Source organism: Natrinema sp. H-ect4 (assembly GCF_041894845.1).
In the GTDB taxonomy this organism is placed as follows: Archaea; Halobacteriota; Halobacteria; order Halobacteriales; family Natrialbaceae; genus Natrinema.
This window is the reverse complement of the sequence record NZ_JBHDYC010000002.1, coordinates 111,329-166,644: the sequence shown is the minus strand read 5'-3', so window position 1 is coordinate 166,644 and position 55,316 is coordinate 111,329. Positions and strand designations below refer to the sequence as shown.

Genomic DNA, 55,316 nt, shown 5'->3' with positions numbered 1-55,316 from the left:
GCGCGCGCTGTTCATTCTGTACGAAAACGATCTCGCCACGTATCGGCGACTGCGCGACGAGGATTCGGGGTGGCTGACCTACCTCTGGACGTTCGAGTACGACAACATTCCGGAGAATCTCGAGGAAGAGATGTACCGGCTCCACGAGGCGCTCGACGACCGCCGAGAGTACGAGCGAAACCACGAGTTCTACCTCTGCGAGATCTGTTCGATCCGGTTCGAGTTCGGCGAAGCGATGGACTTCGGCTTCGAGTGTCCGGAGTGTGGCTCGCCGCTTGAATCGATGGATAACGACCGCCTGGTCAACGCGATGGACGACCGCCTCGCGTCGCTCGAGGACGAACTTAACCTGGACGCCTAATGGTCGTACTCGCAACCAAGCTGTACGTCGAGGGCGACGCCCGCGAGCGCTCGCTGGATTCGCTGCGGTCGCTGGTCGATAACGAAATCGGAGAACTCGACGTCGAGTTCGAAATCGGGATCCGTCACGACGACTTCCCGTCGGTGACAATCGAGGGTGACGACGCCACTGTCGCAAGAAACGTTCTCCGCGAAGCGTTCGGCGAGATCGTCCCCGATCTCGAGGCCGGCGAAACGTACGTCGGCACGCTCGAGTCCTGGGACGACGACGGATTCGTCCTCGACGCGGGACAGGGCGACGGCGTCCGAATCCCGACCGACGAACTCGGGCTCGGTCCGGGGTCGGCGACGCAGATCCGCGATCGGTACGGGCTCGTTCAGCATCTGCCGTTGCAGTTCGTGTACGGCGGCGATGCGGATAGCGACGATGACGCCGATGTCACTCCGTCCCGGCTCGCCGACGCCGAACAGGATCGGCTCTACGAGTGGACCCGCGGTAACGGCCGGCTCAACGTCAACAGCGCGACGCGAGCCGAGGTTCGGGCCACGCTCAACCGCGCTGGCCACGCGCAGGACTACGTCACCGTCGAACGACTCGGGCTGCTCGAGCAGAGCGTCATCTGTACCGAAAACACCGACCCGCCGGGACTCCTCGCGAGCGTCGGCGAGTACCTCCCGGCCGAACTCCGCTGTGTCGTTCCCTAGCATGAACCGACGGCTCGTTTTCGCGACGCTCGCGGTCGTGTTGCTGACGACGGGAGCCGGCTGCTCGGGGTTCTTCGGCGGAATCTCGGACGAGGAACTCGACCGCGAGCAGGAGTACGGCGACCTGCGCGAGACCGAAACCGACGCTGAGGTCACCATCGCGCTCGAGGACGGAAACCTGCTCGGCGGCGGCGAGTTCCGGGCCGTCTACGACCTCAACGGGACTGACGAACTGGAGCTGTACCAGTCGACTCTCTTTAGCGACGAACCGATGAACGTCCACAGCGTTCGCTACTGGTATCCCAACGGCACCGAACTCACGGGCTCGGAACTCGAGATCGAACAGGGCGGATCGATGACTACCGTCCAGGTTCCCGACGGGGACGGCACGCTTGCGTTCTCCGGCGAGGCCGGGCGCAAGACGTTCCAGCAGCCGGCCTACATCGGGGGCTCCTACGAGGTGCTGGTCCCCGAGGGTCATCGGACATCGAATTTCCTGTTCGGCGACGTTTCGCCGAACGAGTACGAGCGCACGGTCGCCGACGATCGGGAGCGACTCTACTGGGAGGAGATCGACGAGGACAGTACGATCTCGCTTCGATACTACCTCGCGCGTGACATCCCGCTGTTCCTCGGTCTCATCGGGGCTGTCGTCCTCATCGGCGGCATCGGGATCGGCTACTACTACCGACAGGTCAAGCGACTCCGGGAGGAACGAGAGGAGTTCGGTGTCGACGTCGACGACGATTCCGACGGCGGACCGCCGGGGCTTCTGTAGTCAGTTCGACGTCGCTTTTCCGGCCGTTCAGTGTTCGCTTCTATCCGGTCGGCGGCCGCTCAGCCGTGTATCGTTCGTTCGTCGAGCCAGATGACGTCCGAGCCGTCCATCTCGAGTCGGCCTTTGACGTGGGTCGTGTTCGTGTGTGGCGACTCGAGCGCGGCCGTTCGGACGGTTCTGGTCGCATCGACGTGGTCGACGAGCCAGCTATAGTAGCGGTCCGTCTCGTCGGTGACGGCGAAGACGAGCAGTTTCGGCTCGTCGACCCGGGTCGCCGTTTGAAACGTCGATCCGAACACGCGAGGGAGGTCGACCACTCTGACCCGTTCACCGGCGACGGTGATCGTCCCCGCGTTCCACGGATCGGCGGCGTCGGCGAGGGACGCATCGTCAGCGACGCCCAGCACGGAGGCTACGGACTCGGCCCTGACGCAGTATCGCCGCTCCTCGAGGTCGAACGTGAGGACGGTCACGCGTTCGTCGTCGGTGCTGGTTTCGTCATTCGAAGCCGATGCCATTTCGTCTGAAGACTTCTCGTTCGGAAAATAAGCCTTCCGGTGCGCGACGTGAGTGCATGCGTTCGGATACCTATAAATATATTGAACATACGTGATGGAGTCAACGTTTTAGTGATGGACTCTGATACACGAACGAGACCATGGCCCCGGACCTCTCCGAGAAGCTCCTCGGAATCGATATCGACGATGCCGATCGCACCCGCGATTCGGACGGCGGGGACGACGAGCAAGAAGAACTCCGCCAGTTCGTCTTCGTCGGCGTCGGTGAGCACCGACTCGCGCTGCCGGTCGACGCGGTCAGAACGATCACCGAACCACCGGCGGAGTTGACCCGCGTCCCACGCGCGCCACCCGCGATCGAGGGGCTGATGGACCTCAGAGGCGAGATCACGGCCGTCATCGATCCGCGGGTTCACTTCCCGGTTTCCGAATCCCGCTCGGGCCGTGAACGACTGCTCGTGCTCGATCGCTCGAGCGACCGACAGTCGGCCGCGATCCGCGTCGACGAGGTGATCGGCGTTGAGACCGTCCCCGAAAGCGACGTGATCGACGCGGACACCGTCGATGCCAGTGAGCTGTCGGGCGAGGCCCTCGACCATCCCCTGGTCCTCGCACTCGTGACGCAGGAACGAAAACCGGAACCGGAGCCGCGCGTCGGACACGTGACAACGGACGGATCGGCCGACAGCGGTGTCGAGACACCTGAGGCCGGAGCAACAGTCGGTGGCGGCGATTCCGCGGCGCTGTCGTCGGCTCGTCGCACGAGCGGCGTCGGTGAACCGATCGGGGAGGCATTCGAGATCGAATCGGACGAGGACACCGGCGACGACATCGATGAGGGCAAGAGGGACGATTCGACACAGGAGATCATCGTCGAAGCGACCGCGCTCGTCGATATCGACCGACTGCTGTTGGCGTCGGGAAACCGGTAAGACTGCTGCGAACCGGCGGTTTTCTATCCTCTGCTCTGAGTGGGGTCTCCGGGGCAGATTCGACATTTATCATGACTGATAATCGAGAGACAGCATTTATGGTAGTTGTATCTCTACGGACGTTTGGTGTACTACTGAATGTCGACAGGGGTGCTCATCGTGGACGACTCTCATTTTATGCGGAACCTACTGCGGCAGATCTTGGAACAAGATTACCGCATTCTCGGAGAAGCGTCCAACGGAGCAGAAGCCGTCAAACTGTACAAAGAACACGACCCCGACATCGTCATGATGGATATCGTGATGCCGAAATGCAACGGCATCAAGGCGACCGCGGCGATCAAGAAAATCGATCCGGACGCCCGCGTCATCATGTGTACGAGCGTTGGACAGCGTGAGAAAATGAAACTCGCCGTGAAAGCTGGTGCGGACGGCTACGTGACGAAACCGTTCGAAGAGCCCAGCGTTAGAAAGGCCCTCTCAGACGTCGTCGCGGCATGACGCGAGTACTCGTTGTCGACGACTCGAAGTTCATGCGGACAGTCATCGGCAACGCGCTCGACGAGGCCGGCTACGAGGTCGAAACGGCGGCGAACGGTGCGGACGGTGTGGAACTCGCCTCGACCTTCGATCCGGACGTCGTCACGATGGACGTCGAAATGCCCGAGATGGGCGGCATCGACGCCGTCGAGCGGATCATGGCGACGAATCCGACCATGATCCTCATGCTCAGCGTTCACACTGAACGCGGTACGGAGGCCACGCTCGACGCTCTCGAGCGCGGTGCCGTCGATTTCCTTCACAAGCCCGACGGCTCCGACTCGCGCAACATCGCCCACCTCACGGACGAGGTCGTCGCGAAAGTCCACGACTTCGCCGAGGCGAACGTCTCGTCGGTCGCGCTCGCTCGTGCCACCGCGGCGGCCCACTCGACCCGATCGGGACGCGCTGGCGGCCCGGGACACAACACTGTGACTGGAAACGCGGTCGCGGGCGGCGGATCCGACGCACAGCTTCGTCACGACAGCGGGACGACCGGTCCCGACGCCACTCCGGATATCGGGACTACGTCCGCCACCGACGAAGCGGCCGAACCGATCGCCGTCGACGGTGACCGGGCGGACGCGCCGACGATCGTCCTCGGCGCGTCGACCGGCGGCCCGAAGATCGTCGAACGGCTGTTCGAACGGCTGCCGGCGGATCTCGAGGCGAAGGTGCTGGTCGTCCAGCACATGCCCCCCGACTTTACGACCCGCTTCGCCGAGCGACTCGACGCTCGGAGCGCGTACGACGTCACCGAAGCCGCGGATCGCGATCGGCTCGCGGCCGGCGAGGCCGCGGTCGCACCGGGAAACGCCCACCTCGAGGTTGCGAGCGACATCGGCGGCCGCCTCCGTCTGCGACTCGACGACAGCGAGCGGGTCCACGGCGTGCGGCCGGCGATCGACGTGACGATGGAAAGCGCCGCCGACCGGGTCTCCGACGCGCTCTGTGGCGTTGTTCTGACCGGAATGGGCCGCGACGGCGCGGCCGGCATCGAGGCGGTCAAGGCCGCGGGCGGTCGAACGATCGCTCAGGACGAGGAAACGAGCCCCGTCTTTGGCATCCCGTGTCGGGCGATCGAAACGGGCTGCGTCGACGCGGTCGCACCCGCCCACGGCATCGCCGACGCGATCGTCGACGCGTTCACGACGGACGGTGAGACCGATGACTGATTATCTGACAGACTTCGTTCAGGAGAGCGAAGAACGAATTACGGAACTGAACAACGCCTTGCTCACCCTCGAGCGGGATCCCAACGACGAGGAGGCGATGGAGAACATCTTTCGAATCGCCCACACCCTCAAAGGGAACTGCGGGGCGATGGGGCTGGATTCGGCCAGCGACCTTGCCCACGCGATCGAGGATCTGCTCGACGCCGTCCGCGGGGACGAAATCGACGTGACGCCGGAGCTGATGGATGTCGTCTTCGACGGCGTCGACGAACTCGAGACGATGGTCGACGAAGTCGCCGCGACCGGCGAGATCGAGACGGATCCGTCGGCGACGATCGAGGCGCTTCGAACGCACCTCGAGGACGCCGAGAACGAGGCGGCAGCCGGACTCGTCGCGCCCACAGCGGACGAGATCGATGACGTGTGCTCGCGGTTCGATCCGCCGGCCGACGACGGTCACGACGTCTATCTCGCACGGCTTTCGATCGCCGAGCGGGAGGACGTCAACAACGGCGAACTGGTCGTCGACGCATTGATCGACGCGTTCGATCTGATTGGGACCGATCCGCCACGCGAGACGATCGAGGCCGCGGCGTACGTAGACCACTTCGACGCCGTCTTCGCCACCGCGGTCGGCGAAAGCGCGATCTCCTCCGGTCTCGAGCCGGTCGAAGAGGTCGCGGACTTCGAACTCGTCGATGTCTCCGATCGGTTCGAGACAGCCGACGAGGCGGCGCCGACGGCGGATCAGCTCGCGGATGCGGCCGAACAGGCCGACGATATTTCGCCCGAGGAAGCCCAAGATCTCGAGGTCGACGACCTGCTCGACGAGTTCACCGAGTTCGACGACTTAGACGAGATGGTCGAGGACGTCGGTGACGACGAACTCGAGGTCTTCGAGAACATGGGCGAGGCCGGCTCGTTCGACGACCTGTTGGACGAGGATGATCTCGACGACGAGCCGGGAGAACCGCCCGCAACGCCCCTCGACGAGGCCGACGACGCGGCGACTCCCGACTCGGAGACGGCGACCGACGACGGCCCCGATACGGCTGAGGCGGACTCGACGGCCGAAGCCGACGATGTCGACGACGCCGGCGCGGTCTTCGACGAACTCAAAGACGAGGTCGAAATGGTCGGCTTCGACGAGTTGCAGGACGAACTCGCGGAACTCGAGTTCGACGAGTTCGACGACGAGGACGAGGTCGGTATGGACGAACTCCTCGGTGAGGATGTCGACGACGACGCGTTTCTCGACGGCGAGGAGCCGTCCGAGAGCGCGGTCGACGACATCCTGGTCGATGCGGAGTCGGACGAGGCCCTCACTGCGGACGCGGCCGATGACCAAGACGAGACCGAAACATCCGGTGTCGACACGACGGCGGCCGTCGGCGTGGACGAAGACTCTGTGGCGGACGACAGCGGCCTCGAGCCGGCGACCGAGCCGGACGAGGACGTGATCGCCGATGACGATGACGTAGCCGGTGCCGAAACGGATGATTACGTGGCTGCTGCCGAAACGGATGTTGATGTGGCTAGCGGACCGGACGACGAAATCGAGGCCGCATCCGCACCTGAGCGGATCGACGAGTCCGAACCGACGGACTCAAGATCCGACGTTTCCAGCGACGATCCGATCGATACAGCCTCGGCCGAGGACGACGCAACGGCCGACGAAGCCCCCGTGGGGGACGTCGCCGCGGCTGACTCGACTCCCGATGATGTCGTTGCGGACGAGCAAATCGCCGACGAATCAGTTGCGGACGACACGGGAAGCGACGATACCGATGAGACTGACGCCAACGGAGTCGACGACGATGCAGCCGACGACGGTATCGCCGCGGCCGATACCGCTGACGCCGAACCGGTCGGCGACGCTGACGAGTCCCCGACAGCCACCGATGCAACCGAACCCGAGTCGACCGACGACGCTCCCGTCGAAGGCGACGATCTCACCCTCGAGACCGACGAAATCGGCGACGATATCGAAATCGACGACGGTGTCGAAAGCGACGATGGCCTCGAGTCCGCGCCAGACGATGTCGAGCAAGCCACCGCTACGGACGATGACACCGTAGCCGGCGGTTCCTTCGGTGCTGATGCTGACGTCGAAGCGGAGTTCGAGCCGACGGCGGCCTTCAGCGACGACCTCGAGGAGGCGACGGACGACTCGGACCCGTTCGATGACGAGGATGAGGGAACGTTCGACGACGATGTGTTCGACGACGATGTGTTCGATGACTCCGCGACCGAGTCGGATGATTCCGACGCGGACGATGACTTCGAAAGCGAGTTCGGGGACGATCTGTCCGACGACCTCGACGACGAGGCGTTCGCCGGAACCGACGAGTTCGACATCGGCGGGGTCGACTTGGACTCGCCCGCCGCGTCTGGGGAGAACGACGACTCGAGCGATCTGTCGGCGGCGTCATTCGGCGACGATGCGGCCGATTCGGACGACGACGCGGACGATGAATCGGTCGTCCGGATCATCGACGAACCCGAATTCGAGCGTCCGGAGATCGACATCCCCGAGTCGAGCGATCGGCCCGACGCCGACGCTGAAACCGACGAAATCCAATCGGTCAGGGTCGATGTCGAACAGATCGACTCGCTGCTCACGCTCGTCGAGGGACTGGTGACGAGTCGCGTCAGACTCCGGCACGCGGCCGAGGCCGACGACAATGGCGACGCCGCCCTCGAGACGGAACTCGACGCGCTGTCGGACCTGACGACCGATCTGCAGGAGACAGTGATGGACATCCGTCTGGTGCCCCTCGAGACGGTGACGAACCGCTTACCGCGGGTCGTCCGCGACATCGCCCGCGATCAGGACAAGGCGGTCGAATTCGAGATGACCGGCGAGGACGTCGAACTCGACCGGAGTATCCTCGATCGGATCGGCGATCCGCTGATCCACCTGGTCCGCAACGCCGTCGACCACGGGATCGAACCGCCGGAAGACCGAGAGGAAGCCGGGAAATCCAGCGAGGGGACCGTCGAGGTGCACGCCGATCGCGCGCGCGATCGCGTGACGATCACGGTCGAAGATGACGGTGCCGGACTCGATCCTGACCGGCTTCGTTCGGAGGCCGTCGCGGCCGACGTCCTCGACGAGAAGGAGGCGGCGGCGATGTCCGACGACGAGACCTACGATCTCATCTTCCATCCCGGCCTCTCAACGGTCGACGAGGTAACCGACGTCAGCGGTCGCGGCGTCGGGATGGACGTCGTCAAGCGGACGGTCGAAGATCTGGACGGCACGGTTTCGATCGACAGCGAGAAAGACGAGGGAACGACCGTCACGATGCGGCTCCCGGTAACGGTCGCCATCGACGAGATCCTGTTCGTCGAAAGCGGCGGCGAAGAGTTCGGTGTCCCGACCAAAGCCGTCCAGGACATCGAGCCCGCCGGGGCGATCGAGATGGCGGACGGCGAATCCGTCCTCCCCGGGGACGGCAGCGACTATCCCGTTATTTCGCTGGCCGACGTCCTCGAGACGCCGACCCCCGGTGCGAACGGCGACGGGATGGTCGTCCGGATCCGTGGCGAGGTCCGCGATGTCGCGTTGCACTGCGACCACGTCCACGGCCAACAGGAGGTCGTCGTCAAGCCCTTCGAGGGCTTCATGAGCGGCATGCCGGGAATAAGCGGTGCAACGGTTCGGGGACGGGGAGAGGTAGTCAACATTCTTGACGTGACGACACTATGAACGAACGCAACCACCCAACCCTACGGAGGAATCTATGACGATGATGGTCGACATTCGAAAGCTGAGCTTCATAAACGAGATGGCGAAGGTCGGGACGAACGGCGTCGCCGACAACATGAGTAAACTGACCGGCGAAGACGCCCAGATGGAGGTGACCAAGACGAACTTCATCGACGTCGACGACATCGGGTCTCAGCTCGACGGCGGGAAGCGAGTCGGCGTCCGCGTCCGACTACTGGACCCGCCACACGGACACATCCTCATTCTCTTCCCAGAGGCGAGTGCGAAGAAGATCACGGCGATCATGCTTCGCGACGTCGTCGACGACATGGGAGACGTCTCCGGCAAGATGGCCCGCAGCGCCGTCGAGGAGATGGGGAACATGATGGCGAGCGGCTTCATCGACGGCTGGGCCGACGTGCTCGGGCGCGCGATCGATATCGCCGCCCCCCAGCTCGTCTACGCGCCGACCGGTGACATCGTCACCCGGACGGCCGGGCTCGGTGGCGACGACCTCGCGCTGTTCTTCGACTCTGACCTGTCGGTCCCGAGCTACCAGATCGAAGCCGAGATCTACGCATTCCCTGACCTCGAAGAGTTCGTAGAAATGGTCAACGGCATCGAAGTCCACCCCGCATGAAACTCGACGTCAACGCGCTTGGTACGTTCTACCGAATGGCTCGAGAGGGGGCCGGCCTCGCGGCGGGCCGACTCACGCACATGCTCGGCGTCGAGACGCAACTTGGCGTGACGAAACTCAACTTCATGCGGGGCCAAGAGATCCGGCGCGATTTCGAGGACTCGACCGAGAAGGTCGGCGTCCGGGTCAAGCTGACCGGCGCGATCGAGGGCTACTCTGTCGTCGTCTTCGAGCGCGAGAACGCGTTCCGTATCGTCGAAACGCTGCTCGCGGAAGCGGATCCCGACGCGGACGTCAACACCGATGTCGGCGAGATTACCGAGTTCGACGAGATGACCGAAAGCGCCGCGACCGAGGTCGGCCACATCATCAACAGCGGCTTCATCGACGGCTGGGCCGACGTGCTCGAGGCGGTCATCGACGTCTCGACGCCGGAGTTCGTCGAGGGCCAATCCGCCGAGCCGTTCTTCGGTGACATCGACGAGGCCCCGGGCGACGACGATCTCGCCTTGCTCTTCCAGAGCCGGATCGAGACCGTCGGCACCGAGGTCGGATTCAGTCACTACCTCTTCCCGAAACGCGAGTCGATGGCGACGCTCCTCGAGCGACTGCGAACCAGCGAGGGCATCGAGTACGACAAACTCGATGGCTTCGACCGGATGGCTGAGCGGGGTGCCGAGGAGGTCGCCAAGACGGCGACCACGCTGACGGGGATCGACACCAGCGTCGAGATCCGTCGGCTCAACTTCGTCTCGCTCGAGTCGATTCCGGAACAGGTAGCGAACGAGAAACTCGTCGGCGTCGCCTTCGAGTTCGACGGAATGCCCAGCGGCTATCTGCTCTTCCTGTTCGACGAGGAGTCGGCCCACGAAATCGTCGACGCGATGGTGCCGATGGAAGTCGATGAGGACGGCTTCGGCGAGATGGGGACCAGCGCGATCAAGGAACTGGGAAACATCATGGCCAGTGGCTTTCTCGACGGCTGGGCGAACGTCCTCGATACGACGATCGATCACTCGCCGCCGGAGTTCATCCACGACATCGGCGCGGCGGCCGTCGATCCGGTGATCATCCAACTCGGCGAGAATCAGGACTTCGCGTTCGTCTTCGACACCGTCGTCATGGCCGACGGCCGCGAGTTCGACTGTGAAGTGTACGCGATCCCCGACGAGTCAGACCTTGAGCGGGCGCTGAACAACCTCGATGTCGATCGGATCGAGGAGGCCCCGACGACGGCGGAGTTTCAGGAAGTCGATACCACATGAAGACCTACGGTACCGAACCGGGCGCACCGACGCCGGTCCAGGTCGGCATCTCGGAACTGGTCGTCAGTGACGGCGACGACACGCTCAAATCCTACGGGCTGGGTTCGTGCCTGGCCATCGCGCTGTACGATCCCGGATCGGGAATCGGTGGGCTGGCACACGTCATGTTGCCCGACGGCGACGCCGCGGATAACAGCGACCGCAAACCCGGGAAGTACGCCGATACGGCGATCCGCGCATTGCTGCGCCGGATGGTCGAGCAGGGTGCTAACTACACTACCGTTGAGGCGAAGATCGCCGGCGGCAGCGATATGTTCGAATTCGAGAGTTTCGGAGAGGGCGTCGGCCAGCGAAACATCGCCGCCGCGAAGAGCGAACTCGAGAAGCTCGGCGTCCCGCTCGAGGCGGAAGACGTCGGTGGGGAATACGGTCGGACCGTCGAATTCACGCCGGGAACGGGAGTGCTCACCATCAAGACCTCGGACGGCGACAACGGAGTGACGGAGCTGTGATCGGCGACGGCGGTGGCAATACGGACACGACCGCCAACGGCGCTGCCGGAACCGGTTCCGACGCTGACGATGAGGAAGCTGTCGCCAGTGACGACGCGTTTACCACCCTTCTCGAATTCGTCGAGGACGAACTGGCGTTCGCGACGAGCCACTACAACGACAGCTATCTCGATCGCCGCGTTTCCTCTCGAATGCGGCGCACCCAGAACGACAGCTACGCGACGTACTTCGAAACGCTTCGCTCTGATCCGGACGAACAGGACGCGCTCCTCGAGGCGCTGAGCATCAACGTCACGGGGTTCTTTCGCAACCCGGACGTCTGGGCCGGAATTCGGACGATCCTCCGGCGACTCTCCGAGACCGGGGACAGGGTCCGGGTCTGGAGCGCCGCCTGTGCCGACGGCCGGGAGCCGTACTCGGTGTCGATGCTCGCCCACGACGACCCCGAAATCGACGAGTCGGCCGTCTCCGTTCTCGGGACGGACATCAGTTCCCCGGCGCTCGAGACGGCACGGAACGGGGTCTACGAGGAATCGCGGACCATCGATCTGGACGACCAACTTTCCTTTCTCGACGACTATCACCGCTATGTCGATGTCGACGGCCGGACCTACCGGATCGGCGACGCCGTGAAACGATCCGTCCGCTTCCAGCGCCACGATCTGATCAACGACGAGCCGAAGTCGGGATTCGACCTCGTCATCTGTCGCAACCTGTTCATCTACATCGACAACGCGTACAAGGAGTCGATGCTCGAGACGATCGCGCGGTCGCTTCGACGGGACGGCTACCTCGTCATCGGCAAGGCCGAGACGATTCCGCCGACACTCAAGTCGGCGTTCGACGTCCGCGAGGCGCGCCTGCGGATTTACCAGCGAGAGGGCAACGGTTCGGATGCTGACCGACTCACCCGGCGTTCGAACTCGAGTTCCGAATCCTAATTCGTCGGCTACCGACATCCGTAACGGGAGGTTTTGATTTCAGGTTTCGACTGCGATCGAGACGACGCGGGTTCGCGAGGTGGAAGACAACCAATCGTTACATGTTGGTCCGCCGAATACATCCGACGAATGCCTTCGCTCGACCTCGATGCGTTCGTCGCCCGTACCGCGGCGCTGGTCGATTCCTCGCCGCCCACCACCCTGCGGGAGACTCGAACGTGGCTCGTCGAGCCCTTCCTCGAGACGCTTGGCTGGACCGTCCGCGCCGAGTCGTGCGTGACCGATCGGATCGTCGACGACGTTCGTCTCGAGTACGTGCCGACCGTCGACTCGGTGCCGGGTCTGTTCGTCGCCACCGAGTCCGCGACTGACTCGCTCGAGGAGCCGCGAGCGAACACCCTTCGGCGGGCGATGGTGTGGACGGGCGTCGACCGCGCGATCTACACGAACGGCCGCCAGTACCTCCTGTTGGCGGGGACGACGGACGTCGAATACCACGCGCTCGAGCGCGCCGAACTCCCCGCGAACGAGTCGATAATCGCTGACTATTCGCGGGCAGCGGTCGGACAGCGACTCGGACGACACACCCGGGGCCACGTCGCCAGACGGCTCGCGGTCGAACGGCCGAGGCTCGTCGGGTCGATCGCCGAGGGCCTCGCGGACGACACCGCGCAGGGTGAGCTCTACGCTGACGAGTTCGAAGCCGCGGCTGACAGATTCCTCGATCAGCTCGTCGTCGCGTTCACCGAAGACGGAAGAACGTCACCGGACGACGCCACGGACGTCTCGATCCAGTTCAGCGAGTCGACGATCAGCGAGGACGAGTCGCCGAGTGAGCGGGCCGTCGACACGGACTCGAGTGCGGATACAGCTCCCGAAAGCGAGACAGACGGTTTGAATGCGACCGGCAACGCCGACCGATCGGGAACTCCCGCTCGAGACGGGGACTCGACCCGGACGACGACCGATACGGAGACGGATGACGACAAAAGCCGGGAGCGAGAGAGCGACGAGGATGGCGAATACGTCGTTCGATTCTTCAACGATCGGAGCTCGATCGGTGCGATCGGCCACTCGACGTCTGCAGGGGCACTCGTGGAGGCCGCCGACTACCTCCTCGAGCACGGGCTCGCCGGCGTCGAGGTCCCCTGGTCCTCGGATGAGGGCGAACGAACGGTTCTCAACGCCGACCCAACCCGCGCCGACGGCTCGCCGATGGACGACCCGGAACGACTCGCGAACGGCCTCGTTCTCGAAACCGCGGGCAACGTCGACGAGCGTGCCGCCCGTGTCGAGGCGCTGGCCGCTCGAGCGGGACTGCGAGCGATGCTCACCGGGGACTGGGAGACGGAGTAAAGAGGAGTTAGCGATCAGTACTCGAGGTTCGCGTCGATAATCGTGACGACGACTCGTCCAGAGCCGCCGTCGAATTCACACGTTCGTGGAGCGGTATCTCCCCAGCCACCGCTCTCGAGCGTCGAATTCCAGGCGTCTTCGTACGCGGAGTCGACTACTGTTATCGAAACGTTGTCCTCACCGGTGTAGACTTTGCTACTTCGATCTTCGACGGACATCGTGAGTCCGAGACCACCGCTGCTCTGTATCGATCGATCGTCCGCCGAAATCGTTACAAGCGAGATGATAGCGATGTCGTCGCCACACCGAAACTGCGGGCGTTTGAGGACGGTGCTCCACGATTCCGACTCGTCCCCTCGAACGAGACCGCTGCCTTCGTACGCGATACGATTTCCGTTCGTCGTATACGAAAACTCGCCGAGATCGGCAGTCGTTCCGTCTCCGTAGCCGACGAACTCACCACTGTCGGTCCCAATTGGATCCCTGCCACTGATCGAGATGTTTAGCTTCGTCCCGGAATCACCGGTCGAGACCGTCCCTTCCCGAAGTGAGAGTTCACCGTAGCGCTGTTCGATCCCGTCGTACCGGACGACATCGTTAAAGTTCACCGCGAGCGCGTCCATCGCCCGTTCGGCATTTTTCAGTTGCTCGCCCTCCTGATAGTCCTCCATTGCCTGAAAACCGGTCATCGACAGCAGCGCGACGGAACTTAGGATGATCGCGAAGACGAGGATGAACGCGAGTACATCGGATACCGCGCGGTCGTGATCCCGTCGCTTTATCAATGTCTTCGGATGCGTCCGTCTCATTGGCTCCCGTCCTCGATGTGTATCTCGCCGCTCTCGGAGACTATCTCGATCGTTCCGCCGGCCGTCGAACTCTCGTTGATAGTCGCAGTGGTTTTGATCGGTACGTGGACGGTCGCATCGACGTCCTGTGCCGTCAGCCTCACGCAATCGGTGTTCCCCTCAAGCAAGGGTGCGCTACAGCCCTCGAGCAACTCGACAGTGTACCGCGAGTTCGCGACCGTTCGCGGATGATCGGTCCTGACGGTCACGTTATCCGCCGTTTGGTTTCCAATCTGGTCGACGTTACCGATTTCGTCGGCCAGTCGCTCACCAATCGTCTCGAGCGAGGAGTCAGCACTGCGATCCTTCTCGGTTTCCAGCATGGTCCCGGCGCTGGTCAGCAACATGGCGATGAGGATCGTCGTGATGCCTATCGTCAGGACGTGGGTGATCGTGATCGAGACCGCACGATCCCGTCCCGGTTGTGTCTCGATCGGATCCATTTCACGGGCACCCCGTTACGATGGTTCGATTTTGTTTGTAACTAAGGCTGTTTGAGTAGTATTCAATCGTTAGACTTGCATTCTCGATATGAGATTTGTTGGTGTCGCTGGTGTGTACCTCAATGGCGCTGAGATTCACAGACGTTGTCGTCGACCGAACAGTCGTATTTTGATAGGACGAACTGAACGCCGAGATATTCTCTCTTGTTTGATTCTGCAAATCGGTTCCGTTCTGGGCAGATTCGTTCTCGACCCGTTCAAGGAGGCAGCCGACACCTTGCTCGATCTCGAGTTCGATGACGTCAGCGTCGCTCGCGCTCTGGCTCGTCCCGCCCGAGGACAAGGTTTCCGTGTAGAGAACGCCGTTGAAGACGACGACGATACCAAGAATGATGAACGCGAGGGCGATGGCACCGATGAGGATTACCTGTGCGCGCTCGCGACGTTCACTTACCATAGTATCACCCGAACTTCGACGACATTGTACAGCGGTGTGTCATCCTTGTGTTCGCGCGGAATAACCGCATATCTATCGCTCTCGGCCTCTTCGAGAGTGTCGTCGTTGCCGCTCTCGGACGTTACCGATTGATTTTCGTACAGCGTAACCGTATAACTCGCCGTCTGGGCGCTTGATGGTGGACTCCCCTGATACACGAGCGTTCGCTCGCCGCCGCTCTCCGGATGGAGTTCCACATTGTAGCTCCAGCCCTTTTCGGCGAAGCGTTCCTTCAGAATATGTCCGAGGTCGGATTCGTTCGCGAACCGGTCAACGGAGTACGTTCGATTCTCCACGGTGTCTTCCTGATCGGGTGCCGGTGGCTGATTCGCGCCTTCGAACCCACCGTCGCTTTCGTTCCACCGCCGAATCGTTTCCGAGAGGTTCCCGCCCTGGTTTGAGACGATCAGGGCGTCCTGTACCTCCTGTTGAATCTGCGCCTGAACCGTCCGGTCGGCTAAGCCGCCCGTCGTCGGCATGATCACGACCGACTGTAGCGCGAACAGGACGGCCATCAGAACGACCATCGCACCGATGAATCCCTCGAGGGTGTAGGCCTGTCCGCGGTCGGTTTCTGAATCGGTGGTATCTATGCTGGGCATCGTTTTACCAGACCCTCACGACGAGTCTACATGCGGGATCGCACTTTCCGTCGTCCTCTATCGTGACGATCCGCGCCGAACTGGCCGCTGATTGATTGTCGTACGCATCCCCGGCGGTCCACGTATTTGAGCTTCCAAGAGGTGCGCTCTCATTGAGGGGTTCAAAACGTATATTTACCCGATCGATTTGGTTCCCGTTGCTAGACCGAAGACCAAGCGTTTCGGTCAGGTTTCCGCTCGCGTTCACATATGTGTCATTGAACTTATCTCGGCTGACATTGTTTGCTGTCTCCGTTGAAACGTTGTGAACGACCAGATCCGCGATCCGATCGGCTTGTGCCGTCTCGGCCCCACCGACCGACGAGTCGAAGGGCGTGATGACCGACGGCAGAAACGAGAAGACGAAGGCGATCGCTAGCAGGAAGACGCCGATTCCGACGGCGAAGTCTTGCGTGGTCTGCCCTCGCTCATCGAAGGAGACCGAAATCGTTCCCGGTCGCTCCGTTTGCAGCCGATGACCCCGTTTGTTCGTTCGTTTCCCGATCATCTTAGGCCACCAACATCCAGCCGATGAGTGCGATCGAGGACAGACCGATCGCGTACTTCAATCCGCTCAACAGGTCTGCATCCCGGATGTATCCACAGATGAATCCGGAGATGATCGCCTGCAGCGTCACCGCGTGGAAGAACAACACCGACAGCATGTCGACGTCGATGTTCTCGCTGAGGTTGGCTCCTTCCATTCCGCTTCCCCCGCCAGCACTGGAGCTGGCTTCGGCACCGCCACCGCCGGCGTTGAGTCCCGCCATCGTGTCGATGAACTGCGTCTTGAGGATAGCGATCACCGCGAGCACCGTCATGAACGTCATGATGATGATCACGATCTGCATGCGGGTCCGGGACTTCCGTTCGCGCTCGATATCGTCGTGGTTCTCGCTCGCAGTCGCAGCCGTCCGGAGCACGTCCGAGATCTGGTTCGACGCTTCCTGGGCCTCGGTGATCAGTCGAGTTGTCCGGGCGAGTCGCGGAATGTGGTACTTGTTGTTGAACTCGATGAGCGCCTCCTTCAGGCTCGTCCCGTAGTTGACCTTCGTATGCATCATCTCGAACTCGCGAGCGAGTTTCCCGTTCGTGGTATCGGAGACGGATTTGAGCGACTCGAGCAGGGTCAACCCGGTATCGTTCGAACTCGAGAGCTTCCGCAGGTCCTCCGAGAGCTTGTTGACGACGGAGTTGCGGTGTCGAACGTTCCACTCGCGGAAGATCGAGAGCGGGATCGCCGTGATGTAGAGGGGGAGATAGACGTAGATGAACGTCCCCCAGATCGGCCTGTCGAGCATCCCCTGCCAGGAGGTGGGGGCCGCTCCGCTCACCATGGCTGTCACGACGATGACCAACACCAGTGGCACGGTCAACGCGAGTGTAACCAGCGGATTATCTCGGAAGAAGAGGTGTGGCTTCCGCAGCACCTCGAGCGTCTCATAGGTCCCCTCGCGGTTCTTGACCCGGTCGAAGACGCTGTGTTCGCCCGTGAACTGCTCGACGAGTCCGAGGCTCAGCAATCCGCCTTTCTGTCCGGTTTCGGTCCGTTGACTGGTATTTCCCATCGAGAGGTAGCCGTCGCCGGGCTCGTCGTGCTTGACCGTCGACACGAGAACGAGAAACCCGACGCCGATCATCGGAATCAGTCCGTAGACGACCATGTAGAGCATCTGGTCCGTCACGTTCGCGTTCGGTATCATCTTCATGACGACCATGATGATGATCAACAGGAGCGGGAACAGCGACAGCGTCATGTACATCTCGCCGAAGAGTTCGAGCGTCTCGAGGGTGAGCTCCTGTTCTTGCTTCGCGGTGCGCATGTGCTTTTCTTTCTTGTCCTCGAGGAAGCTCTCGATGTCGCCGCCGCTGTTGACGATCGAAAGCATGTCGGTCAGGAACTGCGAGAGGTCGTCGCTTGGCGTCTGGAGTGCCTGTTTCCGGATCGCCGTCCGGTAGTCGATATCGAAGTATTCGGTCTCCTTGACGATGCTCTGGAACTCCTTTGCGACTTCGCCGTAGGTGTCGTCGGCCTGGGCCATCGCCTCGATTATCTCGAGTTGGTTTAGGCCGCCGACCGACAGGGCGTACATAAACGAGACCGAGTCGGTCATCAGCATATTGATCTCGCGCTTGCGGGCCGAGGCGCGCGAGTAGGGAATCGCGACCATCGAGCCAAAGCCGATCGCGAAGCCGATCGAGCCGAACACCAGCCCGGTGAAGAAGACGACGGCCGGGACCCGAAGCAGTTCGATGATACTGAGGAGGAGTCCGTGACCGACCGGAATACCGATAAGCGCCTCGTTCGAGAGGAGACCGATCGCGAAGATGCCGTAGCCGAGCATCAGACCGACCAGCCAGAGACTTAGGCCGCTGATGAACCCGATTCCGATCGCCCGTGAGAGGTAGAGTTCGACCGTATCGCTCATCCGAGCCTGTGCGAGTTTCGTCTCGATGTCGGCGACGAACTCGTTGTCCTCGCCGAACAGGCGATCGTACACCGGATAGAACCGGTCACCCAGCGCGTCGGAGCTGGCCGACATCCCTGAGCCGCCACTGTCGTCAGTTTGCAGACTCATGCGTCGTCCTCTTCAGTGCCGTCCGCGTCGGTTTCGTCGTCGAAAATCCCGGTATTGCCGTCCGTCGGTTCGTCGCCGGAATCCGTATCGTCGTCTCTGAAGATCGACCCGTCGTCATCCGTCTCGCTCCCTTCGAACAGCGACCCGTCGTCATCGTCGGCTCCGTCCTCGTCGTCGCCGAAGATGGAGTCGGATCCGCCGCCGAATATCGAGTCGCCCTCGTCGCCACCGATTGCGGCATCGGTATCCGTGTCGGAGGGGGTATCAGATTCGGCATCGGTGCCATCGTCGGCATCGGTGGCGACAGTGCCATCGTCGGCATCGGTGGCGACAGTGCCATCGGAATCGGTGTCGGCGTCGGCACCGGTATCGGTGGCGTCGTCGATCGCTGCCGGCTCGCCGGTTGCCGCCTCCGTGCCGTCGTTCGCGTCTTCAGCCCCGTCGTCCGGCGGATCCGAAGTATCGTCATCGATATCAATCGTCGGCGGTTCGGTGTTCGACTCGTCCCGATCGGAGGCTGACTCGCTGTCGACGTCGATCGTGGGGGTCTCCGGTCCGTCCGCGTCGCTTGAGGCTGGCGATCGGCCGGTATCGGCGTCGGTCGCGGCCGCCGAGGTGGTACCGGGCTCGTCGGGCTCCGCATCGAATTCGTTCGCCGGCTCGTCGTCGGACGAATCCGGATCGAAGATCGAAGCGAGGTCGTCCTCCGGGAACATCGAGTCGAAGCCGGAGGTGTCCGGTTGGGCGGTCGTCGTCTCCTCGCTGCGCTCCGGTCGGCCGGCGTCGGGATCATCCAGTTCGTCGATCGTCTCGCCCATATCGTCGAACAGTCCGCCCAGATCGCCGTCCTCGGCGTCGTCGGTCGGGAGTACCGTCGATTCGTGGTGAGTCGAATCCGCTCTCTCACCGTCTGCTCCGGCGGGCGGACTCGAGGCAGCTGACAGATCCGCTGTTGGCTCCGCCTCCTCACCGGCGACAGCGTCGGAATCGGCTGTCCCCGTTTCCACCGTCGATTCGGTACCCGGCGCAGTCGAGGGCTGTGAACCGCCGCTCGAGGCAGCAGTGTCCGAAGTTTCATCGACAGTGGGTGCCGGCTCGATCGCGGTCGAACGACCGCCGGCGTCGGACCCACTGTCCGACGGACTCGCATCGGTTGGGGAAGCAGCGTCGGTCGCGCTCGCAGTAGCCTCATCGCTGTCACTGTCACCGCCGATGGCGAACCCTGTCTCTTCGCTGAGCCACGCCGGTTCGTCACCGTCGTCATCGTCTTCGGCGGCGAACGACGACGAGCCGGCGCCGAGTTCCCACTCGTCCTCGTCGACGGTCTCGTCGACCTCACCGGCGAAGTCGAACTCCTCGCTGTCGGCGCGGTCGACGTCAATCGTGCTCTCCTCTTCGACGTCGCCGAGGGCGCTCGCGAGGCCGCTCGGGATCTGCCCCCGATACTCCTCGAATAAGGACTCTTCGGCCCGCTCGAGGAGGTCCATCGAGAGGTTGTACGTCTCGCTGCTCGCGTCCGGACGCGGGACGAGCTCCTCTTTTTCCGGGTCGACGTCGATCAGGACGCTCTCCATCTCGCGGAGATCCTCGAGACTGTCCTCGAGCTGGCCGTTCGCGATGAGGGTGAGGATCGTCTCTGGGTCGTTGATGAACGCCTGCACCGTCGCGGCGACCTCCGCGTACGTGTTTAACCCTTTCTTGATGAGATATGCGAGGATGACTTCGCGCTTGAACAGCTCTTCTTGGAGTTTCTCGTTGCTCCAGCCACGGTCGAACTGGATCTCCTCTAACGTGTTCGAGTCCCCCATCTTGAGGTACTCGTCGGTCTCGGCCTGCCACTGGTAGACGTCTTGGACGTTGATTTCGTCGTGTTCGGCCTCGTAGTGGTTGATCTCGGTCAGGGACTTGTTCCGGCGGACCTTCCGGCCCTGAACTCTGGTTTGCGTCTGGATTGAGACCAGATCCAGCGCCGTGAACATCGTCTTCGAGACGTTGATGGGGTCCGTCGTGAACCGCTTGAGGACCTCGTCGACGGAGTCGGCGTGGAAGGTGGTGTAGGTGGTGTGACCGGTCGACATCACCTGGAACAGCGTCCGCCCCTCTTCGCCACGGATCTCACCCATGACGATGTAGTCGGGTCGCTGGCGCAGTGCCGCCTCGAGCAAGTCGAACTCGTCGACGTCGCCCTGCTCGTCGTCGGCGAACGAGGGACGGGTGACGCTGGCAATCCAGTTGCGTTGGGGAAGTTCGACTTCACGGGTATCTTCGATGGAGACGATCTTCGCGCTCGAGGGGATAAACAGGGAAACGGCGTTCAACGAGGTCGTCTTCCCGGACGCGGTACCCCCGGCGAAGATCAGGCTCTTGTGGTTCTCGATGGCGAGCCAGAGGAACGCCATTTCGTCGAGCGAGAAGGTATTCCAGTTGATGAGGTCGATCGGGGTGAAGGGGACGTCCTTGAACTGGCGGATGGTGTAATTCGTCCCGTGAGCGGACACCTCCTTGCCGAGCGTGAGCTGTGCACGCGAGCCGTCTGGCAGCGTCGCGTCGACCTGTGGAAGCCGTTTACTGATCCCCTTCCCCGAGCGCTGAGCGAGTTTGACGACGAAGTCGTCGAGTTCGTCCTCGCCGTGGTAAATATTCGAGATGATCTGTTCGTACTCGGAGTGGTAGACGAAGACCGGCGAGTTGTAGCCGTCGACGGAGATATCCTCGACATTGATGTCGTGTTTGATGCCGTCGATGCGCTCGTACCCGATGAAGTCGCGCTTGAGCAGGTAGAGCAGTTTTTCGACCTGGTACTCGCTTAACGTGTCCGGATCGTCCGCAAGAATCGCCGGCTCGGGCCTGACCTCGATCCCCCCGAGTTGACTCGGTCCGTTGTCGACTTCTTCCTCGTCTTCGTCGTCGTCGAGGAGCCCCCGGAGCGTCTCGAGGATCCCCTCTGAGGTGTCACCGGAAGTCGCCTCGAAGAGATCGTATCGCTGGAGAAGCCGCCGCGTTTCGTCCTCGATAACCGTCCGTCGACCGTCTTCGGTCGCTTTCTCCTTGATGCCGTCTTCGGAGTACTTGATCGCCGTCCTGAGTTTGCCCGAGAGGAACTCCTGAAGTTCGTTCTCGATCTCGTTCTGGTACGGCTCGATCATGTAGTACTTCTTTTCGTTTTCCTTCTCCGAGTGGAAGATGATAACGTAGGCGTAGGGTTTGTTTACCCAGTACCGCTCGATCTCGCGGAAGTGGGTCTTCTTCTCGAAGGGCACCGCTTTCTCGAGATCGTAGCGATTGGAGACGGTGGTATTGCCCGCAACCGTCGAGAAGAACTCGTCTTCCTCGATATCCTCTTGAATGTTAACGGTCCGTTCCTCGACGATATCGTCGAGTTCCAGCGCTGCATCGTTGCCGGCCGCAAGGTGTCCTTTTACCGTGTCAGGATCGAAACCAAGAGCCTCCTCCTCGTCGTGGCGGATGATCTCGCCGTCACCGTCTCGTGGGCGACTCCCGTCGTCCTCGTAGTAATACTCCCACTTGTAGTGCTCCCAGGTCCAGGTATCCTTGACGACCGGCGTCGTTTCGGGGTCGGCGTACTCACAAAAGCGGTCCCAGAGCGTGTCAGCGTTGTCGCCGGCGATCGGCAACACGTGGCCCGCGAGGTCGTCCGGATGATGGCCGAGATACGCTTCGGGATCGAATTCGACCTGATTCCAGTCGTCCCCGCTGGGGACCGTCGTTCCGACATCCTCGTCGGTGTCGAGCCCGAGCTGATCGTCCGCGTCGGCCGGCTCGGGATCGTCCGGATACAGGACGGATGACTCGTCGCTGTATCCGTATTCGCCCATAAAGTCTTCCCACGTATACGTCCCAACGCGGATGGCCGAGTTCGATATCGGCTCCGACTCGTGGGCCCGTTCGTCCTCCGACGCAGGGTCGGACGCCTCCCCCTCAGAAAAGTCCCCGGCATCCGATTGGTCGGCCTCGTCAATAGCCATTGCAGCTATCCAAACAGTCACCCCTCAAAAAATTCATCCGCCCATTACCATTTCTGATAATTCTGCGCGTACGGGTTTCGACCGTTTCTGCGTTGCTTCGTGGTCTCACGTCACTCGAGGTTCCGTTTACTATCGAATTCAGCGTGACGCCACGAAACTCAGAACGGTTCGTCTCTGAAGAGATACATCACGCTTATATTCGCTCTTTTCCCTGTTTTCAACGTGATTGTCAATGCCAACCAGTATGCGTAAGGGAGCCATCAGTAACCGTTGGAACCACACCGATCTGTTCGAGACACGTTCGACTCCCTCGATGGTAGCGGGCGGACTATTCGACCGTCGCTGGCAGTGGTGATCGTCGATGACGGGACTGACGCTCCGACCGTTCTTCTGGCGGCCGACCCACCTCTTCCCGGAGACGCGACTCGTCTCGCGGACGCATGACGGCATCGTCGAGAGTTCCTACGGCGAGTTCGGCGAGCGCGTCCGATCGCTGCTCGCGGCGCTCGCCGACCGCGGCGTCGGCCACGGGGATCGAATCGGGACGTTCGGCTGGAACCACCACCGGCACCTCGAGGCCTACTACGCCGCGCCGCTGTCGGGCGCGCAGTTGCACACGATCAACGTGCAACTCGGCGACGACGATATCACGTACATCGTCGAGGACGCCGACGACGACGTCCTGTTCGTCGATCCGGGCGAGCCGTTCGAGACGATCGAGCGGCTGTGGGACGAGTTGGCGGTCGACGAAGTCGTCGTGATGGGCGAGGCAGTGCCCGACACCGACATCGACGCCGTCGCCTACGAGGATCTTATCGCGGAGTACGACCCGGTCGACGAGGGCGACCTCTCCGACCTCGAGGAGGACTACCCCGCGGGGATGTGTTACACTTCGGGAACGACCGGTCGGCCGAAGGGCGTCGAGTACACCCACAAGATGATCTACGCCCACGCCATGATGGTGATGACCCCTGCCGGCCTCGGCATCGAGGAAGGCGACGTGGTCATGCCCGTCGTGCCGATGTTCCACGTCAACTCCTGGGAGTTCCCCTACGCCGCGACGATGGCCGGGGCGACGCAGGTCTATCCCGGTCCGTCACCGAGCGCAGTGGACCTGCTCGAGTTGATCGAGCGCGAGGGTGTCACCATGACCGCCGGCGTTCCCACGGTCTGGATCAATCTCCTCGAGTACATCGACGAACACGGCGGCGACCTCTCGAGTCTCGAGCGGATCGTCGTCGGGGGCAGCGCCGCGCCGGAGGAGATGATGCGCCGCTACGACGAGGAGTTCGACGTCACCGTCGAACACGCCTGGGGGATGACCGAGACGATGAGCATCGGCTCGGTCTCGAGACCGAAATCTCGAATGGCCGACTGGGACCCGAGCCGCAAGTACGAGAAGCGTCGAAAACAGGGACTGCTTTCGCCCGGCCTCGAGATGCGCGTCGTCAACGACGCGGGCGAGGAAGTCCCGTGGGACGGTGAGTCGGCCGGCGAACTGTGGGTCCGCGGGCCGACGGTCATCACGGAATACTACAACCGCCCGCAGGCCAACGAGGAGGACTTTGCGGACAGTTGGCTGAAAACGGGCGATATCGTCTCCGTCGACGAGGACGGCTATATCGAGGTCGTCGACCGCGCGAAGGACGTCATCAAGAGCGGCGGCGAGTGGATCTCCTCGATCGCGCTCGAGAACGCGCTGATGGCCAATCCGGATGTCGTCGAGGCGGCAGTGGTCGGCGTGCCCCACGAGAAATGGCAGGAGCGACCGCTCGCAACCGTCGTCACTGCCGAGGGTGCGGATCCCGACGAGGACGAACTCCAAGAGCACTTGCGGGAAACGCTCGAGCAGCCCGACTGGTGGCTCCCCGACGAGATCCGCGCCCTCGAGCGAATTCCCAAGACGGCGACAGGAAAGTTCGACAAGCAGGGACTGCGCGAAAAGCTTGACGTAGGCGACGCCGAAACGGAGGACCGATGAGCGAGTTATTCGATCTCGACGGGCGGGTCGCAGTGGTAACGGGCGGCGGACGCGGCATCGGCCGCGCCATCGCCGTCGAACTGGCGAACGCAGGGGCTGCGGTGGTCCCGAGCGCCCGCTCGGCGGACGAGATCGACGCCGTCGCGGCGGCAATCGAAGACGCGGGCGGTGACGCGGTCGCCGTCCCCGCGGACGTGACCGATCCCGATGCCGTCCGAACCGTCATCGACCGAGCCGCCGCCGAGTTCGGCGGCGTCGATATCGTCGTCAACAACGCCGGCTTCAATCCGGACGATGCGCTCGGCCGGCCAGAAGACGTCGACACCGAGAGCCTCGACCGCGTGCTGGACGTCAACTTGAACGGCGCCTACGAGGTCTCCCACGCGGCGGCGGATCACCTCCTCGAGAGCGACGGCGGTTCCGTGATCAACGTCGCGAGCGTTGGCGGACTGGTCGGACTGCCGCGCCAGCATCCCTACGTGGCCTCGAAACACGGGCTCGTCGGGCTCACGAAGAGCATGTCGCTGGATTGGGCTCCCGACGTCAGGGTCAACGCCGTCGCGCCCGGCTACGTCTCGACGGAACTCACCACGGAACTCGAGGAAAACGATCGGCTGCGCCAGTCGATCCTCGACCGGACGCCACTGGATCGGTTCGCCGAACCCGAGGAAATCGCCGGTCCCGTCGTCTTCCTCGCGAGCGAGGCTGCAAGCTACGTTACCGGCTCCGTGCTCGCGGCCGACGGCGGCTGGACGTCGCGATAGAGGATCCGCTCTTCTGCGCGTTCGAACCGATTACGTTCGGCCGATCTCGTTTTCCACTAAAAATCACGGGGGTAGTTGTGACCACCTGGTAGTTCTCCGAACGCTTAGCTTTCGACCCGGGCTACCTCCAGTATGCGATACAATGACAGTGATCGAGCACGCGAGGTCGCCGAGCGTGCCAACGATTTGATGGAAGAGGTTGTCCTTCCGATCGAACGCGAGCGGGCCGGCGGGATGTCCGTCTCGAGCGGTACCGTCGCGGAACTACGCGAGGCCGCTCGCGAGTACGACATCTACGCCCCACAGATCCCCGAGGAGTACGGCGGCATGGGACTGAGCTTCCGCGATTCGTTGCCCGCGTTCGAGGAAGCGGGCCGCAGCCTCCTCGGCCAGGTCGCGATGCGTGTCGACGCCCCCGACGAGGGGAACATGCACCTCCTCGAACTGGTCGGCGACGACTTACAGAAAGAAACCTACCTCGAGCCGCTGGTCGCGGGCGACATCAAGTCCGGCTTCTCGATGACTGAGCCGATGCAGGGTGCGGGATCGGATCCGAAGATGATTCGGACGACGGCTGAAAGGGATGGCGACGAGTGGGTCATCGACGGCCACAAGTGGTGGACGACACAGGGCGTCGAGGCCGACGTCCTGATCGTCCTCGCGCGGACCGATCCGGATGCTCACCCCTACGAAGGCTGTTCGCTCTTTCTCGTGCCGGCGGACGCCGACGGCGTCGACGTGATCCGCGACGTACCCCACATGGGCGGCGGCGGTCACGGGGTTTCCCACGCCGAAATCCGCTACGAGAACGTTCGCGTGCCCGAAGAACACCTGCTCGGCGAGCTGAATCAGGGGTTCGTTCATGCCCAGGAACGCCTCGGCCCGGCCCGACTGACCCACTGTATGCGTTTTTCCGGCATGGCCCAGCGCGCCCTCGACATCGCGAAGGCCTACACGAGCGAACGCGAAGGGTTCGATTCCACGCTCTCGGACAAGCAGTCGCTTCGCCACCGAATCGCCGACGCCGAGGCCAAACTCCACATGGCCCGAACCGGAATCCGCGACGCCGCCGACCGGATCGCGGCCGGCGACGAGGCCCGTATCCCCGTCTCGATGTGCAAAGTGTTCACCGCAAACGCCACCCAGGACGCAGTCGATCTGGCCGTCCAGTGTTGTGGTGCAAACGGGATCGGGAAGGACCTTCCGCTGTCGGACTTCTACGAATCGGTCCGACAGTTCCGTATCGTCGACGGCGCAGACGAGGTCCACCGTCGCGTCATCGCTCGGGCTGCCTTCGAGGACGTTCCCGAGGAGGAACTCGAGCCACTGACTCGCTTTGGCGATCCGAATCGAGAGCGACGGACGGAGCACTGACGACTCGCTTGCGACCGGCGGTTCTCCGTTTGCAGTTTCGGTCGTCCACTCCGAATGCCTGTCGTTCACTTGGAACGATCGTCTAGGACGGCAGTACGTGGCCGACGGCTGAACTGGGGGCGAGACTGCATCGGCGTCAACTCCTCGAGTGGGCGTCATAGTCGTTCGTGACTGCCACCTGCGTCGCTACTTGGATCGCATTGGGCCTCGAGACTAATTGTACAACGGGCGTGGCGGGATTCGAACCACGCGAAGACGGTCGCTCGCTTCGCTCGCGCTGCGTCTTCTCTAATTCGAATCCCGCCATGCCGGTTCACTCGCCACTCCGTGGCTCGTTGCACGGGCGTGGCGGGATTCGAACCCACGATCAGAAGGTTAGGAACCTCCTGCCCTCTCCGCTAGGCCACACGCCCCGGCGTGAAAAAAACGTTAGTTGGTTTCCGTTTCCGCTTCGGTTTCAGCGTCGGTGGTCGTCTCCTCTTCGGAGGTGACGGGCTCCGTGTCAACGAACTCGTCGTCGTTACGGTCTGCCTCGTCGACGTTCCCGCTACCGTCACGCATTTCTTCGAGTTCCGTTTCAACTTTCTCGCGCCCCTTCTGGAACTCACCCATCGCCTCACCGGTCGACCGTGCCAGCTTCGGGATCTTGTTCGCCCCGAAGAGCAAGACCGCGATGATGAGGATGATTGCGAGTTCCGGAGGTCCCATGCCGCCGGGGATGAACAGCGGTGCAATTTCGGCTACCATCTCTATGCGTGGCTTACCCGCTGGCAATTATAACCTTTTTGGACCGCTTAGGTAAACAAGACACCGCAACAGTCCGTGTGAGGACGAGATTCGTCGAGAATGATCGTTCCTCACATTGAACGGGAGAAACGCGCCGGTTCGTTTCACACCGCTATCGCAATCTCCAACCGTTCCGCGAACGAAACTGTCTTTCCCGCTTGTACGGTATTGTCGAACGATGGTAACGACCGGCGATGCTGCACCCGACTTCACCGCACCGCTCGCAAACGACGACATCGAGGAGTTCACGCTCTCCGAGCGCCTCGAGGACGAGGCGCCGATCGTCCTCGCCTTCTTCCCCGGCGCGTTCACCGGCGTCTGTACGACCGAGATGTGTACGTTCCAGGACCGCCTGGCCGCGTTCAACGACCTCGACGCCACCGTCTACGGCGTCAGCCGGGATTCGCCGTTCACGCTCAACGAGTTCCGCGAGCAGAACGGTCTCGAGTTCGGTCTCATCAGCGACTACAACAAGGAGATTATCGACGACTACGAACTCCCGATGGACTTCGCCGATCTGGGCGTCTACGGCGTGGCCAAGCGCTCGGTGTTCGTCGTCGACGCCAACGGCGAAATCGCTTACTCGTGGGTCAGTGACGACCCCGGCGTCGAACCCGACTACGACGAGGTCGAAGCCGCCGTCGAGAACCTGTCCTAACGCCGCCTCGAGAATCGTTCGATCCGCGACCGTCGCAGGGCTTTTTTAGCCTGCAACCGACGTACAGCTATGAGCGATTCTCCCGCCAACGAGGATTCCCGCCGCGTCTACTTTCCCGACAGCGATCACAACTTTCCCGACGAGAAACTGAACGCCGTTCTCGAGTACATCCTCGACGACGAGGAGATTGCCGCGTACCTCGAGGCCCAGAACGTCAACGCGGTCGACCGGATGCAGTACAACGATCACGGGGGGAAACACATCGAGATCGTCCGCAACCGAGCACTGTGCCTGTACGACTTGCTCAAAGCGGGCGGTGTCGAGTTCAACGGCGCGAGACAGCAGGGACTCGACGAGGCGGACGAATCGGTTATCGTTGCGCTCGCCGCGACGCTTCACGACGTCGGCCACGTCGTCCACCGCGACAGCCACGCCTACTACTCGATCCCGCTGGCCGCGGACATCCTCGAGCGAATCCTCCCCGAGTTCTACGACGTCGGCGACACCGTCCGGATGAAAGGCGAGATTCTCCACGCGATCCTCTGTCACCACACCGCGGAAACGCCGTTGACCACCGAAGCGGGCGTCATTCGCGTCGCCGATGCCCTCGACATGGAAAGCGGCCGCTCCCGGATTCCTTACGAGTACGGCGGCCGCGGTATCAACACCCTCTCGAGTCAGGCGATCAAGCGCGTCTCGCTCCAGCCCGGCGACACCACGCCCGTCATGGTCGAGATCGAGATGACCAACGCCGCCGGCGTCTACCAGGTCGACAACCTGCTCAAGGCCAAACTCAAAGACTCCGGCCTCGAAGAGGAGATTCGAATCGTCGCGCTCAACACGAACGAGAATCACGAGCAGTTGGTCGAGCGGATCGAACTCTAAAGACCCACCTTTTGCCCTGCGGGCTGGCTCCGCCAGCCCTCGGCAAAAGCTGGACCAAAAGCACTCCTCCTTCCTCTCCGCTCGTTACACTCGCTCCGAGTCAGTCGTCGGCCGCTCGCTCGGCCTTCGGCCTCGCTCGCGGTGGGTGACTGTAACGGCCTCCCCTCCCCCGGGTCACGAGTTCCTCGCAACGCTCGGAACTCGCTCCCGGCCATACGAAACAGTCAGTTCGTTACTTAGGCGAGTTCGAATCGTCCGTCCGCTCGCTCGAGATACCCGCGATCCCGAAGCGTTCCGGTAATCGAGAGGACCGTCCCTTTCGTGACCGCGAGGTCGTCACAGAGGTCTTCGGCGGTCGCGCCACCGCTCGCGGCGAGATACAGGTAGACGAGTTTCGCTCGAGCGGAATCGAGATCGGTCGGTACCGAGACGGCGAGGTCAGTCGTCGCTGGCTGCGTCATACTTCCACGTCTCTCTTTCGACGATAATAAACTCTGCCTACAACGATTGTCGAAAATCCGGCGACGAGACGCCAGCTACCATTGTCGATACCGTGGACGTCACCCGTCGAACCTGCGGCGATACTACGAGCCGACCGCTCGAGCGGCCGTTCTCGGGTATAGGCGATTGTCGTGATCGGGGAGCGATGACGACCGGTAGCGGGACGGCGACGGGCGTTTCGCTGGCTGCCGTCCGACAGTATAACTTACGGTCGGCGATATGAGGGACCCAATGTCGACGCAACTCACCGTCCTCGCGCTGCTGACCGGACTGTTGACCGGGGCAGTGTTTCGATTCTTTAATATCCCGATCCCCGCCCCACCGGAGCTCCCCGGTATCATGGGCATCGTCGGAATCTACCTCGGATACAAAGTTATCGAATACGCCGATGTCGGCATCGACCTTCTCGAGACGCTGGGGTTGTAGCGACCGATCGAGCGACGAGAGTCGGCCGCGCTCAGGCCGCCGACCCGGTGCTGAAGAAAAGCCGCATGAGAACCCACAGCACCAGCAGGAGCGCCGCAGGCGCGAACACTATCGCCACAAACAGCAGCGGACCGGCCAGGACGGAGTCGCTGAGGAGAGACGCGACGATGCCGAGCAGCAAAACGGTACCCATAGATTCCCCAATAGCCGGGATGGGTATAAACGATTCTACTCGAGATGACGGCCGGATCGCACGCCGAAAAAACGGAACGAGAAAACGGAAGCGACGCCGCGGTCAGTAACTGCGCTCTTTGGGCTCGTAGGTCTTGTTCTCGCCCTCGAGGATGACCGGTCGGTAGAAGATCGAGGGTTTGCCATCGTCCCACGAGATGAGCGTGTGTTTGAGCCAGTTCTCGTCGTCGCGGATCTGGTTCTCCTGTCGCCAGTGAGCGCCGCGGAACTCGTTTCGAACGAGCGCGCCGAGCGCGATCGTCTCGGCGACGTCGATCAGGTTGCGCGTCTCGATGGTCTGCTGGAGGTCGGTGTTGAACGTCCGCGACGGATCGTCCACGTAGACATCTTGGTATTCCTGACGGCACTCGCGGATGGCCTTTAGCGCCTTCTTGACGCCCTCTTCAGTGCGGAAGACGTTGACGTAGTCGGTCATCGCTTTCTGGAGCTTCGCGCGGATCTCGGCGTGCTGGACGCCGTCGTCTTTCTCCATCAGGTGATCGACGTGTTCGCGGGCCGTTTCGACGGTCCGCTCGAGGATGCCCTCGGCGTCGGCGGTGACGCCCCCGTCTGCGGCGACGCTTCCGCTCGTATCGAGTCCCGCTTCGCCGGGGGCGACCGGGAGTTCGGTGTCGGTTTCGTCCTCCACATCGTCGCCGTAGCCGGTCCGGATCTCGGGCTCGCCGAGGTCGTCGCCGGCGGCGTGGCGACCGGCGCGCTTGCCGAAGACGATCAGTTCCGGCAGGGCGTTACCGCCGAGCCGGTTCCCTCCGTGGACGGAGACACAGGCGCACTCGCCGGCGGCATAGAGGCCGTTGACGCAGCTCTCTCCGTTCTCGTCGACCTCGATGCCGCCCATCGCGTAGTGCTGGCCGGGCTTGACCGGCATCGGCTCGACGAGGCCGTCGACTCCCTCGAAGTCCTCCGCGAGGTGCAGAATGTTCTCGAGGCGGTCCATGATCCGTTCCTCGCCGAGGTGACGCATATCGAGGTGGACGTACTCGTCGTCGACGCCGCGGCCCTCGTTAACCTCGGTCAGTTCGGCGCGGGCGACAACGTCCCGCGAGGCGAGCTCGCCGGAGTTGTTCGCGTAGCCGTGCTCGAACATGAACCGCTCGCCTTCGCTGTTGTAGAGGATGCCACCTTCACCGCGGACACCCTCGGAGATGAGGACGCCCGTGGAGGGCAGCGAGGTCGGGTGGAACTGGATGAACTCCATGTCCTCGAGCGGTGCGCCGGCGCGATAGGCCATCGCGTGGCCGTCGCCGGTACAGGAGACGGCGTTGGTGGTGTGATCGAACGCCTGTCCGGGACCGCCGGTCGCGAGGACGACGCCGTTGTTGGCCTTGAAGCCCTCGATTTTCCCGGACTGGACGTCGTAGGCGACGACGCCGTGACACTCGCGGTCGTTCGGATCCGGTTCATCCGTCGTCGCGAGGTCCATCACGTACCACTCGTCGTAGACCTGAATGCCTCGCTTGACGACCTGCTCGTACATCGTGTGCAGCAGGTGATGTCCCGTCTCGGCACCGGCGTAGGTGGTCCGCGGATACGAGAGCCCGCCGAACGGTCGCTGGGAGACCCGGCCGTCGTCCTCGCGGGAGAACGGCATTCCCCAGTGCTCTAAATTGATCGTCTCTTCGGGAGAGTTCTGCGCGAGGGCCTCGACCGCCGGGGCGTCTGCCAGGTAGTCCGACCCCTTCATCGTGTCGTAGGCGTGGAGTTCCCAGTCGTCGCCCTCCTGGAGCGCGGCGTTGATTCCGCCCTCCGCCGCGCCGGTGTGGCTGCGGACGGGGTGGAGCTTCGAGACCATTGCCACGTCGGCTCCCGCTTCGTGTGCTGCGATCGCGGCTCGGAGGCCAGCGCCGCCTGCGCCGACCACGATAACGTCGTGTTCGTACATGGATTACCAGAATTTCAGGTTCTTCTTGACTGCCTCCCGCTTGAGCTCCTGAATGTGCTCGGTGAGCGGGATGTCTTTCGGACACACCTCGGTACAGGAGAACTGGGTCTGGCACCGCCAGACGCCGTGTTCCTGCTCGAGAATGCGGAGTCGGTGCTCTTTGATCTCCTCGCCCTCGCGGTCGTCCATCGCGAATTTGTAGGCCTTGTTGATCGCCGCGGGGCCCAGGTACTCGTTGTCGCCGGCCGCAATGTTACACGAGGACATGCACGCACCACACCAGATACACCGCGAGGACATTTTGATCTTCTCACGGTTTTCGGGGCTCTGGCGCTGCTCTTCGAGGTCGTCGGTCGCGGGCGTGTCTTCGTCCTGAAAGTACGGCTCGACCGTGTGCATCTGGTCGTAGAAGTGGTCCATGTCGACGACCAGATCCTTGACGACCTCCTGGTGAGGCAGGGGCTCGATGCGAACCGGCTGCTCGAGGTCGGAGATCTGGGTCTTACAGCCCAGTCGCTGCCTCCCGTTGACGAAGAAGGCGTCGGAGCCACAGACGGCCTGCCGACAGGAGTGTCGGAACGTCAGCGACGAATCGTACTCGTCACGGGCGTACATGACCGCGTCGAGGACGGTCATCCCCTTCTCGAAGGGGACGTGGAAGTCGTCGAATCGGGGTTCCTGCTTCCCCTCGACTTCGGGGTCGTAGCGGAACACCTTGATGAGGACCGTCTCCCCTTCGAGTTCGGCCTTCTTTTCGGCGTGTTCGTCGACCATCCCGTCGTCTTTGTCGTCGAGTCGCCGCTCCTGGGGCGACTCCGCGCCTTTCATCTCCGGGTCTTCCGGTGCTTCCTGGCTCTCGGGTTCGGCCTGTTGCGTGCTCATATTAGATCATCCCTCTCATTGCGAGTGCGACGTAGATTCCCTGCGCGACGAGCGCGACGCCGGCGATGACCAGCACCGCCAGCACGACCTTCTTCTGGGTCCCCTCGAGGCCCTGGTTGACCAGCGCGTTGTAGACACCGTTGACGCCGTGGAACGCGGCGGTGATCAGGAACAGCACCATCGTGAGGAAGTAACCGATGTTTTGCATTCGGGCTTCGGTACCCAAGAAGGTTACCTCGTACGCGTGGTTGACGAAGTGCAGGAGGAAGAAGTGGAAGGCGAGAACGACGACGAGGAACGCGGCGGTGACGCGCTGGAGGAACCAGCCGGTGCCGCCGGGCGTAAAGGAAGAGTAGCGCTCTGCCATTAGATCGACACCCCCGTGAGGAACGTGGGGACGCTGGCGACGGTGATCGCACCCGTCAGTACCAGCGAGGCGTAGAAACTCTTGTCCTGTGCCTCGAGTCCGACACCGAGATCGACCATCAGCAGGCGGAGGCCGTTCAGAATGTGGAAGACGGCCACCGCGAGCAGGCCGATCTCGAGCAGGCGGACGAGAAACAGGCCCTCGAGCCCCTGTAGCGTCGCGGTGTACACGTTAACCGCTTCTCCGTCGACCATCGTCGTTTCGCCCTGTGCGCCACCGATAGAGGTACTCAACACGGCGATATGGGTGAACAGGTAGCCGATTAGTACCCATCCGGTGAACTTGTGGAAGATCCACGCCCACATGCCGGCCGAGAACTCCTTCCAGCGACCGAAGTCCTCGATGAGACCGCGATTGTAAGACTGACTCATACGCTCATGTGATGCGTTAGACCGCGGGGGTATAGAAGTTACTTTTATCTCTTCCATCCGACTATTAGTGCGCAGTACTATCGCCAGAATCAAAGGCGATTTTTCCACAAAAGAGAAATCAGTTCGGGCGCGCCCCCTCGGATGTCCGACTTCCTGGCGACAGTCGAAAAGTCCCCACCAAACAGACTGCTGTCCATCAGTTTCGGCGCACCCACAGGACGGTTGGCGTTTCGACGACAAACCGGTCCAGAGATCTGTCTCAGAGATCCGATCGCGAACTCTCCGTCGTCCGCTCGCGCTCGAGGGCCGTGAGCGTGTCCGGTGAGAGGCCGACCAGATGACAGAGCGGGTTCCCCGGGTAGACGACCGGATTCTCGAGGACGCCGACGATGAGGCCGGTGAAGGGGGCCTCGACCGTGACGATGTCTTCTTCCTCTTTGAACGGGTTCGTGATCGTACAGATCACCTCGCCTTCCTCGACGAGCGCGCCCCGACCGCGTTTCATGTCGACGATACCGCCGGCGTCCGCGCGGAGCCAGGTTTTCTCGTTGTCGTCGTCGATGATCGTCCGCCAGCCGGGCCAGTGAACGGAGGATTCCCGATGCAGGCCGAACTCGGCGAGGACGCTCGCGACGCCGGTGAGCGCGCGATCGATCAGCCGCCGCTGGAATCGGTGGGCCTCGCCCATTTCGACGGTAATCGTCGGGATGTCGGCTTCGGTCGCCTCGCGGCGCAGCGTCCCCGACGGACCCTCGCCGGCGATGATGACGTTCGAACTGAACGCCATGGCGAGTCTGTCGACGTCGGAGCGCTCCATGTTCGCCCGGACGTGAAGCATATTCGTTCGCCCTCGAGTGGAGGTATGGAAGTCGACTCCGAGGTCACACGGTTCGATAAAGTTCGTGTAGATCTGGTGGGCCATCCGTCTCGCACTCGTCGATCCCTCGCGTCCGGGAAACGACCGGTTCAGGTCCCGGTCGTAGATCGGCAGATACCGCTCCTGTGCGAGGAAGCCGGGAACGTTCATCACCGGCAGGCAGACCAGCGTCCCGTGGAGCACGGAGTGGTCCCAGTCGTGGGCAACCTCGCGAACGACCTCGATCCCGTTGAGTTCGTCCCCGTGGGCCGCCGCCGAGAGAAAGACCGTCGGCCCGGGATGTTCGCCGTTGATCACCGTGACGGGGATCCTAACGGGATCGCCGAGATACGTCTCGCTGATGCCATAGCGAATGTTCGCCGATTCACCGGGATCGACCCGGCCGCCGTTGTAGGTAAAGGCCTCGGCCATCGTCTCGGATTCGTCCGCTCGGTCGGGTGGCTCGCTCGTTGTTGCGTCGTCGCTCATATGACGTGCTCCGGCGGCACCACCGTGAATGTTCTCCCTTCAGTATTGCTGACCAGTTTGCGGTATACCTCCTCGAGCGGCTCCAGATTTTGTTTTCCGGAGAAAAAACGGTTTCCCGCCGACTCGGTCAGGCAGAACCTGGGACTGTGGGCATACGTTTTGTATCTGGCTGTGCTACAGACAGCCATGGAAATTCGTGAAGCAACTGACTCGGACGCTGCAGCGATTCGCTCGATCGCACACGACTCGCTCAACTCCACGTATACGGCATTTCTCGAGGAAGAGACCATCGACGAGGCGATCGACCAGTGGTACGGCGACTCGCTCGACGACGAGCTCGACGACGACCGCTCGCTCTTTCTGATCATCGAGCGTGACGGCGAGATCGCTGGCTTCTCACAGAGCGAACTGGTCGGCCAGCAGGCGAACACCGGCCACTTGCTCTGGTTGCACATTCATCCCGACCACCGCGGCGACGCGACCGGCGTTCGATTGCTGGTCCGCACTCGCGAAGCGTTACTCGAGGAAGGAGCGGACGGAATTCAGTGCTTCGTTCTCGCGGACAACGAGGGTGGTAACGAGTTCTACCGATCTCACGGCTTCGAGCAGGCCGGCCAGCGCGAGGTCGAGATCGGCGACGAAACCTTCACGGAAAACGTCTACGTCGAGGCGAACCTCGAGGGCGACGACGAGTGGGGGGCGATCGACGAGGTCACCACCGACGGCGAGACGGTCTACGTGAGCTACGGGGAGGCCGCTCGCGGAACGAGGGCGCCGTTCTACACGACCTACAAGAGCGAGGATCGCCACGACCGCTACGCCTGGTTTTGCGGGAACTGCGACTCGATCGACAACGCAATGGACGCGATGGGTCGGATCGAGTGCAACAACTGTGGCAACCGGCGCAAGGCGACCCGGTGGGACGCGTCGTACCTCTAGTAGAGTCGGCCCTTCCGTCTCCGACCCCTTTCGTCTCCGACCCCTTCCGTACTCGTCCCTGTTCTCCTCTCTGACGACTTCCCCTTTGACGATTGGCTACACCCCTGGCTCTGTTGAACGGCATGTCTCACTCCAGACCGACCATCCGGCGTGCGGTGGCGCGCGCTGTCGACAGGCCGAACGAAAGTGAGGTCGGTCGATACCACTGCGCGAGGGATGAGCGAGAGAACGAAGTGAACGAGCGAATCGGTTGGGGAGGGCGTGGCGATTCCGTGTTGCCACGATAGCAGGACACTTCTTTCATTGAACTCACTACCGAATACCCTGCTCAGTAAATCACCACCGAATACCCTGCTCAGTAAACGGACTCTCTTGAGCAGACGTACTGTGAGAAGTCAGCAACTCGATTCAAACCGATCCAGCGCTCGAGGCCATCCCTCGAGCCGCCCCTACGCCCCTACCTCGACTCAGGCGTGTTCGTCGACGAACGCTTCGATCCGGTTGAGTGCCCGTCGGAGATCCTCGAGCCCGGTCGCGTAGGAGACCCGAAGGTGGCCCTCACCGCTCCCGCCGAAGACATCGCCGGGGACGACGGCGACGCCCTGTTCACGCAGGACGGCCTCGGCGAACTCCTCCGCGGTGAACCCCTCGGGAACCTCGGGGAAGCAGTAGAACGCGCCCTTGGCCTCGAAGACGTCCATCCCGATCTCGCGAAAGCGCGAGAGGACGAACTGCCGCCGGCGGTCGTACTGGTCGACCATCTCCCGGACGTCGTTCGCACAGGAGTCCAGGGCCTCGATCGCGGCGTACTGGGCCGTCGTGGGGGCCGACAGCATCGTGTACTGGTGGATCTTGTTCATCGCGCCGATGGCGTCGGCTGGTCCCAGCGCATACCCCAATCGGAGCCCAGTCATCGCGTGGGCTTTCGAGAAGCCGTTGAAGACGATGGTTCGCTCGCGCATTCCCTCGAAGCTCGCGATCGAGGTGTGCTCGCCGTCGTAGGTCAACTCGGCGTAAATCTCGTCGGAGAGGACCGTCAGATCGTTCTCGCGGGCGAAGTCGGCGATCGGCTCGAGGTCCTCGGCGGGCATGATCGCGCCCGTCGGGTTGTTCGGGTAACAGAGGACGAGCATATCCGCGTCGGCCGCGCCGGCTCGCTCGAGGCCTTCGACCGTTAGCCGGAAATCGTCTTCCTCCCTCGTCGGGACGGGAAGCACCTCGCCGCCGGCGAAGATGACGCCGGGTTCATACGAGATGTACGACGGCTGGGCGATCGCGACCGTGTCGCCGGGATTGACGAACGCCCGGAAGGCAAGATCAACCGCCTCGCTCGCCCCAGCGGTGACGATGATCTCCTCGTCGGGGTCGTACCCCAGATCGAAGCGGTCGGCGACGTAGTCCGCGATCGCGTCACGGAGTTCGCGCTTGCCGCGGTTGGCCGTATAGGAGGTCTTTCCCTGCTCGAGAGACGTGATCGCAGCGTCACGGGCCGCCCACGGCGCCGCGAAGTCGGGTTCGCCGACACCAAGTGAGATGACCTCGTCGCGTTCCTCTGCGATCTCGAAGAAGCGCCGAATGCCCGATGGCGGGACCGTCTGCACCCGGTCTGACAGTTCGAACGTCATGATCAGGGTGAAAAGGAGAGGCGGTCGTCGCCCTCTCCGTCGCCGAGTTCGATCCCGTTCTCCTTGTAGGATGTCATCACGTAGTGGGTGACCGTCTGGGTTATCTCGGGGACTGGGGCGACCTTTTCGCTGATGAACTGCGAGACCTCGCGGATCGAGTCGCCCTCGACTTCCATATCGAAGTCGTAGTCGCCGCTGATCAGCCGCAGGGCCTTGACCTGCGGGAATCGTGCGAGGCGCTCCGCGATGTCGTCGTATCCCGTCTCGCGGTCGAGCGTGACGTTCAACTCGACTTCCGCGCGGACCCGCTCGTCTTCCAGTTTGTCCCAGTCGACGACCGCCTGGTAGCCCCGGACGAGGCCCGCTGCCTCGAGTTCCTCGATGGCTGCCTCGACCTCGTGCTCCTCGAGGTCGGTCATTCGCGCGATATCCGCCGTGGAGTAGCGCGCGTTCTCACGAAGCAACTCGAGCACCTCGCGTTCGCTCATACCGCTTGGAAGCGGGAGCGCGAGTAAAGTTCTAACGTTGTTCGGCCGACGGACCGCGGCGGGTCCGAAGTGCGCCGACTCCAGTTGGGATCGGCTCCGTGATGCGGCGTCTTCCCGCGTGACCCCGTTCAGTGGCACTCGAATTCGAAATCACGCGACGTTCGTCGTCGCGGGGGCTCCCTTCGCCCGTCCCGTCTTCGATTCCGGTCCGCTGCTGATCGCCGTGGGAGCGCAGACGTCCGGCTTCGATGGTGGACTTTATTACTAGTACACTGGAACGTCCCGATACGGTTCGAGGTACCTATGGACGATTCGAGACAGCCGCCGTCGATCGATCAACTCGAGGCGCGCTTCGAGGAGGAACCGCGAGAGTGGCTCGTGACATGGGTCGAACGACTCACAGAGAGCGACGCGGGGATGCGGAAAGCGACGCTTCGTACCCTCCGACAGTTCGCCGAACGGCAACCGGCTGCGCTCGAGCCCGTCCTGACGACGCTGTCGCTCTTTCTCACTGACGAGGAGCGCTCGATTCGGTTGACGACCGCGAAGCTGTTCGTCGTCGTCGCCGAGGCCGAACCTGATGCGGTCGAGTCAGTCGTCTCATCTCTCGCTGACCGGTTGGCCGACGACGACGAGTTCTACTACGTGCGCGCTCGTTCGGCGGAGGCGCTTGGCTACGTCGCGCGGGATCACCCGGAGGTGGTCGCTTCACCCGAGGTGGTAGCGGACCTGCGAATCGGATTGTCGTTCGACGAGCCCGAGGTAAGAGAGAAGTTGGCGAAAGCGCTCGAGTACGTGGCGCTGGGCGACCAGGACCGACTCCGACATCACGTTTCGGACCTGGCCAGCCATCTCACCGATTCGAACGAACTCGTTCGCTATCACCTCTGTACCGCGCTGGTCGCGGTCGGCTGTGCGTATCCCGACACGTTGTCCGAGAGCACCGCTGCACTGTGCGACCGATTGGACGACGAGAGTCCCTACGTTCGGGGGCGGGCGGTCGAGGCGCTGGGCCTGCTGGCCCGGTCGGATTCGGACGTGTCGATACCCGACGTGCGTTCGGCCGCGGACGACGATGCCGCGGCGTTCCTCGCCGATCGAGTCCGCTATGCGACCGATGAGGACGACGGGCCGGGAGATACCGCTCTCGAGAAAATCGGGACGATACCGGCGCTCCGTGACCGAACCGACGAGATCGTCGATGAGATCACCGCTCCCGACGGCGACGAGTGTCCCTACTGTGGGCTCTCGCTCCCCGAACCGGGACCGCCGATCTGTCCGCAGTGCGGTGGCCCCCGCTGACGCGGCACGACAATTAGGCCGGCCTAAAAATCGGAACGGTTTTATATTTTAGGCAGACCTAAACCAGTATGACGGGCGAACTGGGGGAGATCGACGTACTGGCTCGACGAGAACGCGTGACGGGCGGTGGGACGGTCATCGGCGGCGTGTCGGTTCCGGGACAGCCGTCGCCATTCGGTATCAGTAGCGTGTCGATTCCGGGACAGTCGTCGCTATTCAGTATCAGTAGCGTGTCGATTCCGGGACAGTCGTCACTGTCCGGTATCGGTGGCGAATCACTCGACGGAACGACGGGCCGTTCCTGGCATACCGCCCCGATCGAACCAACCGGTGTGTGCCGACGATGAGCGGGAGGAAGTCACGCGTCGCGACGGGAGAGCCCGCGACGTCGCGACGAAACGAGACGCGGTTCGGGTGGCTCCTCGATCCGAAACTCGCCACGGTGGTACTCAGCAGCCTCGCCATCGTGTTCGTCGGCGGACTGATACAGGTGAGCTACGGTGCGTACTCGATGACGCACATGGAGGCGTGGCTCGCACTCTTCAACCCGAACGTGGTGTTCAATCCGCAGGCCTGGGACGCGTTCTTGCTCGGCGAGGCGATGCCCGAGATGGGCACCGAAAGCCTCATCGTCTGGAACATCCGCCTCCCGCGGGTGTTCGTCGCGGTCCTCGTCGGGATGAACCTCGCCGTCTCGGGGGCCATCTTTCAGGCGGTGACCCGGAACGAACTCGCGAGCCCGTTCATCCTTGGCGTCTCCTCCGGGGCGGGGCTCATGATCTTGCTGACCCTCGTCGTGTTCGGGAGTTTGACGGCGTTCCTTCCGCTGATCGCGGCCTTCGGTGGGGCCGGTGCGTTTCTCATCGTCTATGTCATTGCCTGGAAGAACGGCACCTCGCCGGTCCGACTGGTGCTCGCCGGCGTGATCGTCGGAACGGTCTTCGGCTCGTTGCAGACGGCGCTGTTTTTCTTCGCGGACGATATCGGCGTCGTCCAGTCGGCCATCGCCTGGACCACTGGGTCGCTTACCGGGACCGACTGGGAACAAGTCCGACTCGTGCTCCCGTGGACAATCGTGGTCGTTCTCCTCTCTATCGCCGGCTCGCGACAGATGAACGTCCTCTTGCTGGGCGAGCAGACGGCAAAGTCGTTGGGGATGTCGATCGAGAAAGTGCGGTTCGCTCTCTCGGGGGTCGCGGTCCTCGCGGCGGCGGCGAGCATCGCCGTCGCTGGAATCGTCGGGTTCGTCGGCCTCATCGTCCCGCATATGGTTCGAAATCTGGTCGGGAGCGACTCGAAGAAACTGATCATCGGCTGCCTGTTCGTCGGTCCAGCGTTGATGGTCGCCGCCGACGTGGGCGCGCGACTCGCGTTGAGCCCCACACAGATTCCCGTCGGCATCGTCACCGGACTCATCGGCGGCCCGTACTTCCTCTATCTGATGCGAAAGCAAGAGAGCATGGGTGAGATCTGAATGGGACGCGCCGGTATGGGCGGGCGACGGACGAGTCGTCGAGCGTGGTACTCACGACAAGTTGCTCGCAGCGAACGGTCTGTACGCTACTCTGTGGCGCGTGTAAGCCAGCGAAATAGGTGAACTGTCCGAAACACATCTCGGACGGGACGCTCACAGGACGATCGGTGACCGACGATAATTTTTAGGCCTGCCTAAAAATCGATGGAGTTTTAATGTTTTAGGTTAGCCTAAAATCATGGACGGGGAAGAGACGATGCGCGAAGTACCGACACGCAGAGACGCGCTGAAGTACGGTGGAGCGCTCGCAACCGGCGCTACCCTCGCTGGCTGTTCGGATCTGGTCGGACAGGAGGGGGACGCGGGAACCGAGACGACCGGAACCGGATCGTACTCCGTGTCGATGGAGCCGATGGGGACGGTCTCGTTCGACCAGGTGCCCGAGCGATGGGCCGCGTACGACGGCGGCTACGCCGATATGGCCGTCGCACTGGGACAGGCCGACGGGTTGACTGGCGTTGGCGGCGCGGATCGCTACTACACCTATGTTTACGACGAACTGCCCGGTGTGACGGTCGATCGAGACGTCATCGAGCGGTATCCGGAGGTTCGAACCAAAGAGGAGTTCTACGAACTCGAGAGCGATGTTCACCTGTACGACCCCCAGATGCTCATCAACTGGTTCGACTGGAACGAGGGGGATGTCGAGGAAATCGCGTCGACGGTCGCGCCGTTCGTCGGGAACCTGATCTTCCGACGATCCGATGAGTGGCACGACTATCGCTACTACACGCTGTACGAGGCCTTCGAAACGGTGGCCGAGGTGTTCCAGCAACAGGAACGCTACGAGGCGTTCAGCGAACTCCACACCGAGTTCATCAGGTCGATACAGGAGCGGCTCCCGCCGAGTGGTGACCGGCCGGAGGTTTTCCTCACGTTCGAAGGGACCGAAGAACCGAAGACGTTCTCGCCGTATCGACTCGACGACGCGGGGACGAGCAAGAAACAGTGGCGCGACCTCGGCGTCCGCGACGCACTGGCGGGGACGGACATCGACAATCTCAGCACCACGAACCGCGGTGAACTCGACTACGAGAACCTCCTCGAGATCGACCCTGACGTGATTCTCGTCCGCGGTCACGAGCGAAAATCCGCCGCGGAGTTCCGGGACGTCGTTCTCGACTACATGCAGAGCCATCCCGTCGGGAGCGACCTCACCGCAGTCCAGAACGGACGAGTGTATCGCGGCGGCTACCTCAATCAGGGACCCATTCACAACCTCTTCCTGACCGAGCGAGCGGCGAAGCAGCTGTTCCCCGATGAGTTCGGGGACGTGACCGGCGACGACCACCTATTCGATCGGCAGGAAGTCGCGGACATCATCAACGGGGAGTTCGACCGATGAACGACAATACCGACGGAACGACTGGAGCACCGACGCGGCGAGACTACATGAAGTACGGCGGAACGGTCGTCGGTGGCGGACTGCTGGCGGGCTGTTCGGACCTCGCCGGCCAGAGCGAACCGGGTTCGTCCGACGAGTCGGACGGCTCGTATTCGGTGACGATGGCCCCGATGGGCGAGGTTTCGTTCGACTCGCCGCCGGAGAGCATCTTCACGCGGCTGACCCACCACGCAGGCATGGCGTTCGCCCTCGGACGCGGGAACGACGTCAACGCGATGCACGCATCCGACTACTACGACGGGCTCTGGAACCAGTTTATCGAACGACTGCCGGGCGTCACGTTGGACTGGTCGGGATTGTATTCCTCCTGGGATCCGGACGAGGAGATGCTCTACGATCTCGACAGCGATATCCACCTCGCCGACCCGGCGAGCGTGAACGCCCTCGATAGCTGGGACGCAGCGGATATCGAGGAGATCGGCGAGACCGTTTCCCCGTGGTTCGGGAACACGTTCAGCGATAGACACAATGAACCGCCGACCGAGTGGGTCGACCGCTACGAGTATTACACGCTCTGGGAGCTGTTCGAGAAGGTCGCAGCGGTGTTCCGCGAAGAATCGCGCTACGACGCACTCGAGACGATTCACGCGGACCTGCTGGCAACGATCAAGGAGAACCTCCCGCCGGAAGAGGAGCGCCCGACCGCGGTCCTGGCGGGGATGAGCGACATCGAGAGTATATACGTTTACGCGCTGAAATCGCCCGGATTTCTGACCGCGCACATGCGCCCGCTCGGTCCGATCGGTGCCCTGGGTGACGATATCTCCGCCAACAACACGATCGACATGGAAGGGCTGCTCGAGGCGGATCCCGATGTCATCTTCGCGCTGGGCGGTATGAGTCCGCAAACGGATATGTTGCAGATACGGGAGGGACTGGGGAACCACGCCGTCGGACGGGAACTCTCTGCGGTCCAAAACGATCGCGTCTACGCGCAGGGGGCGCGCTACCAGGGGCCGATTCTGAACCTGTTCCAGCTCGAGATGACCGCCAAACAGCTCTATCCCGCGAAATTCGGGGAGTGGCCGACCTACGCCGAGGGTCCGTACCCCGAAATTCCGGAGGACGAACAGCTATTCGACCGGCAGGCGGTCGCGGACATCATCGCGGGGGACCACTGAATGCGCGCTCGAGAATGGGCGATCGCGGGAGCGTTCCGTGACCCGTCAGACTACGACATCCCCGACTTGCCGCCGTGGCGCGTCCATCGCAACGACTGCGGCGGGCTGGCATTCGCCGACGGGGAGGATGAGCCGTTCATCGCCGCCGACCACCCAGTGACAGTTAGACGCTAACAACAGCCATGATTGATACCGCTACCTTCACGACGAACGACGGACTCGAAACCCGTCCCGAACAGTCAGCAGACGACCGACTGCCCGAGCAACAACGAGCTACCGACAGGAGTAACGAGCGGGTCACCGATGAGTAGTACCGACACGACCGACGCGGCGGCGTTCGACCACGATGTCGTCGTCGTTGGCGGCGGTCCTGCGGGCTGTGCGGCGGGCGTCTTTACCGCGCGGTACGGGCTGGACACGATGATCTTCGACCGCGGGCGCTCTTCGATTCAGCGATGTGCCTACCTCGAGAACTACCTCGGCTTCCCCGCGGGAATCGACGTCGAAACGCTGTACGGGCTGCTGCACGATCACGCCGAGGAGGCGGGCTGTGAGATCGCTTCCGACCTCGTCGAATCGCTCGAGCACGTCGACGGCGAGGGCTTCGCCATCAGCCCGCAGGAAGGGGAACCGATCACCGCTCGTCGGGTGATCGCGGCCACGCGCTACGACGGCGAGTACATGCGCGGTCTCGACGACGAGACGGCGATGTTCGAGACGCACGAACACGACGGCGAGAAACACGAGCACTTCGACAAGGGGTACGCCGAGAGCGACGGGACGACGCCGGTCGAGGACCTCTTCGTCGCGTCGCCGTACGGCGAGACCGGCTATCAGGCGAGCATGGCCGCCGGACGCGGCACGCGGGTCGGGATCACCGTCGTCGAGGACGTTCGACGGGAAGCGGGATATCCCGACGCCGTGGCGAACTACTACGACTGGATGCGACGAGAGGCGGAACTGGACGGCGAGTGGCGCGACCGGGATCGGTGGCGGGAGTACTTCGACGACCGAGTGCCCGATGAGCACGACCTCGAGGCGGATCGTCTCGCCGAGATACGCAAGCGGGAAATCGACCGCAGGCTCGAGACGTATCTCGCCGATGATGACATCGAACGACGGATCGAACGCGGACACGAACGACTGCTCGAGCACATCGACGACGACCTGATCGTCGAAGCGGCGCGCGAAATCGAAACCGAACGCGAGAACGGAGGATCGTGATATCACTCCCGACAGCACGATAGCGGATCCCAGAATGCAGCCTGAAGCCGATACCGTCCCACGGCCGCGCTCGGGCGTGAAGAAGCGCCGGGTCTGCGCGTCGGGATTCGGATTCGCAGCGATCGTCCACACGTCGATCCACTACACGTCAATTTGCTACACATCGATTCAGTGACCGATGACCTGGGCCTCCCACTCCCTTCTCGTTCTCTATCTCGCGGAACAGCGGGGCTCTCCACCGATTTCGCCCGGACACGTGGCCGACGCGGTCGACCGTTCGCCGGCGGCGACGACGGAGATGCTTCAGCGGCTCGAAGCTGACGGCTACCTGACGTACGAACCGTACGACGGAGCGACGCTTACGGCCGAGGGACGAGCGACCGCCGACGAACTGTCCGAGACCGACGATACCCTTTCACGGTTTTTTCACGACGTGCTCGGACTCGACGAGTACGAGAGCGAGGCGATGGAACTGGCGGGAGCGGTCAGTCCGACGGTCGTCGACCGCCTCGCATCGACGCTTCTCGCTGATACTGACAACCCGTCTGAAGACACGGAGGGATCGCTCTCTTCCGCGCAGTCGGACTCTCGGTGAGCCGAGACTTCGTTCTCGGACGCGACCGACGACGACTGAGCGAAACCGCACTCTTTTTATTTTAGGCCTGCCTAAATAGAGTCAATGACCACCGGTACGCAATCGGACGCCGAACGCAACTCCGAACCGGATGCGGCCCACGGACCCGAGATATCGGTCTGCGAAAGCGGTCCTGACAGAGTTGTCTTCATCGAATCCGGGAACACTGAGGGATGGATTTCGAGCGACCGCGTCGTCGAATCGACTCGATAGCCTGTCTTCCAGCGGCTGCTTTCCCGTCGATATCTATTACGGTTGCGTTCAGCGAGTCCGTCGAGCAGTCGTCGTCGAGATATCCGTCGGCGCCGATCGAAATCGAAAATCGAACTGAAACTCTCGGAGCGAACTCGCGAGAGACCACCCGGAACTCGGTTGCGGTTGACCGCCCGAGTTACTGCGTTGCGGACTCGAGGACGAGGGTGTCGTCTTCGAGGTAGTGTTCGATGTGGTGGGTGTGTTCTTCGATGGTCTCGAGTTGCTCGCGAAGCATCTCTCCCGTCGCGTAGTCGCCGAGCCCCTCGGCGAGTTCGATGTGCTGACGGTAGCTCTCGATAATGTCGCCCATCATCTCGAGGTCGTTGGCGAGCGAGGTCCGGACGTCGTAGACGTCTTCGTCTTCGGCTTCGACCGTTGCGTTCTCCACGAGCGTCGTCATGCTCGCGTGTGGAACGCCGCCGAGCGCCTGGAGTCGCTCTGCGAGTTCGTCGGCCGCGGCTTCGACGTCCTCGTAGACCTCTTGGAGGAAGACGTGGACATCGAGGAACTCCGCACCTTCGACGTTCCAGTGGTGCTTGTGGAGTTGATGGTAGAGGACGTACGCGTCCGCCAGATCCGTGTTGAGCGCGTCGATGATCTGTTCGGCCTTTTCCGTGTCGAGTCGAAGCGCGTTCGATTCGACCGTGTCCGCTGCCTGTCGAGTGGTCTTTTGCGTGTTCATCACGTCCCATACTTGGGATGGAAGCCTCTTATAACTTTTTAATTTACGAACTATTTTTCGTACTGCCTAAACTATCGGTACCACCCCGTCAGATAGTAGCCACTGAAACGATTCACACTGATCGGACAGCTGTCGGTCGATCAGGCGTGCAATGACGTGCAGGGGCTACGATAGGCGTAGCAGAAACTGCGCAGACAGTGTCGCAACCGGCACGAGTCAGCGATAATTCTTGAACAAAAGCGCCCGGACGTCGTCTTTCGTCTGGACCTGTTCGCTCGAGCCATCCGGGAGTTCGACGCTGTACCGGTAGTCCGCCGAACTCGATTCGTCCCACTTGTCGTCGTGGGTCTCGAGCAGACTCATCATCTCGTCCAACATATCGTCGTCGTCGGCCGAGCCGTTTCCGTCCGTCTCGTCAGCCGAACCGTCTCCGTCCGCGCCCTCGTCGTCGGCTTCGTCCTCGTCGTCCGGTTCTCCCTCGGTCACCTCGCTCGTTCCGTCGTCGGCCGGTCCATCGTCGGCGTCCCCGTCGGTCGCTTCGTCCGACTCGGACTCCGGGTCTTCGCTGTCCTCGTCCACGATTTCGTCGGCCGCCGGCGTCTCGCCTTCGACGTAGGAAACCTCCTCGAGATCGTGCGGATCGGTTTCTCCGTCGATGGCGGCACCGACGGACGCGGCGACGTCGTCAGTCGCCGAAGAGTCGAACTCATCGGCGTCGATTTCGATATCCTCGTCGAGATTGTCGACCAGGAACTGGACGGCGTCGCGTTCGCGGACGAAACCGTACTTGCCGACGACCGACTCGGAGATCTCCTCGCGGAGGTACTGGATGAACGCGTACTGTTCGTCGGTGACCTCGAGCGTCTTCATACCCTGTCGATGCGGCCGGGGGTACTAATATGTAAGTCGTCACGAGCCGCGCTGCGAACCGATATCGCCTCGTGGAGCGTTGAAATTAAGGAGCTTCGACGGCCAGATTCGGGCGATCATGGACGACGTACTCGACTTCGTTGATATCGTCGCCGATTCGGAACTCGAGGGCGCGTTCGTGTGGCTCCTCCGCCTGGTCGGCCTGCTCGCCGTGCTGTCCGGCCTTGGTCTTTGGCTGCTATAGTAGCCACTGAAACGATTCACATACTGATCGCAACGCAGTCGTGCGATTAGATATGCATTGACTTTCAGTGGCTACTATAACTGACATGGGACTGCTCGTCGTCCCGCTCGCCCTGATCGTCGTCGGGCTCGCGGTGGCGATCGCCCCCGACGTTCTCCTCTCGATCGCGGAGATTTTCGGCTAGGGTCCTTGCCGGGCAGCCGGCAGCCGTTAGGAGCGGCTCCGCCCGATCGGGCCGGTTCAGTGAACGTGACGATTAAGGACGAACGAGACGAATCAGCGGTATGGTCATGAAAGAGTCCGACTCCGCACTCGAGGCCGGCGACGCTGCGCCCGACTTCGAACTCGAGGGCGTCGACGGCGAGACGTACACGCTCGAGTCCTTTGCCGACGCCGAGGCGCTGTTGCTCGTTTTCACCTGCAATCACTGCCCGTACGCGCAGGCGAAGTTCGAACTGCTAAACGAACTCTCTGCCGAGTACGATGACGTCGCGGTGGTCGGGATCAACCCCAACGACGCCGAGGAGTATCCTGACGACTCCTTCGAGAAGATGCAGGAGTTCGTAGCCGAGGGGGAAATCGACTACGACGCCTACCTGCGCGACGAAAGTCAGGCGGTCGCCCGCGAGTACGGCGCGGTCTGCACGCCGGACCCGTTCCTTTTCGCTCGGCGCGCGGCGCAACGCGCCGCGGAGGGGCGAGCGGCAGAGCCGCGAGCCGAGGACGGCGAGTTCGAACTCGTCTATCAGGGGCGTCTCGACGACGCGCTGAACCCCGACGATGAACCGACCCGGTTCCACATCCGCGAAGCCATCGACGCCGTGCTGGCGGGCGAGGCCGTCGACCTCGAGTGGCAGCCGTCTCGAGGCTGTTCGATCAAGTGGAAAGACGAGTAGGGGCTGATTCGACGCGGAACATCTGATTGGGACGCTGTCGGAGCCCCGGTTTAAGTGCTGGGCGTGGTAGGGTAGGTCGTGAGCCATCAGCCACGCGGTAACGCCCTCCGCGAGACCCTCGAGTCCGGCGAGGTCGCGCTCGGGGTCCTCGAGAACACGTACAGCCCGACGGTGGTCGAACTCTACGCGGCGCTCGGCGTCGATTTCGTCTGGATTGACCTCGAGCACGGCGGTCCGAGTCCGCGGGACGCCGGCCAGCTGGAAGCACTGCTTCGCGCGACGGACGGTACCGATACGGAGTTGCTGGTCCGCGTGCCGGACACCGATCCCTCGCTCGTTCGGAAAGCCCTCGACGCCGGCATCCGGAACGTCTTCCTCCCGCGGGTCGGGAGCGCCGAGGAACTCGAGGCGGCGGTACGAGCGGGCCGGTTCGAGTACGACGGCGAACCCGGGCGGCGCGGCATGGCCAACCCGCGTGCCAGTCGCTGGGGGCTGACCGACGACTACGTGAGCAGCGAGGACGGGTCGGTCGTCGTCGGCGTCACGATCGAGACCCAGTCGGCCCTCGACGATCTCGACGACATTCTCGCGGTGCCAGAACTCGGCTTCGTCTTCATCGGTCCGCTCGATCTCTCAGTGTCGCTCGGACATCCGGGCGAATTCGACCATCCGGCGGTCGAGGAGGCCGTCGAGACGATCAGGTCATCCGCCGTCGACGCGGACGTGCCGGTCGGTGGACTCGGGTTCGGCATGGATGACGTCAACCAGAAGGCACGAAACGGCTATCAGATGCTGAATATCGGCACGACGACCGGCGCGTTGCAGTCCTCGGTCACCGGCTGGCTGGACGACTACGACAACGAGTGATCGGCACGCGACTCGAACCGGACGGCGCGATGTCCGCGTTACCGTTGGACGGCACGCCGGTACTGGACCGGCCACTGCTTCGCAGCGTCGTCTGGATCGCGCTCGAGGTCGCCGGCCGCGCGGAGTCCGAAGTACGGATCACGCAGGAACTCCCGACCGACGAGTACGAGGTCGGCCCGGTCGTTGCGGACCAGCGCGTCGGCCTGTTCGGGTTCGGTGACGCCGCCGACCGCGCCGACGGCGATGTCGGCACCCTCTCGGACCCGCTCGGCCAGCGGCACCTGAAAGTTTGGCCCACCGGAGATCGTCTGGTCGGGGTGGATCCCACCCGAACTGACGTCGACCAGATCGACGCCCAGATCGGCGAGCGCGTCCGCCAGCCGCACCGACTGCTCGATATCCCACGACTCGCGGTCGTCGAGCCAGTCCGTCCCGGAGATGCGCACGAACACCGGCTTTCCGTCCGGCCAGACCTCGCGAACGGCCGCGACGACCTCGCGGACCAGCCGGGTTCGGTTCTCGAAGCTGCCACCATAGTCGTCCTCGCGGCGGTTCGTCACCGGCGAGAGAAACTCGTGGAGCAGGTAGCCGTGGGCCGCGTGGATCTCGGCGATCTCGAAGCCGGCCTCGAGCGAGCGCTCGGCCGCTTTGCGGTAGGCGTCGATCACGCCCTCGATATCGTCTTGATCGGCCTTTTGCATCGCCGGTCGGTCGCCGTCGAACGGCGGATACGCGTCCGGTGAGGGCGACAGTACCTCCCAGCCCGACGCGCCGGTCGGATCGGTCTCGTCCGGCGCAAGCGGCACGTTGCCGTCCCAGGGCCGCGTCTTACTCGCCTTGTGGCCCGCGTGGGCGAGCTGGATCCCCGGCACGCCGCCCTGGTCGCGGACGAACTCGGTAATCGGCTCGAGCGCAGCGGCGTGCTCGTCGCTCCAGAGTCCGAGGTCGTGCGGCGTAATCCGGCCGGCGGGATCGACGGCCGTCGCTTCGGTCATGACGATGCCGGCGCCACCCACGGCCCGGCTTCCGAGGTGGACGCGGTGCCACTCGGTCGGGAGCCCGTCCGTCTCGCAGGAGTACTGGCACATCGGCGAGACAGCGATTCGATTTGTAGACTCTATATCGCGTATCGACAACGGAGAGAGCAAATCAGCCATCGATCAGTGGTAGCCACGCCGGCGAGAAAACGGCCGTGAAGGGAGCGGGGATTGCCGCCTCGAGCGACGGCGAGGTGGAGCCCCCTCCCATGAGCGAGGTCGAGTCTCACCGTCACCCGACGGGGCCCCACGACCACTTATTCCGCCAGCGGGCCCAGTACAGATATGACCACGAACGGCCCCGTGCTGGATCGATTCGATGCCGACCGCCCCGTCATCGGGATGGTTCACCTCCCGGCGCTTCCGGGCGCGCCGGGGTTCGACGGTGATCGCGAGGCCATTCGAACTCACGCGCTCGAGGACGCCCGCCGGCTCGAGGCGGGCGGAATCGACGGCATCATCCTCGAGAACTTCGGCGACGTGCCGTTCTATCCGGATACCGTCCCGCAACACGTCGTGGCCGAACTGACCGCTATTGCGACAGCCCTGACCGACGCCGTCGACGTCCCAGTTGGCATCAACGTGTTGCGAAACGACGCCGCCGCGGCGGTTTCGATCGCCGCGGCCGTCGATGCCGAATTCGTCCGCGTCAACGTCCACGTCGGCTCCGCCGCGACGGATCAGGGGATCCTCGAGGGGCGCGCCCACGAGACGCTCCGGCTTCATGACCGGCTCGAGACCGACGTGGCGATCATTGCGGACGTCCACGTCAAACACGCGACGCCGATCGGTGAGGCGGATATCGGGCGCGCGGCGCTCGAGGCGGTCGAACGCGGGAACGCCGACGGCGTCGTCGTCTCCGGCTCAGGAACGGGTGTCGAAACGCCGCTCGCGGCCGTCGAGCGCGTCGCCGATGCACTCTCCGAGCGGGAAGATCCAAGAACGCCGGTGTTCGTCGGCAGTGGGGTAACGAGCGAAACGGTCGCCGACTGCCTCGAGGCGGGCGCGGACGGCGTCATCGTCGGCACCGCACTCAAACGCGGTGGCGTGACGATCGATCCCGTCTCGCAGGAACGCGTTGCGGCCCTCGTGACAGCGGCTCGAGTAGCGGACTCAAGTAGCGGACCCGAGTAACTGATCGATCCACAGCGGCTCATACAGCTGGGTCAGACAGATTGTTGTAACCGCTACCGGCGCAACTGCGACCGCCCTGCGGGTGCGTCGAAAGCGATGTCCAGCGCTCCGCATCAGAGCCCGAGCATCAGCGGTCCGATCAGGACGCCCATCAGATGCACGCGTCGACAGCGCAATCGAACCGGAACCATGCCGATCGCGGTCGCGACGAGGAAGATCACGATGCCAACCGGACCGGTAAACAGGTAGGAGAGTCCGAGCAGCACGGCGAGGACCGCACCCGAAATCTTCCAGTACGCGAGCCGACCGACGAGGTCGAGATAGGCGTCCCCGGCGACGATAACGAGCGCGAAGCCGACCAGCCCCGCAAGGACCACGCTTGCGAGCAAGATCGGTAACTCGAGCGGAGCCGCCGTTCCCTCGAAGGCGACGAGCACGCCGGTTCGGGGCTGACCGATGGCGACCAACGCGAAGAGCGCGAAGATCGTGTTGGCCGTGTCGACGCCGCTGGTCGCGACGATGTACCCGCGATCGCTGGCCCCGTTTGGAACGATCGCCAGCACTGCGACGGCCGCGATGGCGGCCGAGATACCGGGAATGTAGCCGACCACGGCCCCCGCGAGCGCCCCGGCGACCGCCGTCGTCCCCACGAAGCGCCGGGAGGTCGTGATCCCGTCGCCGTCCTGTGGCGGGATCCCGCTGCCGCGAATCGCGTCGATCAGCACGGGCGCACCGAAGAGCCCGGCGAACAGCGGCGCGAGAGTGCCGCCCGCCTCGAGCGGGGCGTCTGCGGTGAGATCCAACGTGAGCGCGCCGAGACCAGTCGCGAGCGCGAACGACAGCAGGCCGCCGAGTCGGCCGCGCCACGTGCGTTCCGACGCGATCAGCGCGACCGCCACCATCGCGAGCAGGAGCGACAGGTGTGCCCGGATCGTGGGATAGGCGGCTGTCACCGTCCACGTGACGGGAACCGCAAGCGGCACCGCAGCGAGGACGGCAAGAACACTGCCGAGCGCGGACAGTCGAACGGCTTCGTACCCCTTCCCCTCGAGTACCATCCGATGACCCGGCAGCGCGGTGACGGCCATCTCGGCGTCGGGAACGCCGAGCGCCATCGCGGGGACGGCGTTACAGAAGGTGTGGACGACGCCTGCAGCGAGCATCGCACAGCCGACGAACAGCGGTGGGCCGGGAACCGAGGGTGCGATCCCCGCCAGCAAGAACGCGAAGTTGTTCGCGTGCAGCCCGGGTACGAGCCCGCTGCAACTTCCCAGCAGCGAGCCGGCGAGCACCCACGCGAGCAACTGCACTGCCAGCGCTGGCTCGACGACGACCTCGACTGGGCCGGGCATCGCCGACTCTGGCCGCGTCCTCGTTTATATGGTCTCGGACCGGCTCCATCCTAATTGAGCGGAATCACGTCGCCTCGAGGCGGCGCAGCGTCGCCACTCTCCCTCGAGCCGAAATAAAATCGGTGTTGACTGCTCGTCGAAACCGGAATCGACGTGAGCGTTATCCGAAGAGTTCGCCGAGACCCTCGCCGTCGGCCTCGTCGTCCTCGTCGTCCTCGTCCGTCGTGTCCGGCACGTCGCTTGTCTCTTCGGCTTCTTCTTCGGCTTCGTCGCTGCCTTCGTCGGCAGCGGCCTCGCCGCCCGCGGCACCGCCTGCGGCGGCCCCGCCAGCGGGGACGGCAGCGGCCTCGGAGACCGCTTCGTCGATGTCGACGTCCTCGAGCGCGGCGACGAGCGCCTTGACACGGGACTCTTCGACGTCGACGCCGGCAGCGTCGAGCACGTTCGTCAGGTTGTCTTCGTTGATCTCTTCGCCCGATTCGTTCAGGATGAGTGCGGCGTATACGTATTCCATTGTTGGATCCTCTGTTGGTGGTCGTTATCCGAACATCTCGCCGAGACCGGCCGCGCCGTCACCGTCGTCTTCGTCGTCATCGTCGGTGTCGGCGTCAGCGTCCTCGGTCTCGGCCTCGTCTTCGGTCTGGTCGTCTGTCGATTCGTCTTCGTCCTCGGCTGCCGCCGGCTCGGCGGCCGCCGCGACGTCCTGAAGCTCGTCAGGAAGCGCCTCCTCGTCGTCGATCTGGGCCGCGATCGCACGCAGCTGTGCGTCGGCCTTGCTGACGAGGTCGGGCATGAGGGCTTCGTCCTCGATGGCGGCCTGCAGACCGAGGCTCTTGGCCTCTCCCGTGGCCTTTGCGATGAGCGTCGGGGCCGTCGTCGCGGTCGGGAAGCTCGCGTTGAGCGAGAGGTTCCGAGCACGGGCGGCGGCCGTCGACACGTCGCTCCGGTAGGCCTCGATATCGATGTCGAGGTCTTCCGGGCTGAAGAGCACACCGTCGGCGATGACGGCGCGAAGGTCGAGACCGACCTCCTTGGGCTCGATGCCGAGCTCGTTGAGGACGTTCGTCAGGTCCGCGGAGACGGTCCCGCCGGCCTCGAGGACCGTCGAGTCCTCCATGACCTGGATCGAACCCTCTTCGATGCGCGCGTTCGCGCCGACACCCTGGAGTTCGCCGACGAACGGCCCCGGATCGACACCGGTGTCCCCTTCGGGGATGACGATGTCGTTCGGGGCGACTTCGCCCTCGTTGATCGGTGCGGGTGTCTTGGATGCCTCGAGTTCCTTGTAGAGCGAGAACGGGTTCTCGTCGGTTCCGACGATACCCACCTGTCCCTCGATGTGCTCGACGAGGTCGCCGAGTCCGGCGTCCTCGAGCGCACGCGTCTGCAGGGTGTTGCGGCTGACGCGCAACACGGCGGTTCCGTGCAGGTCGCGGCGCATATCCTGGAGCTGCTTCGAGGGAATGCCGGCGATGCCGACGACGCCGACGCTCTCGTACTCGTCGATAATTTGTGCGAGCTCGTCGACTTCCTCTTTCTTCCACTGGGGAAGATTCTCGGTTTTGCGTTCGGCCTGTGCGCTCATTCTAGGCCACCTCCACGGACGGCCCCATCGTCGTCTTCACGTAGACGGCGTCAATGTTCTGGGGCCCCTTCTCGAGGTCGGCGTGCAGTCGGCGCAGGATGACGTCGATGTTGTCGCCGATATCTTCCGTATCCATATCTTCGGCGCCGACGAGCGTGTGGAACGTTCGTCGGTCGCCGGAGCGAAGCTGCACGGTACTTTTGAGTCGGTTGACGGTTTCGACGACGTCGTCGTCGGGCGCGAGCGGGTCCGGCATCTTCCCTCGGGGACCGAGAATGGTACCCAGGTGCCGGGCGATGTCTTGCATCATCGACTCTTCGGCGATGAAGAAGTCCGTCTCGTCGGCCATGTCCTTGGCTTCGTCGTCGTCCAGATCGGCCACGTCGTCGCCCGAGAGGACCTCGTCCGCTGCCTCTTCGGCGCGGACTGCGGTCTCACCCTCGGCGATGACGACGATGCGAGTTTCCTGGCCGGTTCCGGACGGCAGGACGATTGACTCGTCAACGCGGTTCGACGGTTCGTTCAGGTCTAAGTCGCGCAGATTAATCGCGAGGTCTACCGTCTCGGTAAAGTTCCGGTCCGGCGAGTCCTCGAGTGCGCGGGCTACTGCTGTTTGAATATCCGAATCTGCCATCGTTCACCTCCGTAGTACGCAGGGTCTGCTCCTACGGGTCAGTGAAACAGGCGATGCCTGTCTCCCTTGGACCAAGTGCCATCCCGAACTTAAACCCGTCGAACTGCGCGTACGCCCGAGTGCTGGCCGAACGCGGTCGTTTTCCGCTCTCGTTCCCGACGCCGGTGGTGCTCGTCGTCCGACCGATTTCACACTGGCCCGGCGTGCCACTGAACCGATACCGTTCCGATAGCATTCAAAAAGAGAGAGTCATGATAACCGGAACATCTAATAGACGCCATATTGTAACTCACGTCCATGTGGCCAGTAGACTTATATACAATGGTTGGACCACCGGTCCTTGATTCGGTCGTCCCGGTATCGGGGGATGGGGGGACTCTCGAGGCGTATCGGTCGATGGAGCCGATCGTTCGGGCGGGCATCCAGTTCGCCGGGACGGTGCTCGTCGCGATGATGGTACTCGGACTGCTCCAGACGTACGGCGCACGCTCAGTAACGAAATCGCGGCGCAGCCCGATCATCTCTTG

57 protein-coding genes, 1 tRNA gene and 1 pseudogene (2 of these 59 running past the window's edge) are annotated in these 55,316 nt (G+C 62.9%); 33 read left to right on the top strand and 26 right to left on the bottom strand.

What is annotated here, in order from left to right; genetic code table 11:
* The 3 genes in view from ACEWFR_RS03665 to ACEWFR_RS03655 are tightly spaced (at most 1 nt apart) and all read left to right on the top strand, a layout consistent with a single transcriptional unit that may run on beyond the window.
* Positions 1-361 carry the 3' portion of a transcription factor gene (locus ACEWFR_RS03665; protein ID WP_098723932.1) on the top strand. It extends 158 nt beyond the left edge of the window, so only the last 361 of its 519 coding nucleotides appear in the window; the start codon falls outside the window, past its left edge; it ends in the stop codon at positions 359-361.
* Positions 361-1,065, top strand: a complete 705-nt coding sequence (locus ACEWFR_RS03660) for a DUF2110 family protein (RefSeq protein WP_374059759.1) — start codon at positions 361-363, stop codon at positions 1,063-1,065. Before ACEWFR_RS03665 ends, ACEWFR_RS03660 begins: the two co-directional genes overlap by 1 nt.
* A gap of 1 nt (position 1,066) precedes the next feature.
* Complete coding sequence (locus ACEWFR_RS03655; RefSeq protein ID WP_374059758.1) at positions 1,067-1,843, top strand: DUF5803 family protein; 777 nt, start codon at positions 1,067-1,069, stop codon at positions 1,841-1,843.
* Between the two features lie 59 nt (positions 1,844-1,902).
* On the opposite strand, the gene ACEWFR_RS03650 is transcribed toward ACEWFR_RS03655, so the two are convergent.
* Positions 1,903-2,361 (bottom strand): chemotaxis protein CheW, encoded by a 459-nt coding sequence (locus ACEWFR_RS03650; protein WP_374059757.1) that lies wholly within the window; start codon positions 2,359-2,361, stop codon positions 1,903-1,905.
* Between the two features lie 140 nt (positions 2,362-2,501).
* Here ACEWFR_RS03650 and ACEWFR_RS03645 point away from each other — a divergent pair, with 140 nt between their 5' ends.
* The 9 genes from ACEWFR_RS03645 (at position 2,502) to ACEWFR_RS03605 (ending at position 13,434) form a co-directional block, all read left to right on the top strand.
* Complete coding sequence (locus tag ACEWFR_RS03645; RefSeq protein WP_374059756.1) at positions 2,502-3,293, top strand: chemotaxis protein CheW; 792 nt, start codon at positions 2,502-2,504, stop codon at positions 3,291-3,293.
* Between the two features lie 138 nt (positions 3,294-3,431).
* Positions 3,432-3,794, top strand: coding sequence for a chemotaxis protein CheY (cheY, locus tag ACEWFR_RS03640; RefSeq protein WP_006181855.1), 363 nt, complete (start codon positions 3,432-3,434; stop codon positions 3,792-3,794).
* Positions 3,791-5,008: a chemotaxis-specific protein-glutamate methyltransferase CheB gene (gene cheB, locus ACEWFR_RS03635; RefSeq protein WP_374059755.1), complete on the top strand. Its 1,218-nt coding sequence runs from the start codon at positions 3,791-3,793 to the stop codon at positions 5,006-5,008. The genes cheY and cheB overlap by 4 nt, the downstream gene beginning before the upstream one ends.
* Positions 5,001-8,720, top strand: coding sequence for an Hpt domain-containing protein (locus ACEWFR_RS03630; RefSeq protein ID WP_374059754.1), 3,720 nt, complete (start codon positions 5,001-5,003; stop codon positions 8,718-8,720). Before cheB ends, ACEWFR_RS03630 begins: the two co-directional genes overlap by 8 nt.
* Positions 8,721-8,754: 34 nt before the next feature.
* Positions 8,755-9,360 carry a chemotaxis protein CheC gene (locus ACEWFR_RS03625; RefSeq protein ID WP_273740443.1) on the top strand — a complete coding sequence of 202 codons (606 nt, stop codon included), beginning with the start codon at positions 8,755-8,757 and terminating at the stop codon, positions 9,358-9,360.
* Positions 9,357-10,625 carry a chemotaxis protein CheC gene (locus tag ACEWFR_RS03620; RefSeq protein ID WP_374059753.1) on the top strand — a complete coding sequence of 423 codons (1,269 nt, stop codon included), beginning with the start codon at positions 9,357-9,359 and terminating at the stop codon, positions 10,623-10,625. Before ACEWFR_RS03625 ends, ACEWFR_RS03620 begins: the two co-directional genes overlap by 4 nt.
* Complete coding sequence (locus ACEWFR_RS03615; RefSeq protein ID WP_098723923.1) at positions 10,622-11,137, top strand: chemotaxis protein CheD; 516 nt, start codon at positions 10,622-10,624, stop codon at positions 11,135-11,137. The genes ACEWFR_RS03620 and ACEWFR_RS03615 overlap by 4 nt, the downstream gene beginning before the upstream one ends.
* Complete coding sequence (locus ACEWFR_RS03610) at positions 11,134-12,078, top strand: protein-glutamate O-methyltransferase CheR (RefSeq protein WP_374059752.1); 945 nt, start codon at positions 11,134-11,136, stop codon at positions 12,076-12,078. The genes ACEWFR_RS03615 and ACEWFR_RS03610 overlap by 4 nt, the downstream gene beginning before the upstream one ends.
* Before the next feature lie 129 nt (positions 12,079-12,207).
* Positions 12,208-13,434: a hypothetical protein gene (locus tag ACEWFR_RS03605; protein WP_374059751.1), complete on the top strand. Its 1,227-nt coding sequence runs from the start codon at positions 12,208-12,210 to the stop codon at positions 13,432-13,434.
* 14 nt (positions 13,435-13,448) lie between these two features.
* On the opposite strand, the gene ACEWFR_RS03600 is transcribed toward ACEWFR_RS03605, so the two are convergent.
* From ACEWFR_RS03600 to ACEWFR_RS03570, 7 genes are read right to left on the bottom strand one after another with little or no spacing between them, the layout of a single operon-like run.
* Complete coding sequence (locus ACEWFR_RS03600; protein WP_374059750.1) at positions 13,449-14,243, bottom strand: hypothetical protein; 795 nt, start codon at positions 14,241-14,243, stop codon at positions 13,449-13,451.
* Positions 14,240-14,725 (bottom strand): hypothetical protein, encoded by a 486-nt coding sequence (locus ACEWFR_RS03595; protein WP_374059749.1) that lies wholly within the window; start codon positions 14,723-14,725, stop codon positions 14,240-14,242. The genes ACEWFR_RS03600 and ACEWFR_RS03595 overlap by 4 nt, the downstream gene beginning before the upstream one ends.
* A 1-nt stretch (position 14,726) precedes the next feature.
* The gene (locus ACEWFR_RS03590; protein ID WP_374059748.1) at positions 14,727-15,182 is read right to left on the bottom strand and encodes a hypothetical protein; all 456 of its coding nucleotides are present in this window, start codon (positions 15,180-15,182) and stop codon (positions 14,727-14,729) included.
* Positions 15,176-15,823 carry a hypothetical protein gene (locus ACEWFR_RS03585; protein WP_374059747.1) on the bottom strand — a complete coding sequence of 216 codons (648 nt, stop codon included), beginning with the start codon at positions 15,821-15,823 and terminating at the stop codon, positions 15,176-15,178. Before ACEWFR_RS03585 ends, ACEWFR_RS03590 begins: the two co-directional genes overlap by 7 nt.
* A gap of 4 nt (positions 15,824-15,827) precedes the next feature.
* Positions 15,828-16,370, bottom strand: a complete 543-nt coding sequence (locus ACEWFR_RS03580) for a hypothetical protein (protein ID WP_374059746.1) — start codon at positions 16,368-16,370, stop codon at positions 15,828-15,830.
* 1 nt (position 16,371) lies between these two features.
* The gene (locus tag ACEWFR_RS03575; protein WP_374059745.1) at positions 16,372-18,441 is read right to left on the bottom strand and encodes a type II secretion system F family protein; all 2,070 of its coding nucleotides are present in this window, start codon (positions 18,439-18,441) and stop codon (positions 16,372-16,374) included.
* Positions 18,438-22,427 (bottom strand): ATPase, T2SS/T4P/T4SS family, encoded by a 3,990-nt coding sequence (locus tag ACEWFR_RS03570; protein WP_374059744.1) that lies wholly within the window; start codon positions 22,425-22,427, stop codon positions 18,438-18,440. The genes ACEWFR_RS03575 and ACEWFR_RS03570 overlap by 4 nt, the downstream gene beginning before the upstream one ends.
* Positions 22,428-22,788: 361 nt before the next feature.
* On the opposite strand from ACEWFR_RS03570, the gene ACEWFR_RS03565 reads away from it, so the two are divergent.
* From ACEWFR_RS03565 to ACEWFR_RS03555, 3 genes are all read left to right on the top strand, one after another.
* Entirely contained in the window at positions 22,789-24,408 is a 1,620-nt protein-coding gene (locus ACEWFR_RS03565) for a long-chain fatty acid--CoA ligase (RefSeq protein ID WP_374059743.1), read from the top strand.
* On the top strand, positions 24,405-25,172 hold the full coding sequence (locus ACEWFR_RS03560; protein WP_374059742.1) for an SDR family NAD(P)-dependent oxidoreductase: 768 nt from the start codon (positions 24,405-24,407) through the stop codon (positions 25,170-25,172). The genes ACEWFR_RS03565 and ACEWFR_RS03560 overlap by 4 nt, the downstream gene beginning before the upstream one ends.
* 132 nt (positions 25,173-25,304) lie before the next feature.
* On the top strand, positions 25,305-26,546 hold the full coding sequence (locus ACEWFR_RS03555; RefSeq protein ID WP_374059741.1) for an acyl-CoA dehydrogenase family protein: 1,242 nt from the start codon (positions 25,305-25,307) through the stop codon (positions 26,544-26,546).
* 340 nt (positions 26,547-26,886) lie between these two features.
* Here ACEWFR_RS03555 and ACEWFR_RS03550 read toward each other — a convergent pair.
* Positions 26,887-26,959, bottom strand: a tRNA-Arg gene (locus ACEWFR_RS03550).
* Between the two features lie 16 nt (positions 26,960-26,975).
* Positions 26,976-27,293, bottom strand: a complete 318-nt coding sequence (locus ACEWFR_RS03545) for a twin-arginine translocase TatA/TatE family subunit (RefSeq protein ID WP_098723912.1) — start codon at positions 27,291-27,293, stop codon at positions 26,976-26,978.
* A gap of 217 nt (positions 27,294-27,510) precedes the next feature.
* Here ACEWFR_RS03545 and ACEWFR_RS03540 point away from each other — a divergent pair, with 217 nt between their 5' ends.
* On the top strand, positions 27,511-27,990 hold the full coding sequence (locus ACEWFR_RS03540; RefSeq protein WP_374059740.1) for a redoxin domain-containing protein: 480 nt from the start codon (positions 27,511-27,513) through the stop codon (positions 27,988-27,990).
* Between the two features lie 69 nt (positions 27,991-28,059).
* Complete coding sequence (locus tag ACEWFR_RS03535) at positions 28,060-28,875, top strand: HD domain-containing protein (protein ID WP_374059739.1); 816 nt, start codon at positions 28,060-28,062, stop codon at positions 28,873-28,875.
* Between the two features lie 236 nt (positions 28,876-29,111).
* On the opposite strand, the gene ACEWFR_RS03530 is transcribed toward ACEWFR_RS03535, so the two are convergent.
* A complete protein-coding gene (locus tag ACEWFR_RS03530) occupies positions 29,112-29,336 on the bottom strand; it encodes a MarR family transcriptional regulator (protein WP_374059738.1) in 225 nt (74 codons plus the stop codon).
* Between the two features lie 271 nt (positions 29,337-29,607).
* On the opposite strand from ACEWFR_RS03530, the gene ACEWFR_RS03525 reads away from it, so the two are divergent.
* Positions 29,608-29,802: a XapX domain-containing protein gene (locus ACEWFR_RS03525; protein ID WP_098723908.1), complete on the top strand. Its 195-nt coding sequence runs from the start codon at positions 29,608-29,610 to the stop codon at positions 29,800-29,802.
* A gap of 31 nt (positions 29,803-29,833) precedes the next feature.
* Here the strand turns inward: ACEWFR_RS03525 and ACEWFR_RS03520 are convergent, their stop codons facing one another.
* The 6 genes from ACEWFR_RS03520 to ACEWFR_RS03495 all read right to left on the bottom strand — a co-directional run bounded on the left by ACEWFR_RS03520 (position 29,834) and on the right by ACEWFR_RS03495 (position 34,961).
* Entirely contained in the window at positions 29,834-29,995 is a 162-nt protein-coding gene (locus tag ACEWFR_RS03520) for a hypothetical protein (protein ID WP_374059737.1), read from the bottom strand.
* 102 nt (positions 29,996-30,097) lie between these two features.
* A complete protein-coding gene (locus ACEWFR_RS03515; RefSeq protein ID WP_374059736.1) occupies positions 30,098-31,936 on the bottom strand; it encodes an FAD-binding protein in 1,839 nt (612 codons plus the stop codon).
* A 3-nt stretch (positions 31,937-31,939) separates the two neighbouring features.
* Positions 31,940-32,818 carry a succinate dehydrogenase/fumarate reductase iron-sulfur subunit gene (locus tag ACEWFR_RS03510; protein WP_374059735.1) on the bottom strand — a complete coding sequence of 293 codons (879 nt, stop codon included), beginning with the start codon at positions 32,816-32,818 and terminating at the stop codon, positions 31,940-31,942.
* 1 nt (position 32,819) lies between these two features.
* Positions 32,820-33,185 carry a succinate dehydrogenase gene (locus ACEWFR_RS03505; protein ID WP_098723905.1) on the bottom strand — a complete coding sequence of 122 codons (366 nt, stop codon included), beginning with the start codon at positions 33,183-33,185 and terminating at the stop codon, positions 32,820-32,822.
* A complete protein-coding gene (gene sdhC / locus ACEWFR_RS03500) occupies positions 33,185-33,616 on the bottom strand; it encodes a succinate dehydrogenase, cytochrome b556 subunit (RefSeq protein ID WP_374059734.1) in 432 nt (143 codons plus the stop codon). The genes ACEWFR_RS03505 and sdhC overlap by 1 nt, the downstream gene beginning before the upstream one ends.
* A 259-nt stretch (positions 33,617-33,875) precedes the next feature.
* A complete protein-coding gene (locus ACEWFR_RS03495) occupies positions 33,876-34,961 on the bottom strand; it encodes a succinylglutamate desuccinylase/aspartoacylase family protein (RefSeq protein WP_374059733.1) in 1,086 nt (361 codons plus the stop codon).
* A 186-nt stretch (positions 34,962-35,147) separates the two neighbouring features.
* Between ACEWFR_RS03495 and ACEWFR_RS03490 the strand changes: the two genes are divergently transcribed.
* Positions 35,148-35,900 carry a GNAT family N-acetyltransferase gene (locus tag ACEWFR_RS03490; RefSeq protein WP_098723902.1) on the top strand — a complete coding sequence of 251 codons (753 nt, stop codon included), beginning with the start codon at positions 35,148-35,150 and terminating at the stop codon, positions 35,898-35,900.
* 467 nt (positions 35,901-36,367) lie between these two features.
* On the opposite strand, the gene ACEWFR_RS03485 is transcribed toward ACEWFR_RS03490, so the two are convergent.
* Entirely contained in the window at positions 36,368-37,525 is a 1,158-nt protein-coding gene (locus ACEWFR_RS03485; protein ID WP_374059732.1) for a pyridoxal phosphate-dependent aminotransferase, read from the bottom strand.
* Positions 37,526-37,527: 2 nt separating this feature from the next.
* Entirely contained in the window at positions 37,528-38,013 is a 486-nt protein-coding gene (locus ACEWFR_RS03480) for an Lrp/AsnC family transcriptional regulator (protein WP_374059731.1), read from the bottom strand.
* Positions 38,014-38,316: 303 nt separating this feature from the next.
* On the opposite strand from ACEWFR_RS03480, the gene ACEWFR_RS03475 reads away from it, so the two are divergent.
* The 9 genes and pseudogenes from ACEWFR_RS03475 to ACEWFR_RS03435 all read left to right on the top strand — a co-directional run bounded on the left by ACEWFR_RS03475 (position 38,317) and on the right by ACEWFR_RS03435 (position 45,446).
* Positions 38,317-39,315 (top strand): HEAT repeat domain-containing protein, encoded by a 999-nt coding sequence (locus tag ACEWFR_RS03475; protein ID WP_374059730.1) that lies wholly within the window; start codon positions 38,317-38,319, stop codon positions 39,313-39,315.
* Positions 39,316-39,383: 68 nt separating this feature from the next.
* Complete coding sequence (locus ACEWFR_RS03470; protein WP_374059729.1) at positions 39,384-39,662, top strand: hypothetical protein; 279 nt, start codon at positions 39,384-39,386, stop codon at positions 39,660-39,662.
* Positions 39,659-40,789, top strand: a complete 1,131-nt coding sequence (locus ACEWFR_RS03465; protein ID WP_374059728.1) for a FecCD family ABC transporter permease — start codon at positions 39,659-39,661, stop codon at positions 40,787-40,789. The genes ACEWFR_RS03470 and ACEWFR_RS03465 overlap by 4 nt, the downstream gene beginning before the upstream one ends.
* A gap of 25 nt (positions 40,790-40,814) precedes the next feature.
* Positions 40,815-40,970 (top strand): annotated as a pseudogene (locus tag ACEWFR_RS03460) (ABC transporter); the annotation flags it as partial.
* A 57-nt stretch (positions 40,971-41,027) separates the two neighbouring features.
* A complete protein-coding gene (locus tag ACEWFR_RS03455; RefSeq protein WP_374059727.1) occupies positions 41,028-42,194 on the top strand; it encodes an ABC transporter substrate-binding protein in 1,167 nt (388 codons plus the stop codon).
* On the top strand, positions 42,191-43,375 hold the full coding sequence (locus tag ACEWFR_RS03450) for an ABC transporter substrate-binding protein (RefSeq protein WP_374059726.1): 1,185 nt from the start codon (positions 42,191-42,193) through the stop codon (positions 43,373-43,375). The genes ACEWFR_RS03455 and ACEWFR_RS03450 overlap by 4 nt, the downstream gene beginning before the upstream one ends.
* A 303-nt stretch (positions 43,376-43,678) precedes the next feature.
* Positions 43,679-44,599, top strand: coding sequence for an FAD-dependent oxidoreductase (locus tag ACEWFR_RS03445; protein WP_374059725.1), 921 nt, complete (start codon positions 43,679-43,681; stop codon positions 44,597-44,599).
* A 178-nt stretch (positions 44,600-44,777) separates the two neighbouring features.
* Positions 44,778-45,194, top strand: a complete 417-nt coding sequence (locus ACEWFR_RS03440) for a metal-dependent transcriptional regulator (RefSeq protein WP_374059724.1) — start codon at positions 44,778-44,780, stop codon at positions 45,192-45,194.
* 84 nt (positions 45,195-45,278) lie between these two features.
* Complete coding sequence (locus ACEWFR_RS03435; RefSeq protein WP_374059723.1) at positions 45,279-45,446, top strand: hypothetical protein; 168 nt, start codon at positions 45,279-45,281, stop codon at positions 45,444-45,446.
* 178 nt (positions 45,447-45,624) lie between these two features.
* Here ACEWFR_RS03435 and dpsA read toward each other — a convergent pair whose 3' ends face one another.
* Together dpsA and ACEWFR_RS03425 are read right to left on the bottom strand one after the other, a co-directional pair.
* Entirely contained in the window at positions 45,625-46,170 is a 546-nt protein-coding gene (gene dpsA / locus ACEWFR_RS03430) for a DNA starvation/stationary phase protection protein DpsA (RefSeq protein ID WP_098723892.1), read from the bottom strand.
* Between the two features lie 216 nt (positions 46,171-46,386).
* Complete coding sequence (locus ACEWFR_RS03425) at positions 46,387-47,040, bottom strand: hypothetical protein (RefSeq protein WP_374059722.1); 654 nt, start codon at positions 47,038-47,040, stop codon at positions 46,387-46,389.
* A gap of 79 nt (positions 47,041-47,119) precedes the next feature.
* On the opposite strand from ACEWFR_RS03425, the gene ACEWFR_RS03420 reads away from it, so the two are divergent.
* The 3 genes from ACEWFR_RS03420 (at position 47,120) to ACEWFR_RS03410 (ending at position 49,047) form a co-directional block, all read left to right on the top strand.
* Complete coding sequence (locus tag ACEWFR_RS03420) at positions 47,120-47,284, top strand: hypothetical protein (protein WP_374059721.1); 165 nt, start codon at positions 47,120-47,122, stop codon at positions 47,282-47,284.
* A 284-nt stretch (positions 47,285-47,568) separates the two neighbouring features.
* A complete protein-coding gene (locus tag ACEWFR_RS03415) occupies positions 47,569-48,180 on the top strand; it encodes a thioredoxin family protein (protein WP_374059720.1) in 612 nt (203 codons plus the stop codon).
* A 78-nt stretch (positions 48,181-48,258) separates the two neighbouring features.
* Positions 48,259-49,047: an HpcH/HpaI aldolase/citrate lyase family protein gene (locus ACEWFR_RS03410; RefSeq protein WP_374059719.1), complete on the top strand. Its 789-nt coding sequence runs from the start codon at positions 48,259-48,261 to the stop codon at positions 49,045-49,047.
* Positions 49,048-49,085: 38 nt separating this feature from the next.
* On the opposite strand, the gene ACEWFR_RS03405 is transcribed toward ACEWFR_RS03410, so the two are convergent.
* Positions 49,086-50,204, bottom strand: coding sequence for an NADH:flavin oxidoreductase/NADH oxidase (locus ACEWFR_RS03405; RefSeq protein WP_374059718.1), 1,119 nt, complete (start codon positions 50,202-50,204; stop codon positions 49,086-49,088).
* 165 nt (positions 50,205-50,369) lie between these two features.
* Between ACEWFR_RS03405 and ACEWFR_RS03400 the strand changes: the two genes are divergently transcribed.
* Positions 50,370-51,218 carry a BtpA/SgcQ family protein gene (locus ACEWFR_RS03400; RefSeq protein WP_374059717.1) on the top strand — a complete coding sequence of 283 codons (849 nt, stop codon included), beginning with the start codon at positions 50,370-50,372 and terminating at the stop codon, positions 51,216-51,218.
* Between the two features lie 113 nt (positions 51,219-51,331).
* Here the strand turns inward: ACEWFR_RS03400 and ACEWFR_RS03395 are convergent, their stop codons facing one another.
* The 4 genes from ACEWFR_RS03395 to ACEWFR_RS03380 form a co-directional block, all read right to left on the bottom strand.
* Positions 51,332-52,570, bottom strand: coding sequence for a tripartite tricarboxylate transporter permease (locus ACEWFR_RS03395; protein WP_374059716.1), 1,239 nt, complete (start codon positions 52,568-52,570; stop codon positions 51,332-51,334).
* Positions 52,571-52,730: 160 nt separating this feature from the next.
* On the bottom strand, positions 52,731-53,084 hold the full coding sequence (gene rpl12p / locus ACEWFR_RS03390; protein ID WP_374059715.1) for a 50S ribosomal protein P1: 354 nt from the start codon (positions 53,082-53,084) through the stop codon (positions 52,731-52,733).
* A gap of 24 nt (positions 53,085-53,108) precedes the next feature.
* Complete coding sequence (locus ACEWFR_RS03385) at positions 53,109-54,155, bottom strand: 50S ribosomal protein L10 (RefSeq protein ID WP_374059714.1); 1,047 nt, start codon at positions 54,153-54,155, stop codon at positions 53,109-53,111.
* Between the two features lies 1 nt (position 54,156).
* Positions 54,157-54,789, bottom strand: coding sequence for a 50S ribosomal protein L1 (locus ACEWFR_RS03380; protein WP_098723882.1), 633 nt, complete (start codon positions 54,787-54,789; stop codon positions 54,157-54,159).
* A gap of 321 nt (positions 54,790-55,110) precedes the next feature.
* On the opposite strand from ACEWFR_RS03380, the gene ACEWFR_RS03375 reads away from it, so the two are divergent.
* Positions 55,111-55,316, top strand: partial view of a hypothetical protein gene (locus tag ACEWFR_RS03375; RefSeq protein WP_374059713.1) — the 5' portion only. It continues 379 nt past the right edge of the window; 206 of the gene's 585 nt are visible here — the first part of the coding sequence; its start codon is at positions 55,111-55,113; its stop codon lies beyond the right edge, outside the window.

Bases quoted from the DNA above. Each gene is read 5' to 3' on its own strand.
- ACEWFR_RS03660 (WP_374059759.1), top strand. From the start codon at position 361: ATGGTCGTACTCGCAACCAAGCTGTACGTCGAGGGCGACGCCCGCGAG.
- ACEWFR_RS03655 (WP_374059758.1), top strand. From the start codon at position 1,067: ATGAACCGACGGCTCGTTTTCGCGACGCTCGCGGTCGTGTTGCTGACG.
- ACEWFR_RS03650 (WP_374059757.1), bottom strand. From the start codon at position 2,361: ATGGCATCGGCTTCGAATGACGAAACCAGCACCGACGACGAACGCGTG.
- ACEWFR_RS03645 (WP_374059756.1), top strand. From the start codon at position 2,502: ATGGCCCCGGACCTCTCCGAGAAGCTCCTCGGAATCGATATCGACGAT.
- cheY (WP_006181855.1), top strand. From the start codon at position 3,432: ATGTCGACAGGGGTGCTCATCGTGGACGACTCTCATTTTATGCGGAAC.
- cheB (WP_374059755.1), top strand. From the start codon at position 3,791: ATGACGCGAGTACTCGTTGTCGACGACTCGAAGTTCATGCGGACAGTC.
- ACEWFR_RS03630 (WP_374059754.1), top strand. From the start codon at position 5,001: ATGACTGATTATCTGACAGACTTCGTTCAGGAGAGCGAAGAACGAATT.
- ACEWFR_RS03625 (WP_273740443.1), top strand. From the start codon at position 8,755: ATGACGATGATGGTCGACATTCGAAAGCTGAGCTTCATAAACGAGATG.
- ACEWFR_RS03620 (WP_374059753.1), top strand. From the start codon at position 9,357: ATGAAACTCGACGTCAACGCGCTTGGTACGTTCTACCGAATGGCTCGA.
- ACEWFR_RS03615 (WP_098723923.1), top strand. From the start codon at position 10,622: ATGAAGACCTACGGTACCGAACCGGGCGCACCGACGCCGGTCCAGGTC.
- ACEWFR_RS03605 (WP_374059751.1), top strand. From the start codon at position 12,208: ATGCCTTCGCTCGACCTCGATGCGTTCGTCGCCCGTACCGCGGCGCTG.
- ACEWFR_RS03600 (WP_374059750.1), bottom strand. From the start codon at position 14,243: ATGAGACGGACGCATCCGAAGACATTGATAAAGCGACGGGATCACGAC.
- ACEWFR_RS03595 (WP_374059749.1), bottom strand. From the start codon at position 14,725: ATGGATCCGATCGAGACACAACCGGGACGGGATCGTGCGGTCTCGATC.
- ACEWFR_RS03590 (WP_374059748.1), bottom strand. From the start codon at position 15,182: ATGGTAAGTGAACGTCGCGAGCGCGCACAGGTAATCCTCATCGGTGCC.
- ACEWFR_RS03585 (WP_374059747.1), bottom strand. From the start codon at position 15,823: ATGCCCAGCATAGATACCACCGATTCAGAAACCGACCGCGGACAGGCC.
- ACEWFR_RS03580 (WP_374059746.1), bottom strand. From the start codon at position 16,370: ATGATCGGGAAACGAACGAACAAACGGGGTCATCGGCTGCAAACGGAG.
- ACEWFR_RS03575 (WP_374059745.1), bottom strand. From the start codon at position 18,441: ATGAGTCTGCAAACTGACGACAGTGGCGGCTCAGGGATGTCGGCCAGC.
- ACEWFR_RS03570 (WP_374059744.1), bottom strand. From the start codon at position 22,427: ATGGCTATTGACGAGGCCGACCAATCGGATGCCGGGGACTTTTCTGAG.
- ACEWFR_RS03565 (WP_374059743.1), top strand. From the start codon at position 22,789: ATGACGGGACTGACGCTCCGACCGTTCTTCTGGCGGCCGACCCACCTC.
- ACEWFR_RS03560 (WP_374059742.1), top strand. From the start codon at position 24,405: ATGAGCGAGTTATTCGATCTCGACGGGCGGGTCGCAGTGGTAACGGGC.
- ACEWFR_RS03555 (WP_374059741.1), top strand. From the start codon at position 25,305: ATGCGATACAATGACAGTGATCGAGCACGCGAGGTCGCCGAGCGTGCC.
- ACEWFR_RS03545 (WP_098723912.1), bottom strand. From the start codon at position 27,293: ATGGTAGCCGAAATTGCACCGCTGTTCATCCCCGGCGGCATGGGACCT.
- ACEWFR_RS03540 (WP_374059740.1), top strand. From the start codon at position 27,511: ATGGTAACGACCGGCGATGCTGCACCCGACTTCACCGCACCGCTCGCA.
- ACEWFR_RS03535 (WP_374059739.1), top strand. From the start codon at position 28,060: ATGAGCGATTCTCCCGCCAACGAGGATTCCCGCCGCGTCTACTTTCCC.
- ACEWFR_RS03530 (WP_374059738.1), bottom strand. From the start codon at position 29,336: ATGACGCAGCCAGCGACGACTGACCTCGCCGTCTCGGTACCGACCGAT.
- ACEWFR_RS03525 (WP_098723908.1), top strand. From the start codon at position 29,608: ATGTCGACGCAACTCACCGTCCTCGCGCTGCTGACCGGACTGTTGACC.
- ACEWFR_RS03520 (WP_374059737.1), bottom strand. From the start codon at position 29,995: ATGGGTACCGTTTTGCTGCTCGGCATCGTCGCGTCTCTCCTCAGCGAC.
- ACEWFR_RS03515 (WP_374059736.1), bottom strand. From the start codon at position 31,936: ATGTACGAACACGACGTTATCGTGGTCGGCGCAGGCGGCGCTGGCCTC.
- ACEWFR_RS03510 (WP_374059735.1), bottom strand. From the start codon at position 32,818: ATGAGCACGCAACAGGCCGAACCCGAGAGCCAGGAAGCACCGGAAGAC.
- ACEWFR_RS03505 (WP_098723905.1), bottom strand. From the start codon at position 33,185: ATGGCAGAGCGCTACTCTTCCTTTACGCCCGGCGGCACCGGCTGGTTC.
- sdhC (WP_374059734.1), bottom strand. From the start codon at position 33,616: ATGAGTCAGTCTTACAATCGCGGTCTCATCGAGGACTTCGGTCGCTGG.
- ACEWFR_RS03495 (WP_374059733.1), bottom strand. From the start codon at position 34,961: ATGAGCGACGACGCAACAACGAGCGAGCCACCCGACCGAGCGGACGAA.
- ACEWFR_RS03490 (WP_098723902.1), top strand. From the start codon at position 35,148: ATGGAAATTCGTGAAGCAACTGACTCGGACGCTGCAGCGATTCGCTCG.
- ACEWFR_RS03485 (WP_374059732.1), bottom strand. From the start codon at position 37,525: ATGACGTTCGAACTGTCAGACCGGGTGCAGACGGTCCCGCCATCGGGC.
- ACEWFR_RS03480 (WP_374059731.1), bottom strand. From the start codon at position 38,013: ATGAGCGAACGCGAGGTGCTCGAGTTGCTTCGTGAGAACGCGCGCTAC.
- ACEWFR_RS03475 (WP_374059730.1), top strand. From the start codon at position 38,317: ATGGACGATTCGAGACAGCCGCCGTCGATCGATCAACTCGAGGCGCGC.
- ACEWFR_RS03470 (WP_374059729.1), top strand. From the start codon at position 39,384: ATGACGGGCGAACTGGGGGAGATCGACGTACTGGCTCGACGAGAACGC.
- ACEWFR_RS03465 (WP_374059728.1), top strand. From the start codon at position 39,659: ATGAGCGGGAGGAAGTCACGCGTCGCGACGGGAGAGCCCGCGACGTCG.
- ACEWFR_RS03455 (WP_374059727.1), top strand. From the start codon at position 41,028: ATGGACGGGGAAGAGACGATGCGCGAAGTACCGACACGCAGAGACGCG.
- ACEWFR_RS03450 (WP_374059726.1), top strand. From the start codon at position 42,191: ATGAACGACAATACCGACGGAACGACTGGAGCACCGACGCGGCGAGAC.
- ACEWFR_RS03445 (WP_374059725.1), top strand. From the start codon at position 43,679: ATGAGTAGTACCGACACGACCGACGCGGCGGCGTTCGACCACGATGTC.
- ACEWFR_RS03440 (WP_374059724.1), top strand. From the start codon at position 44,778: ATGACCTGGGCCTCCCACTCCCTTCTCGTTCTCTATCTCGCGGAACAG.
- ACEWFR_RS03435 (WP_374059723.1), top strand. From the start codon at position 45,279: ATGACCACCGGTACGCAATCGGACGCCGAACGCAACTCCGAACCGGAT.
- dpsA (WP_098723892.1), bottom strand. From the start codon at position 46,170: ATGAACACGCAAAAGACCACTCGACAGGCAGCGGACACGGTCGAATCG.
- ACEWFR_RS03425 (WP_374059722.1), bottom strand. From the start codon at position 47,040: ATGAAGACGCTCGAGGTCACCGACGAACAGTACGCGTTCATCCAGTAC.
- ACEWFR_RS03415 (WP_374059720.1), top strand. From the start codon at position 47,569: ATGGTCATGAAAGAGTCCGACTCCGCACTCGAGGCCGGCGACGCTGCG.
- ACEWFR_RS03405 (WP_374059718.1), bottom strand. From the start codon at position 50,204: ATGGCTGATTTGCTCTCTCCGTTGTCGATACGCGATATAGAGTCTACA.
- ACEWFR_RS03400 (WP_374059717.1), top strand. From the start codon at position 50,370: ATGACCACGAACGGCCCCGTGCTGGATCGATTCGATGCCGACCGCCCC.
- ACEWFR_RS03395 (WP_374059716.1), bottom strand. From the start codon at position 52,570: ATGCCCGGCCCAGTCGAGGTCGTCGTCGAGCCAGCGCTGGCAGTGCAG.
- rpl12p (WP_374059715.1), bottom strand. From the start codon at position 53,084: ATGGAATACGTATACGCCGCACTCATCCTGAACGAATCGGGCGAAGAG.
- ACEWFR_RS03385 (WP_374059714.1), bottom strand. From the start codon at position 54,155: ATGAGCGCACAGGCCGAACGCAAAACCGAGAATCTTCCCCAGTGGAAG.
- ACEWFR_RS03380 (WP_098723882.1), bottom strand. From the start codon at position 54,789: ATGGCAGATTCGGATATTCAAACAGCAGTAGCCCGCGCACTCGAGGAC.